The sequence below is a fragment of the Micromonospora sp. CA-269861 genome (assembly GCF_050948505.1).
In the GTDB taxonomy this organism is placed as follows: Bacteria; Actinomycetota; Actinomycetes; order Mycobacteriales; family Micromonosporaceae; genus Micromonospora.
This window is the reverse complement of record NZ_CP192014.1, coordinates 1,657,421-1,714,496: the sequence shown is the minus strand read 5'-3', so window position 1 is coordinate 1,714,496 and position 57,076 is coordinate 1,657,421. Positions and strand designations below refer to the sequence as shown.

50 protein-coding genes, 3 pseudogenes and 1 riboswitch (2 of these 54 cut by a window edge) are annotated in these 57,076 nt (G+C 71.4%); of the genes and pseudogenes, 23 read left to right on the top strand and 30 right to left on the bottom strand.

Going from position 1 to position 57,076, the window contains the following annotated elements; translation table 11 throughout:
- Nucleotides 1–686: the 3' portion of a carbohydrate kinase family protein gene (locus ACQP0U_RS07880; protein WP_433317086.1), read on the top strand. Its footprint begins 214 nt before the window's first position; only the last 686 of its 900 coding nucleotides appear in the window; its start codon lies beyond the left edge, outside the window; its stop codon occupies nt 684–686.
- A gap of 53 nt (nt 687–739) precedes the next feature.
- On the opposite strand, the gene ACQP0U_RS07875 is transcribed toward ACQP0U_RS07880, so the two are convergent.
- Entirely contained in the window at nt 740–1,099 is a 360-nt protein-coding gene (locus ACQP0U_RS07875; protein ID WP_030337423.1) for a DUF3099 domain-containing protein, read from the bottom strand.
- A gap of 104 nt (nt 1,100–1,203) precedes the next feature.
- On the opposite strand from ACQP0U_RS07875, the gene ACQP0U_RS07870 reads away from it, so the two are divergent.
- Nucleotides 1,204–1,488, top strand: coding sequence for a hypothetical protein (locus tag ACQP0U_RS07870; RefSeq protein WP_030489374.1), 285 nt, complete (start codon nt 1,204–1,206; stop codon nt 1,486–1,488).
- Between the two features lie 17 nt (nt 1,489–1,505).
- Nucleotides 1,506–1,817, top strand: coding sequence for a hypothetical protein (locus ACQP0U_RS07865; protein ID WP_433317084.1), 312 nt, complete (start codon nt 1,506–1,508; stop codon nt 1,815–1,817).
- 29 nt (nt 1,818–1,846) lie between these two features.
- On the opposite strand, the gene ACQP0U_RS07860 is transcribed toward ACQP0U_RS07865, so the two are convergent.
- Nucleotides 1,847–2,437, bottom strand: coding sequence for an HhH-GPD-type base excision DNA repair protein (locus ACQP0U_RS07860; RefSeq protein ID WP_433317083.1), 591 nt, complete (start codon nt 2,435–2,437; stop codon nt 1,847–1,849).
- 95 nt (nt 2,438–2,532) lie between these two features.
- Between ACQP0U_RS07860 and ACQP0U_RS07855 the strand changes: the two genes are divergently transcribed.
- Both ACQP0U_RS07855 and dtd read left to right on the top strand, forming a co-directional pair.
- Nucleotides 2,533–4,017 (top strand): DUF7059 domain-containing protein, encoded by a 1,485-nt coding sequence (locus tag ACQP0U_RS07855; protein WP_433317081.1) that lies wholly within the window; start codon nt 2,533–2,535, stop codon nt 4,015–4,017.
- Nucleotides 4,017–4,439, top strand: a complete 423-nt coding sequence (gene dtd, locus ACQP0U_RS07850; RefSeq protein ID WP_433317080.1) for a D-aminoacyl-tRNA deacylase — start codon at nt 4,017–4,019, stop codon at nt 4,437–4,439. The genes ACQP0U_RS07855 and dtd overlap by 1 nt, the downstream gene beginning before the upstream one ends.
- Before the next feature lie 82 nt (nt 4,440–4,521).
- Here dtd and ACQP0U_RS07845 read toward each other — a convergent pair whose 3' ends face one another.
- Nucleotides 4,522–5,310, bottom strand: coding sequence for a sporulation protein (locus tag ACQP0U_RS07845; protein WP_433320685.1), 789 nt, complete (start codon nt 5,308–5,310; stop codon nt 4,522–4,524).
- 232 nt (nt 5,311–5,542) lie between these two features.
- On the opposite strand from ACQP0U_RS07845, the gene sigB reads away from it, so the two are divergent.
- Entirely contained in the window at nt 5,543–6,559 is a 1,017-nt protein-coding gene (gene sigB / locus ACQP0U_RS07840) for an RNA polymerase sigma factor SigB (RefSeq protein WP_433317078.1), read from the top strand.
- A gap of 109 nt (nt 6,560–6,668) precedes the next feature.
- Nucleotides 6,669–7,076: a VOC family protein gene (locus tag ACQP0U_RS07835; protein WP_433317075.1), complete on the top strand. Its 408-nt coding sequence runs from the start codon at nt 6,669–6,671 to the stop codon at nt 7,074–7,076.
- 10 nt (nt 7,077–7,086) lie between these two features.
- Here ACQP0U_RS07835 and ACQP0U_RS07830 read toward each other — a convergent pair.
- The 3 genes and pseudogenes from ACQP0U_RS07830 to ACQP0U_RS07820 form a co-directional block, all read right to left on the bottom strand.
- Nucleotides 7,087–9,671 (bottom strand): annotated as a pseudogene (locus tag ACQP0U_RS07830) (GNAT family N-acetyltransferase).
- Nucleotides 9,668–10,849 (bottom strand): acetoin utilization protein AcuC, encoded by a 1,182-nt coding sequence (locus ACQP0U_RS07825; protein WP_433317073.1) that lies wholly within the window; start codon nt 10,847–10,849, stop codon nt 9,668–9,670. Before ACQP0U_RS07825 ends, ACQP0U_RS07830 begins: the two are co-directional and overlap by 4 nt.
- A gap of 48 nt (nt 10,850–10,897) precedes the next feature.
- Nucleotides 10,898–11,757, bottom strand: a pseudogene (locus tag ACQP0U_RS07820) (sulfurtransferase).
- 100 nt (nt 11,758–11,857) lie between these two features.
- Here ACQP0U_RS07820 and ACQP0U_RS07815 point away from each other — a divergent pair.
- The gene (locus ACQP0U_RS07815; RefSeq protein ID WP_433317070.1) at nt 11,858–12,547 is read left to right on the top strand and encodes a metal-dependent transcriptional regulator; all 690 of its coding nucleotides are present in this window, start codon (nt 11,858–11,860) and stop codon (nt 12,545–12,547) included.
- An 18-nt stretch (nt 12,548–12,565) separates the two neighbouring features.
- Here the strand turns inward: ACQP0U_RS07815 and ACQP0U_RS07810 are convergent, their stop codons facing one another.
- Nucleotides 12,566–13,114, bottom strand: coding sequence for a hypothetical protein (locus tag ACQP0U_RS07810; RefSeq protein WP_433317068.1), 549 nt, complete (start codon nt 13,112–13,114; stop codon nt 12,566–12,568).
- 98 nt (nt 13,115–13,212) lie between these two features.
- Nucleotides 13,213–13,467: a DUF5522 domain-containing protein gene (locus ACQP0U_RS07805; RefSeq protein ID WP_433317066.1), complete on the bottom strand. Its 255-nt coding sequence runs from the start codon at nt 13,465–13,467 to the stop codon at nt 13,213–13,215.
- 140 nt (nt 13,468–13,607) lie between these two features.
- Between ACQP0U_RS07805 and ACQP0U_RS07800 the strand changes: the two genes are divergently transcribed.
- The 3 genes from ACQP0U_RS07800 to ACQP0U_RS07790 are packed head-to-tail and all read left to right on the top strand — an operon-like array spanning nt 13,608 to nt 16,491.
- Nucleotides 13,608–14,882 (top strand): MFS transporter, encoded by a 1,275-nt coding sequence (locus ACQP0U_RS07800; RefSeq protein WP_433317063.1) that lies wholly within the window; start codon nt 13,608–13,610, stop codon nt 14,880–14,882.
- Between the two features lie 49 nt (nt 14,883–14,931).
- On the top strand, nt 14,932–15,495 hold the full coding sequence (locus tag ACQP0U_RS07795) for a dihydrofolate reductase family protein (protein ID WP_433317062.1): 564 nt from the start codon (nt 14,932–14,934) through the stop codon (nt 15,493–15,495).
- 54 nt (nt 15,496–15,549) lie between these two features.
- Complete coding sequence (locus ACQP0U_RS07790) at nt 15,550–16,491, top strand: MerR family transcriptional regulator (protein ID WP_433317059.1); 942 nt, start codon at nt 15,550–15,552, stop codon at nt 16,489–16,491.
- A 55-nt stretch (nt 16,492–16,546) separates the two neighbouring features.
- Here ACQP0U_RS07790 and ACQP0U_RS07785 read toward each other — a convergent pair whose 3' ends face one another.
- Nucleotides 16,547–17,482, bottom strand: coding sequence for a DUF2332 family protein (locus tag ACQP0U_RS07785; protein ID WP_433317057.1), 936 nt, complete (start codon nt 17,480–17,482; stop codon nt 16,547–16,549).
- Between the two features lie 144 nt (nt 17,483–17,626).
- Here ACQP0U_RS07785 and ACQP0U_RS07780 point away from each other — a divergent pair, with 144 nt between their 5' ends.
- Nucleotides 17,627–18,739, top strand: coding sequence for an FAD-dependent monooxygenase (locus ACQP0U_RS07780; protein WP_433317055.1), 1,113 nt, complete (start codon nt 17,627–17,629; stop codon nt 18,737–18,739).
- A gap of 23 nt (nt 18,740–18,762) precedes the next feature.
- Here the strand turns inward: ACQP0U_RS07780 and ACQP0U_RS07775 are convergent, their stop codons facing one another.
- Entirely contained in the window at nt 18,763–19,734 is a 972-nt protein-coding gene (locus ACQP0U_RS07775) for a CU044_5270 family protein (protein WP_433317053.1), read from the bottom strand.
- 10 nt (nt 19,735–19,744) lie between these two features.
- On the bottom strand, nt 19,745–20,314 hold the full coding sequence (locus tag ACQP0U_RS07770) for an RNA polymerase sigma factor (protein ID WP_433317051.1): 570 nt from the start codon (nt 20,312–20,314) through the stop codon (nt 19,745–19,747).
- 100 nt (nt 20,315–20,414) lie between these two features.
- Between ACQP0U_RS07770 and ACQP0U_RS07765 the strand changes: the two genes are divergently transcribed.
- Both ACQP0U_RS07765 and ACQP0U_RS07760 read left to right on the top strand, forming a co-directional pair.
- A complete protein-coding gene (locus ACQP0U_RS07765) occupies nt 20,415–20,726 on the top strand; it encodes an NIPSNAP family protein (protein ID WP_433317048.1) in 312 nt (103 codons plus the stop codon).
- 97 nt (nt 20,727–20,823) lie between these two features.
- A riboswitch (ZMP/ZTP riboswitch) is annotated at nt 20,824–20,905 on the top strand.
- A 13-nt stretch (nt 20,906–20,918) separates the two neighbouring features.
- Nucleotides 20,919–21,818 carry a bifunctional 5,10-methylenetetrahydrofolate dehydrogenase/5,10-methenyltetrahydrofolate cyclohydrolase gene (locus ACQP0U_RS07760; RefSeq protein WP_433317046.1) on the top strand — a complete coding sequence of 300 codons (900 nt, stop codon included), beginning with the start codon at nt 20,919–20,921 and terminating at the stop codon, nt 21,816–21,818.
- A 101-nt stretch (nt 21,819–21,919) separates the two neighbouring features.
- On the opposite strand, the gene ACQP0U_RS07755 is transcribed toward ACQP0U_RS07760, so the two are convergent.
- On the bottom strand, nt 21,920–22,138 hold the full coding sequence (locus ACQP0U_RS07755; protein ID WP_110563345.1) for a hypothetical protein: 219 nt from the start codon (nt 22,136–22,138) through the stop codon (nt 21,920–21,922).
- Entirely contained in the window at nt 22,135–22,314 is a 180-nt protein-coding gene (locus ACQP0U_RS07750; RefSeq protein ID WP_433317044.1) for a hypothetical protein, read from the bottom strand. The genes ACQP0U_RS07755 and ACQP0U_RS07750 overlap by 4 nt, the downstream gene beginning before the upstream one ends.
- Nucleotides 22,315–22,625: 311 nt before the next feature.
- Here ACQP0U_RS07750 and ACQP0U_RS07745 point away from each other — a divergent pair, with 311 nt between their 5' ends.
- Nucleotides 22,626–23,477, top strand: a complete 852-nt coding sequence (locus ACQP0U_RS07745) for a helix-turn-helix domain-containing protein (RefSeq protein ID WP_433317042.1) — start codon at nt 22,626–22,628, stop codon at nt 23,475–23,477.
- Nucleotides 23,478–23,487: 10 nt separating this feature from the next.
- Nucleotides 23,488–23,676 (top strand): DUF397 domain-containing protein, encoded by a 189-nt coding sequence (locus tag ACQP0U_RS07740; protein ID WP_433317040.1) that lies wholly within the window; start codon nt 23,488–23,490, stop codon nt 23,674–23,676.
- 96 nt (nt 23,677–23,772) lie between these two features.
- Here ACQP0U_RS07740 and ACQP0U_RS07735 read toward each other — a convergent pair whose 3' ends face one another.
- From ACQP0U_RS07735 to nrdR, 3 genes are all read right to left on the bottom strand, one after another.
- Entirely contained in the window at nt 23,773–24,807 is a 1,035-nt protein-coding gene (locus ACQP0U_RS07735; RefSeq protein ID WP_433317037.1) for a serine/threonine-protein kinase, read from the bottom strand.
- A 673-nt stretch (nt 24,808–25,480) separates the two neighbouring features.
- Complete coding sequence (locus ACQP0U_RS07730) at nt 25,481–28,387, bottom strand: vitamin B12-dependent ribonucleotide reductase (RefSeq protein ID WP_433317035.1); 2,907 nt, start codon at nt 28,385–28,387, stop codon at nt 25,481–25,483.
- A gap of 32 nt (nt 28,388–28,419) precedes the next feature.
- Complete coding sequence (nrdR, locus tag ACQP0U_RS07725) at nt 28,420–28,920, bottom strand: transcriptional regulator NrdR (RefSeq protein WP_425784617.1); 501 nt, start codon at nt 28,918–28,920, stop codon at nt 28,420–28,422.
- A gap of 539 nt (nt 28,921–29,459) precedes the next feature.
- Here nrdR and lexA point away from each other — a divergent pair.
- Complete coding sequence (gene lexA, locus ACQP0U_RS07720) at nt 29,460–30,245, top strand: transcriptional repressor LexA (RefSeq protein ID WP_355581333.1); 786 nt, start codon at nt 29,460–29,462, stop codon at nt 30,243–30,245.
- A gap of 73 nt (nt 30,246–30,318) precedes the next feature.
- Here the strand turns inward: lexA and ACQP0U_RS07715 are convergent.
- Together ACQP0U_RS07715 and hflX are read right to left on the bottom strand one after the other, a co-directional pair.
- Nucleotides 30,319–32,054 (bottom strand): annotated as a pseudogene (locus tag ACQP0U_RS07715) (hypothetical protein).
- Between the two features lie 50 nt (nt 32,055–32,104).
- Entirely contained in the window at nt 32,105–33,559 is a 1,455-nt protein-coding gene (gene hflX, locus ACQP0U_RS07710) for a GTPase HflX (RefSeq protein ID WP_433317031.1), read from the bottom strand.
- Nucleotides 33,560–33,742: 183 nt separating this feature from the next.
- Here hflX and ACQP0U_RS07705 point away from each other — a divergent pair, with 183 nt between their 5' ends.
- Nucleotides 33,743–35,209: an NAD-dependent malic enzyme gene (locus ACQP0U_RS07705; protein ID WP_433317029.1), complete on the top strand. Its 1,467-nt coding sequence runs from the start codon at nt 33,743–33,745 to the stop codon at nt 35,207–35,209.
- A gap of 114 nt (nt 35,210–35,323) precedes the next feature.
- On the opposite strand, the gene dapF is transcribed toward ACQP0U_RS07705, so the two are convergent.
- The 3 genes from dapF to ACQP0U_RS07690 are packed head-to-tail and all read right to left on the bottom strand — an operon-like array spanning nt 35,324 to nt 37,861.
- Nucleotides 35,324–36,178 carry a diaminopimelate epimerase gene (dapF, locus tag ACQP0U_RS07700; protein ID WP_433317027.1) on the bottom strand — a complete coding sequence of 285 codons (855 nt, stop codon included), beginning with the start codon at nt 36,176–36,178 and terminating at the stop codon, nt 35,324–35,326.
- Between the two features lie 7 nt (nt 36,179–36,185).
- A complete protein-coding gene (miaA, locus tag ACQP0U_RS07695) occupies nt 36,186–37,109 on the bottom strand; it encodes a tRNA (adenosine(37)-N6)-dimethylallyltransferase MiaA (RefSeq protein WP_433320682.1) in 924 nt (307 codons plus the stop codon).
- On the bottom strand, nt 37,094–37,861 hold the full coding sequence (locus ACQP0U_RS07690) for a hypothetical protein (protein WP_433317026.1): 768 nt from the start codon (nt 37,859–37,861) through the stop codon (nt 37,094–37,096). Before ACQP0U_RS07690 ends, miaA begins: the two co-directional genes overlap by 16 nt.
- A 150-nt stretch (nt 37,862–38,011) precedes the next feature.
- Between ACQP0U_RS07690 and ACQP0U_RS07685 the strand changes: the two genes are divergently transcribed.
- From ACQP0U_RS07685 to ACQP0U_RS07675, 3 genes are all read left to right on the top strand, one after another.
- The gene (locus ACQP0U_RS07685; RefSeq protein WP_433317024.1) at nt 38,012–39,220 is read left to right on the top strand and encodes a DUF349 domain-containing protein; all 1,209 of its coding nucleotides are present in this window, start codon (nt 38,012–38,014) and stop codon (nt 39,218–39,220) included.
- Between the two features lie 830 nt (nt 39,221–40,050).
- Nucleotides 40,051–41,646, top strand: a complete 1,596-nt coding sequence (locus ACQP0U_RS07680; RefSeq protein WP_433317022.1) for a cellulase family glycosylhydrolase — start codon at nt 40,051–40,053, stop codon at nt 41,644–41,646.
- A gap of 236 nt (nt 41,647–41,882) precedes the next feature.
- Nucleotides 41,883–43,244 (top strand): cellulose binding domain-containing protein, encoded by a 1,362-nt coding sequence (locus ACQP0U_RS07675; RefSeq protein WP_433317020.1) that lies wholly within the window; start codon nt 41,883–41,885, stop codon nt 43,242–43,244.
- Nucleotides 43,245–43,295: 51 nt separating this feature from the next.
- Here the strand turns inward: ACQP0U_RS07675 and miaB are convergent, their stop codons facing one another.
- Nucleotides 43,296–44,750, bottom strand: a complete 1,455-nt coding sequence (miaB, locus tag ACQP0U_RS07670) for a tRNA (N6-isopentenyl adenosine(37)-C2)-methylthiotransferase MiaB (RefSeq protein WP_433320679.1) — start codon at nt 44,748–44,750, stop codon at nt 43,296–43,298.
- A 259-nt stretch (nt 44,751–45,009) separates the two neighbouring features.
- Between miaB and ACQP0U_RS07665 the strand changes: the two genes are divergently transcribed.
- Nucleotides 45,010–45,918, top strand: coding sequence for an alpha/beta fold hydrolase (locus ACQP0U_RS07665; RefSeq protein WP_433317018.1), 909 nt, complete (start codon nt 45,010–45,012; stop codon nt 45,916–45,918).
- Nucleotides 45,919–45,991: 73 nt separating this feature from the next.
- Here ACQP0U_RS07665 and fxsT read toward each other — a convergent pair whose 3' ends face one another.
- The 6 genes from fxsT to ACQP0U_RS07635 all read right to left on the bottom strand — a co-directional run bounded on the left by fxsT (nt 45,992) and on the right by ACQP0U_RS07635 (nt 55,195).
- The gene (fxsT, locus tag ACQP0U_RS07660; RefSeq protein WP_433317013.1) at nt 45,992–49,861 is read right to left on the bottom strand and encodes an FxSxx-COOH system tetratricopeptide repeat protein; all 3,870 of its coding nucleotides are present in this window, start codon (nt 49,859–49,861) and stop codon (nt 45,992–45,994) included.
- Nucleotides 49,858–51,120: a TIR-like protein FxsC gene (locus ACQP0U_RS07655; protein WP_433317011.1), complete on the bottom strand. Its 1,263-nt coding sequence runs from the start codon at nt 51,118–51,120 to the stop codon at nt 49,858–49,860. Before ACQP0U_RS07655 ends, fxsT begins: the two co-directional genes overlap by 4 nt.
- The gene (locus ACQP0U_RS07650; RefSeq protein ID WP_433317009.1) at nt 51,117–51,776 is read right to left on the bottom strand and encodes a TIR-like protein FxsC; all 660 of its coding nucleotides are present in this window, start codon (nt 51,774–51,776) and stop codon (nt 51,117–51,119) included. The genes ACQP0U_RS07655 and ACQP0U_RS07650 overlap by 4 nt, the downstream gene beginning before the upstream one ends.
- Before the next feature lie 52 nt (nt 51,777–51,828).
- A complete protein-coding gene (locus ACQP0U_RS07645) occupies nt 51,829–52,653 on the bottom strand; it encodes an aminoglycoside N(3)-acetyltransferase (protein WP_433317007.1) in 825 nt (274 codons plus the stop codon).
- A complete protein-coding gene (locus ACQP0U_RS07640) occupies nt 52,637–54,943 on the bottom strand; it encodes an FxsB family cyclophane-forming radical SAM/SPASM peptide maturase (protein ID WP_433317004.1) in 2,307 nt (768 codons plus the stop codon). The genes ACQP0U_RS07645 and ACQP0U_RS07640 overlap by 17 nt, the downstream gene beginning before the upstream one ends.
- Nucleotides 54,944–55,006: 63 nt before the next feature.
- Nucleotides 55,007–55,195 carry a hypothetical protein gene (locus ACQP0U_RS07635; RefSeq protein WP_433317003.1) on the bottom strand — a complete coding sequence of 63 codons (189 nt, stop codon included), beginning with the start codon at nt 55,193–55,195 and terminating at the stop codon, nt 55,007–55,009.
- Nucleotides 55,196–55,358: 163 nt separating this feature from the next.
- Between ACQP0U_RS07635 and ACQP0U_RS07630 the strand changes: the two genes are divergently transcribed.
- Entirely contained in the window at nt 55,359–55,607 is a 249-nt protein-coding gene (locus ACQP0U_RS07630) for a DUF2277 family protein (protein WP_124817658.1), read from the top strand.
- A gap of 44 nt (nt 55,608–55,651) precedes the next feature.
- Here ACQP0U_RS07630 and ACQP0U_RS07625 read toward each other — a convergent pair whose 3' ends face one another.
- Complete coding sequence (locus tag ACQP0U_RS07625; protein ID WP_433317001.1) at nt 55,652–56,131, bottom strand: hypothetical protein; 480 nt, start codon at nt 56,129–56,131, stop codon at nt 55,652–55,654.
- A gap of 230 nt (nt 56,132–56,361) precedes the next feature.
- A protein-coding gene (gene selD, locus ACQP0U_RS07620) for a selenide, water dikinase SelD (RefSeq protein WP_425784468.1) crosses the window boundary here: on the bottom strand, nt 56,362–57,076 show its 3' portion. 275 nt of this gene lie beyond the right edge of the window; only the last 715 of its 990 coding nucleotides appear in the window; its start codon lies beyond the right edge, outside the window; it ends in the stop codon at nt 56,362–56,364.

Here is a 57,076-nt window from a genome sequence, read left to right as displayed (position 1 = left end):
GGGTGGCCGAACTCGACCGGGCGGGCGTCGACTGCGCGATCGAGCGGGTCGAGGGCGCCCGGACCGGCACGGTCATCGTGTTGGCCGCCGACGACGAGCGCACCATGGTCAGCCAGCGGGGCGCGAACCTGCGGCTGAGCGCCGCGCACGTCGAACAGGCTGTCGCGGCGGCGCCCGACGCCGGGCATCTGCACCTGTCCGCGTACACCCTGTTGGACGCCGAGTCGCGCGGCGCGGGGCTGCGGGCGTTGGCCGCCGCCCGCGAGCGCGGGCTCACCACAAGCGTCGACGCGGCCTCCGCGGCGCCGCTGCGGCGGGTCGGCGCGGCGGCGTTCCTGAGTTGGGTACGCGACATCGACCTGCTCCTGGTCAACGCGGACGAGGCCACGGTGCTGGCCGGCGGGCTGGACCCGGCGGCTCAGGGGCGGGCGCTGTCGGCGACGGCTCGGCGGGTCGTGGTGAAGCGCGGCGCGGCCGGGGCGGTCTGGGTCGACCGCACCACTCCGGTCTGCGTGGCTCCGGCCCGCCGGGTGGCGGTGGTGGACGTCACGGGCGCGGGCGACGCCTTCGCGGCCGGTCTGCTCACCGCGTGGCTCGCCGGCGCCACCCCGACCGCGGCGCTGAGCCGCGCCACCGACCTGGGCGCGCTGGCCGTCTCCACGGCCGGCGCACGGCCACAGCCGTAACGTCGGCGCGCGGGCCACAGCTCTGACTGCTCGAACCCTGGCCCGCTCGCGGGTCAGGGTTCGACGTCGATGACCTTGTGCGGGCGCTCCTCGGCGGTGAGGCTCATCGGCGGGGTGTCGTCCTGCTGGCGGGGGTGGAACCTGTTGGCCAGCCGGTGCTCCTCCTTCGGGGGCCGGTCGTTGGCCAGCAGCACGGCCAGCCAGGGGATGAGCACCATGCCGAGGCCGCACAGCGGCAGCCAGAGCCAGAGCAGTGGGGCGTTCGCACCGACCAGGATCGCGCCGACGATGATGCACAGCACCCGGATGCCCATCATCAGGACATAGCGGCGCTGGCGACTGTTGAGCTGATCGTCCTGGCTGCGCGAGGCGTCGGTGATCAGAATCGGCTGGTACGCCTGACGCTTCACCATGGACCTCCTCGAGGGGGTTACGCCTCATCCTGTCACCGCAGGTCCGTGATCAGCGAAATTCGACTCATCCCGTTGCGTGTTACGCGCGTGGTACGCTCCGCGATGTGGGCAGCAGGTTCAGCTTCACCGACGAGGCGTTGGCCAACCTGAGGGTCTACGACGTCACACCCGGGGAAGTCTGGGAGGCGCTGCACAGCGCCCGCCGGGTCATCCGTCACCTGGGTGACGACGTGATGGTGGTCTACGCCGCTGCCCGTCGGGGCCGCCGGCTGGCGGTGCTGCTCGCCGAGGCCGATGGCACCGACAACGACTGGGACATCCTCTCCGCCCGCGAGCTGAGCGACGTCGAGTCCAAGCGCTACGACGAGGCCGTGCGGAGATCTCGGTAGATGAGGAGGCCGTGACGATGCACCGTAACGACGCGACCAAGCAGTTCCACGGCGGCGGCGACCGGATCGCCGACCTGATCGACGAGAGCCCGGCGGCGGAGCTGCCCACGCCCGACAGCGACGTGCCGATGGTGAGTCGCTCGGTGCGGCTGCCACTCGACACCTACGAGCGGGTCCGCGCCGCCGCCGATGCCCGGGGCATCGGGGTCACCACGCTGATGCGCCAGTGGATCGATGCCGGCCTGGCCGACCTGGACGACTCGGCGACCGTCTCACTGGCCGACGTCCGGCGCGCGCTTGCCTCGCTGGCGCATCCCACCGCCGCCTGAGCGGGCGGCCCCTCACCGGGCCGGACGGCTCAGCCGCCGGTGGCCTTCGCCTTGGCCGCCGCCTTCGTCTGCTGCTTGAACTCCCGCACCCGACGCAGCGAATCGGCGTCGGTGACGTCGGCCACCGACCGGTACGCGCCCGGGTCGCCGTAGTCGCCGGCCGACTTCCGCCAGTCCTGCGGGGTCACCCCGAACCGCTTGCCGAGCAGAGCCACGAAGATCTGTGCCTTCTGCTTGCCGAAGCCGGGCAGCGCGGAGACCCGGCGCAGCAGCTCCGGCCCGTCGGCGACCTCGGCCCAGAGCAGCGCCGCGTCACCGTCGTACCGCTCCACCAGCACCTGGCAGACCTCCTGCACCCGGGCCGCCATGGCCTTCGGGAACCGGTGCAGCGCCGGCGGCTGGGCGAAGAGCGCGACCAGGGCCTCCGGGTCGTACCCGGCCAGCTCGGTCGCGTCCAACTCATGGCCGAGCCGCTGCTGCAGCACGTACGGCGACGAGAACGCCTTCTCCATCGGCACCTGCTGGTCGAGGACCATGCCGAGGAGCAGGGCCAGCGGGCTGCGCTCCAGCAGCCGGTTGGCCTCCGGGTCGATGGGCAGAACGAGCGTCATGCGGACCATCCTGCCTGGCGCACCGCCCCGGGCGGACACCGACGCCCCGACGTCTTCCGGCGGGTGTCGCCGACCCGGGACGCGACGGGGGGCAGGATGTCGGGGTGGACGAACACGACATGCTGCTCTCCCCCGCCGGCGTCGACGCGCTGCGCACCGCGCTGACCCGGACCGGTTTCACCAGCCACGGCATCGCCGAGCGGCTGGGCGCCCAGGCGACCGCCGCGGTCTCCCGCAACGACTACCGGGCCGCGCTGCGCGCCACCGAGGACGGCGACCCGCTCGCCACCCTGATCCGGGTGTTCATCTGCGACCAGACCGAGTCGGAGCCCGCGGTGGCCGCCGCGCTGGCGCCGCTGAGCGTGGAGGAGGCCCTCGCCGGCGGGCTGGTCGAGAGGTACGGCGACGGGCTGCGCGCCGGGGTCGACCTGGAGCCGTACGGCGAGGACTGGTGGGTGCTCGCCGACGTGCCGGCCAGCGCCCGCCCGGGTCGCCCGTTGCACGCCGAACACGTCCTCGGCATCGGCGGGGCGACCCACACCCTGATCGGCGCGACAGTGCGCCGGCCGGTCGACGCCGCACTGGACCTGGGCACCGGCTCCGGCGTCCAGGCCCTGCACCTGGCCACCCACGCCCGGTCCGTCACCGCCACCGACCTCTCCGAGCGGGCGCTGCGCTTCGCCGCGACCACCGCCGCCCTCAACGGTCAGGACTGGGAGCTGCTCCGCGGCGACATGGTCGCCCCGGTGGCCGGCCGGCGGTTCGACCTGGTGGTGAGCAACCCGCCGTTCGTGGTCGGCCCGGGCACCACCACGCACGTCTACCGCGACTCCGGCCGGGTCGGCGACGCGATCGGCGCCGAGCTGGCCGCCGCCGCCCCGGGCCTGCTCACCGAGGGCGGCACCATGCAGTACCTGGCGAACTGGGTGCACGTCGCCGGCGAGGAGTGGGACGAGCGGGTGGCCGGCTGGTTCGCCGGGACCGGCCTGGACGCCTGGGTGATCCAGCGTGAGGTGGCCGACCCGATGGCGTACGTCGACCTGTGGCTCACCGACGTCGGCGAGACCGCCGACCCGCAGCGGATGGCCGCCTGGCTGGACTGGTTCGACGCGCACAAGGTGGAGGGGATCGGCTTCGGCATCGTGTCCCTGCGCCGGGGCGGACACACCGACCCGGTGGTCCGGGTGGAGGACCTGCGCCAGCGGGTGCAGCCACCGCTGGGCGACCAGGTCGCCGCCTGGTTCGACCGCCAGGGCTTTCTCCGGGTACGCGACACCGAGGCGTTGCTCGCCGAGCGCTACCGGGCCGCCGAGGGCCTCCAGCTGCGGCAGGAGGCCACCATGGGCGACGAGGGCTGGGGGGTGGACCGGCAGGTCCTCGCGATGCCGCACGGCCTGCGCTGGACCGAGGAGATCGACCCACTGGTCCTGGCGCTCGTCGGCGGCGCCGACGGCCGGCTGCCGCTGCGCGACCAGCTCGCCCTGCTCGCCGCCGCGCACGACGTCGAGCCCGACGAGATGGCCGAGGCCGCCGGCCCGATCGTGGCGCACCTGGTGGAGCGCGGCTTCATCGAGCCGGTGAGCGCCTGATGCGTGCGGTGGTGCAGACCGTCGGGCAGGCAAGCGTGACGGTGGACGGCGAGGTGGTCGGCGCGATCGAGAACGGCCTGCTGGTGCTGCTCGGGGTGACCCACACCGACACCGCGGAGACCGCCCAGACGATGGCCCGCAAGGTGCACGAGGTACGCATCCTCGACGGTGAACGGTCCGCCGCCGACACCGGCGCGCCGATCCTGGTGGTCAGCCAGTTCACCCTCTACGGCGACGTCCGCAAGGGTCGCCGGCCGAGCTGGACCGCCGCCGCCCCCGCCGAGGTCGCCGAACCACTCGTCACGGCGGTGGTCGACGCCCTGCGCGAACGGGGAGCCAAGGTCGAGACCGGCCGCTTCCGCGCCCACATGCTGGTCCAGAGCACCAACATAGGCCCCCAAACCCTCCTCCTGGACCTCTGACCAACAGCGGTGATCAAGAGATTTGCGTCAGGATCCGGGCCCGACCTGACGCAAACCTCTTGATCACCCGGGTGGGGTGGGGCTAGGAGAAGAGGCCTCGGCGGGTCAGGGACTGGCGGAGCCAGTTGTCGAGCTCGGCGGTCCAGTCGGTGCGGTCGGCGGTGGCGTGGTCGACAGTGAAGCGGCCGAAGGCGTCCCGCCCCTCGGTGAAGACACCGCCGCGCTTGTCGACCTCCAGCACCACCTGCATCTGCTGCGCGTCGGCGATGAAGGTGACCTCCAACTGGTTGATCGAGCGGGCGTACTGCGGCGCCGGGCTGAACTCGATCTCCTGGTAGAACGGCAACGTCTGGCGTACGCCGTAGATGTGACCACGCTCCACATCGGCGCGTGCGAACCGGAAGCCCAGCCGCAGCAACGCGTCCAGCAGCCGCTCCTGCGCCGGCAGCGGGTGCACCGACACCGCGTCCAGGTCACCCTTGTCGACCGCGCGGGCGACCTCCAGCTCGGTACGCAGACCCATCGTCATGCCGTGCAGATGCTGCCCGTACAGCTCGGTGACCGGCGTCTCCCACGGCACGTCGAAGCGGAACGGGAGGTCGTAGCGTTGCCCCGGCTCCAGCCGGAACGCGCCGGTGACCCGCTGGCGGTGGAACTCCTGAGTGGTGTCGTAGTCGTTGTCGCCGCTCTCGACCTCGACCCGGGTGACCAGGCCGAGGGTGACGTGGTCGATGTCGACCTGGTGGTCGCCGCCCAGCACCTGGATGCGGCCCTCCAGCTGGCCGCCCGGGCGGCAGTTCGGGTTGGCCAGCACCGTCTCCACGGAGGGGCCGCCGACGCCCATCGCCTTCATGAGCCGCTTGAAGACCACACCGTCCTCCATCTGTCGTCCTCGGCCGACCAGAGGTGGCCGGCCGTCCGCAACGTAACCGGGGCGGGCAACCACACAGCGGGACGACACACCGCACCAGCGATCCGACCCAATTCCTGTCGGGTGCCCGATCGCCTCACTCCCGTTTTACGCCCCGCCCGCCAAGCTGTTGTCACACCGGCACCGCTGGGCCGGGAACACGGCACAGACGTGGAAACGGGGAGAGACAGAGATGGTCCTGCAGATGACGGAACACCGGACGCGCCCGGCCACCACGACCGACACTGACGGGGCCCCCGAGGTCCTCGTCGACCTGGACGCCACCGACGAGCGCGGCATCTCCACCGACCTGGTCCGGGCCTACCTCAACGGAATCGGCCGGACCAAGCTGCTGACCGCCGCGCAGGAGGTCGACCTGGCTCGGCGCATCGAGGCCGGCCTGTTCGCCGACGAGAAGCTGGCCACCTGCACCCCGGTCTCCGCGGAGCTGCGAGCCGACCTGGAGCTGATCGTCGCGGAGGGCCGGGCGGCCAAGGACCACCTGTTGGAGGCGAACCTGCGGCTGGTGGTCAGCATCGCCAAGCGCTACACCGGCCGTGGCATGGCGTTTCTCGACCTCATTCAGGAGGGCAACCTCGGTCTCATCCGGGCGGTGGAGAAGTTCGACTACGCCAAGGGCTACAAGTTCTCCACGTACGCCACCTGGTGGATCCGGCAGGCCATCACCCGCGCCATGGCCGACCAGGCCCGCACCATCCGCATCCCGGTACACATGGTCGAGCAGGTCAACCGGATGGTCCGGGCCCGCCGCGAACTGGCGGTGACGCTGGGTCGCGAACCGACTGTCGCCGAGGTCGCCCGCGCACTGGAGATCCCCGAGATCCAGGTCATCGAGCTGATCTCCTACGACCGGGAGCCGGTGAGTCTGGACCAGGCCGTCGGCGACGACGGTGAGAGCGCGCTCGGCGACTTCGTGGCCTCGGTGGACCCGCGTACCGAGCCGGGCGACGCCGCTGCCCAGGGCGAACTGCGCAACGAGGTCAGCATCGTGCTCTCCACCCTGTCCCAGCGGGAGCAGGCGGTCATCCGGCTCCGGTTCGGCCTGGACGACGGCCGCCAGCGCACCCTGGACGAGGTCGGCCGGGAGTTCGGCCTGTCCCGGGAGCGGATCCGGCAGATCGAGAAGGTGACGCTGCTGAAGCTGCGCGCCCCGGAGCGGGCCCAGCGCCTGGAGGCGTACGCCTGCTGACGCACCCGGTTCCCACGGAAGGCTCCGGCGGTTCGCCGGGGCCTTCCGTGCTGCGGGGGTGTTTGACTGGAGTACCGGTCCGCGTACCGACGACGCGAGGAGAACAGCCATGAACTGGACACTCGAAGTGGTGATCGTGCCGGTCTCCGATCTGGACCGGGCGAAGAAGTTCTACGCCGACCAGCTCGGCTTCACCGTCGACCACGACACGGTAATCAGTGACGACGCGCGCATCGTCCAACTGACCCCGCCCGGCTCGGGCTGCTCGATCGTGATCGGTAAGGGCGTCGTCCCGGAGATGCCGCCCGGGTCGCTCAAGGGCCTGCAACTGGTGGTGCCCGACATCGAGCAGGCCCATGCGGAGTTGGTCGAACGTGGTGTGGAGGTCAGCGAGATCCAGGTGGTGGGTCAGAACCCCCGGCCGGTGCCGGATCCGCTGGACAATGTCGGCTTCGTCTTCTTCGCCGACCCGGACGGCAACACCTGGGGCGTCCAGCAGATCTCCAGCCGCGCCTGACCGGGCACGCTCACAAACGGCGGGGGCCGGTGTCCGGGTGGGCGACCGCGCCGCCCACCCGTACCTGGGCGTGCAGGACCGAGATGCCGTCCGGGCGGGCGAGCACCGGGTTGAGGGTCAGCGATCGCACCCGGGGCTGTTCGTCGGCGAGCTGACCCACCCGCAGCAGCAGATCGGCCAGGGCCTCCCGGTCGACAGGCGCGGCCCCCCGGTGCCCGCGCAGCAGCGGCGCCGCCCGGGGCTCGTCGACCAGCTCGGCCGCGTCCCGGTCGGTCAGCGGCACCGCCCGCCAGGCCCGATCGCCGAGCAGCTCGGTGGCGACCCCACCGAGGCCGAAGCCGACCACCGGCCCGAACGCCTGGTCTTCCACGACCTCCACCACGCAGGCCACCCCGGGCGGGACCATCGGCTGGACCAGCGCGTCCGCGCCGAAGGTCGCCGCGAGGTCCGCGTACGCGCGACGGAGGGTCGGCTCGTCGGGCAGGTCAAGCCGGACCGCGCCGAGGTCGAGCCGGTGCCGCAGCCCGGGGGCGGCCGCCTTGAGCGCCACCGGGAAGCCCAACCGTGCCGCCGCGTCGACCGCCGCGTCGGCCGAGTCGACGGGCACCGAGGCCACCACGTCGATGCCGTACGCGGCCAGCAGCGCAGCCGGGTCGGTGACGTCGGCCCGGAGCGCGGCCTGCGCGGCAGCACGATCGAGGCCGGGCAGCTCCGGTGGCACCCCGGGCGGGCGGCGAAGCCACTCGGCGTACCGGTGCGCGCTGGCGAGCGCGCGGACCGCCTCCTCCACGCCGCCGTACGCCGGCACCCCGGGTGGCAGCCGCCCGACGAGGAACGTCGCCACGGTCGGCTTGCCCAGCGCGAGGGCGGCCGGCAGCGCGGCGGTCACGTCGGCGTCCACCTCGGTCAGCTGGCCGGGCAGCGGCGGGGCGAAGACCACCACCAGGGCGTCCACCCGTTCGTCGGCGGCCGTGTCGGCGAGAGCGGTGGCGAACTCGGCGGCACCGGCGCTCGGCCCGACGTCGCGCGGATAGCCCTCGGCAACGGTGAGGCCGTGCCCCACGCAGGCGGTCGCGGCGAGCCCGGTGAGGGCCGAGGAGTTGCCGACCACACCGACCCGACCGCCGGCCGGCAACGGCTGGTTGGCCAGCAGCACACCCACGTCGAGCAGCTCCGGCACGGTGTCCACCCGGATCACCCCGGACTGGGCGAAGAGCGCGGCCACCGCCACCTCGTCCGGCCCGGCGGCGTCGCCGACCCCGGGTGGGCGGGCCGGTGAGGCGAGCGCGACCACCGGTTTGGCGCGGCCGATCCGCCGGGCCAGCCGGGCGAACTTGCGCGGGTTTCCGAAGGTCTCCAGGTAGAGCATGATCACGTCGGTGCCGGGGTCGTCCTGCCAGTACTGCAGGAGGTCGTTGCCGGAGACGTCGGCCCGGTTGCCGGCCGAGACGAAGCTCGACAGCCCGAGGCCCCGCCGGTCCGCCTCGGCGAGCAGCGCCACCCCGAACGCACCGGACTGACTGAAGATGCCGACCCGACCGGCCGGCGGCAGCGCCGGGGCGAGGGTGGCGTTGAGGCGTACCGTCGGGTCGGTGTTGGCCACGCCCAGGCAGTTCGGGCCGACGACCCGCATCCCGGCCGCGTGCGCGGCGCGGACCAGCGCCCGCTGCGCGGCCGCGCCCTCGCCGCCGGCCTCGGCGAAGCCGGCCGAGATGACCACCAGGCCGTGCACCCCCGCAGCGGCGGCGTCGGCGACCACTGCGGTCGCCGCCTCCGGCGGGACCGCCACCACCGCCAGGTCCACAGGTGCCCCGGCGTCAACCGCCGACGGGTACGCGGGGAGGCCCGCCACTGTCGACGCGCTCGGGTGCACGGGCACCACCGCACCGGTGAACCCGCCGTCGCGCAGGTGCCCGAGAACCGCCGCGCCGACGCCCTGGCCGGTGGCGCTGGCACCGTAGACGACGATGCCGCGCGGGGCGAGCAGCCGGGCGATCGAGCGGGCCTCGGTGCGGTGTTCCCGGCCGCGCTGCACCTCCAGGCTGGCCTCGGTGGGCGCGATGGGGAAGCTCAGGTGGACCACGCCGTCGGCGTACTCGCGCTGGACCTGGTAGCCGAAGTCGGCGAAGACCCGCAGCATCGTCCCGTTGGCCGGCAGCACCTCGGCGACGAAACTCATGATGTCGTTGCGGCGTGCCGCGTCGGCCAGGTGCTCCATCAGCACCGAGCCGATGCCCCGACCCTGGTAGGCGTCCTCCACGACGAAGGCCACCTCCGCCTCGGGAGCCTGCGGGCCGAGCCGTTCGTAGCGGCCGACCGCGACGATCTGGTCGGCGGCCGACACCACGAACGCCTCCCGGTCGTGGTGGTCCACGGTGACGAAACGGATCAGATCCCGCTCCGGGATGCGCGGGTACGGCGAGAAGTACCGGAGGTAGCGGGTGCGCTCGGAGAACCTGCTGTGCATCGCCACGATGCCCGGCGCATCGGCCGGGTCGATCTGTCGCAACTGGACAGTGCTGCCGTCGCTCAGCAGCACGTCGACAGGCTGGTCCGCGGTCGTCACCTGAACGGCCCTCCCCCGGCCCGGCTCAGTCCCGCGGATCGTGCGGGTCGAGCCCGAGCAGCGGGAAGACAGTCTTACGGGTGGCCGCGATCGCCCGGTCCACCGCGTTCGGCTCGCCGGTCGGCTGCCACGGCTCGTACGACGAGTCGGCGTCGTCGGTCATCCGCAGCGGCACCTCCCGGCCCAGACGGCGGGAGGCGACCAGGTCCCGCCAGGCGGGTGGGGTGAGCGTGGCCGGGTCGATCGGGTCACCGGTGGCCACGGCCAGCAGGTGAGTCCAGGCCCGGGGCACCACCTCGACGAGCGCGTACCCGCCGCCGCCGGTGGCCACCCAACGGCCGTCGCACAACTCGTCGGCGAGCGCCCGCATCGCCAGGTAGGTGGCCCGCTGCCCGTCCACCGTCAGGTTCAGGTCGGCGAGCGGATCCAGTCGGTGCCCGTCGGCGCCACACTGGCTGACCAGCACCTGCGGCCGGAACGCGCGTAGCACCGACGGCACGATCGCGTGGAACGCCCGAAGCCAGCCGCTGTCGCCGACGCCCGGCGGCAACGGCATGTTGACAGCGCTGCCCTGCGCGCCCGGCCCACCCGTCTCGTCCGGGAAACCGGTGCCGGGGAAGAGCGCCAGCGGCGTCTCGTGCACGCTGACCGTGAGCACCCGGGGGTCGTCCCAGAAGATGTCCTGCACCCCGTCGCCGTGGTGCACGTCGACGTCCACGTACGCGACCCGCTCGGCGCCCAGGTCGAGCAGGCGGGCGATGGCCACCGCCGGGTCGTTGTAGACGCAGAAGCCGGAGGCCCGGGCGGACATCGCGTGGTGCAGCCCACCGGCCACGTTCACCGCCCGTCGGGCGTCGCCACGCCAGACCGCCTCGGCGGCGGCCACCGTCGCGCCGGCGATGAGCGCGCTGGACTCGTGCATTCCCTCGAAGACCGGGTTGTCGGAGGTGCCGAGCCCGTACCCGGCGAAGAGTGGATCGCGCGGCGCGTTGCGCACCGCGGCGAGGTAGGCCGGCTCGTGCACCCGGGTGAGCAGGGCGTCGTCGGCCGGCTCGGGCTTGACGACCCGCACCCCTGGCCGACTCAGGATGCCCAGCTCGCGGGCGAGCGCGATGGTCAGCTCCACCCGGACCGGGTCGAGTGGATGGTCACCCATGTCGTAGGCGAGCAGCGACTCGTCCCACACCACCACCGTGTCGTCGGACATGAGCCCATCGTCGCACGAGGACCGCCACCGGCCCACCGCACGCGCTGGTCAGCGGCCAGGTGTCGACCCGGAGGCGACCGGCCGGGCCGGGTCGGCCACCCAGTTGCTCCAGGATCCAACGTAGAGCGCGGCGTCCGTGCGGCCGGCCAGGTGCAGCGCGAGCACCGCCTGCGCGGCGGTAACCCCCGAGCCGCAGTACGCCCCGACGGCCCGCCCGTCGGTCACCCCGGCGGCGGCGAACCGCTCGCTCAACACGTCGGCGGCCGGGAAACGCCCGTCCGGTCCGACGTACTCCCCGGCGGGCAGGTTCGCCGCTCCCGGCACGTGCCCGGCGACCGGGTCGATCGGCTCCACCTCACCCCGGTAGCGAGGCGCTGCCCGTACGTCGAGCAGCACGGCGTCGTCAGCGGCGGCCAGCGCGGCGGCCTGCCCCGCGTCGAGCACCGGGAGATCACCGGGGCGCACCACGACGTCGCCGGGGGTGGGGCGGGCGCGTCGGTGGAGACGGGTCGGCCGGCGGCGACCCAGGCCGGGTAGCCGCCGTGCAGCACGCGCACCGGACGGTGCCCCGCCCAGCGCAGCGTCCACCAGGCCCGCGCGGCGGCCAGGCCGTCCCCGCCGTCGTACACCACCACTGGGTGACCGGCGCGGACGCCGGCCGCCCGCAGCGCGGCCTGCAACGCGGCCGGGTCGGGCAGGGGGTGCCGACCGCCGACGCCCGGCACCCCACAGAGCGCGGTGTCCAGGTCGACGAAGACCGCCCCGGGCAGGTGGCCGGCGAGGTAGTCGTCACGGCCGGGCGGGCCGATGAGCCGCCAGCGGACATCGAGCAGGGTGGGCGGATCAGCCTTGTCGATCTCGGCGACGAGCCGGTCGACCTCGACCAACGGCTCCTGGGTACCGGACATGGCGACCATCCAACACCATTCGCGTAGACGGCACGCGGTTCGGCGGCGGTCGCCAGCCCTTCACCGAGGTAACATCGTGCATCGGAGGACCGCTGATCTTATGAAGTCTCACGACCTGGTCGACACGACCGAAATGTACCTGCGCACCATCCTCGAGTTGGAAGAAGAGGGGGTGCCACCGCTGCGTGCCCGGATCGCCGAGAGGCTGCAGCAGAGTGGCCCCACAGTGAGCCAGACAGTCGCCCGGATGGAGCGCGACGGCCTGCTCACCGTCGAGGGGGACCGGCACCTGACGCTCACCAACCAGGGTCGCAACAGCGCCGTGTCGGTGATGCGCAAGCACCGCCTCGCCGAGCTGCTCCTGGTCAACGTCATCGGGATGCCCTACGAGGAGGCCCACGAGGAGGCCTGCCGCTGGGAGCACGTGATGAGCGACGCCGTCGAGAAGCGGGTCTACGACCTGCTCAACCGGCCGACCCGTTCCCCGTACGGCAACCCGATCCCGGGGCTTCAGGAGCTGGGTTCGCCGGCGGCGGAGACCACCGAGGCCGGCGAGGGCGAGCGCAACCTGGCCTTCCCCGGCCTCTCCGGGTCGGTCGTGGTGCGCCGCATCTGCGAGAGCGTGCAGAAGGACGCCGACGTGCTGCGCCAGCTGCACGCCGCCGGTGTCGACCCGGGTGCCACGGTGACAGTGGCCCAGGAGCGCGACGGGGTGTCGATCGACCGCTCCGGCGACCGGGTTCGGCTGCCCCGCGAGGTCGCCTCCCGGGTCTTCGTCGCCGCCAGCTGACCAACCGGGCACCCGGGCTCACAACGCCCGGGTGTCCACCTTCTTCGCCAGCGCGGCCAGGTCGCCGGTCAGCTTCTCGACCGCCGAGCGCTCACTGCCACGGGCCGCGGTCCAGCTCACCGTGGCCAGCCGTCCGTCGCTGGCCAGCCAGCCCACCTCGGCGACCGGCCCGCGACCACTCGCCGCGGCGGTGGTCCGCTTGTACGCCTGCTGACCCAGCCCGGTGACCTTCGCCGCCTTGTCCGGCACCACGTCCGCGCCGAAGCTGGTCTTGTCGATCGTGGTCTCGGTCACGCTGAGCGTCAACTCCGGCAGGGTCGCACCTGCGGCCCGGACCACACAGGTGTGGGTGTCGCCCTGTTCGCTCGCCGCCGCCACGTCGAAACGCGCCTTCACCACCTGCTCGATCACCGCGAAATCCAGCAGACGGCAGGCGCCGCCCGAGGAGGCCGCCGCCACGTCCACCGCGATCGGCGCCGGCGGCGGCACCGCCACCGGTTCCGCCTCGTCGGCGCAGCCGCTCAGCAGCAGCCCGGCCAGCCCGGCGACCACGATCCGCCCGCGCACATTCCACCCTCTCGCCGACCGACGGCGGTGAGCGCCCGCCGGATGTCCGTCGGACACCGTACGGGGTGTCGGTGTCGGGCGAAAGCCCCCGCTGACGCCTATCCCGACGGTGGATCGTCCACGTACGGACAGTGCCGGCAGCCGCGTCCGCAGCAGGTGCCACGGCGGGCCAGAAACCCGGCGCTGAGCACGAACAGCCCGCTCCCCGGGTCGAGGTAGCCGGCCTCACCGGCGGCCAACGCGGCGGTGTGCGCGGCGATGATCCGCGCCCGGTCGGGGTGCTCGGGCGGTAGCCGGGACGGATGCGGCTCGGTGAGCGGGCGGTCGGCCAGGGGTCGTCGCTCTTCGCTCACCCGTAGGAGTCTAGGGAGGCCGGCGGCGGGCGGCTCGGCGGTGCGTGCCGGCGAAACCGCGGTGCCGGGCGAGGCGGGACGCCGGTAGAGTCCGCGAGCCGCCGGTCAGCGGCGCAGGCCCGCGCAGACAGGCAACGACGGTGAGTCAGCAGGTGGAGCAAGCCTCGGTGGTCGAGGTGGGTACGGCCCGGTCGCTGTGGCGCAGCCGGAACTTCCTGCTGCTCTGGGGCGGTCAGACGGTCAGCGAGCTGGGCACCAGGATCGCCGGGGTGGCGGTGCCGCTGCTCGCCGCGGACACCCTGCACGCCAGCGTCTTCCAGATCTCTCTGTTGACAGTCCTGGCCTGGTTGCCGTACCTGCTCTTCTCCCTGCCGGCGGGCTTCGTCGCCGACCGGCTCGACCAGCGGCGGCTGATGATCGCGTGTGACCTGGGTCGGGCCGCGCTCATGCTGTCCCTGCCGGTGGCCGCTCTGGTCGGCCACCTCACCCTGCCCTTCCTGTACGCGGTGGTCGGGCTCGGTGGAGTGCTCACCGTGCTGTTCACCGTCGCGTACAAGAGCCTGCTGCCGCGGCTGGTGCCGGCGGACCTGCTGGTGGACGGCAACGCCAAGCTCACCATCAGCCAGGACGCCGCCGAACTGGTCGGCCCGACGATCAGCGGCGCGTTGATCGGGCTGGTCGGCGCGGCCCGCACGTTCCTGACCAACGGGTTCGCCTTCCTGGTCAGCGCGCTGACGCTGATCCTGATCCGGGAGGCCCCGGTACGCCGCGAGCCGTCACCCCGCGTGCCACTGCGGGTGGAGCTGACCGGCGGGCTCGGTTTCATCCGCCGACAGCCGCTCCTGGTCAGCATCCTGGCCTGCACCACCTGGTCGAACTTCTGGGTGATGGCGTCCGGCTCGATCGAGGTGACCTTCCTGGTCCGTGAGCTGCACGCCGACCCGGTGCAGGTGGGGTTGGTCTTCTCGGTCAGCGCCGTCGGCGGGCTGGTGGTGGGGGTGCTGGCCGCCCGGCTGACGGCCTGGCTCGGTTCGGCCCGGGTGATCTGGGTGGCGATGACCGTCCCGGGCCCGTTCTACCTGCTCATGCCGCTGGCCCAGCCCGGTTGGGGAGTGCTGCTCTACGGGGTCGGTCTGGCCGCGTTCTCGGCCAACGCGGTGTTGTTCAACGTGGCGGCGATGTCGTACCGGCAACGGATCACCCCGTCGGCGCTCCTCGGTCGGGTCAACGCGGCGTTCCTCTGGATCTGTCTGGGGGTGATCCCACTCGGCGCGCTCACCGGCGGTGCGCTCGGCACCATGCTGGGGCTGCGCGGCGCGCTCTGGGTGTGTGTACTGGGCACCTGGGCCGCGTGCCTGTTCGTGGTCTGTTCCCCGCTGCGGCGAATGCGCGACACGCCACCGCTTTCGTCGTAGGGACCGGCGATGCTCACCTGGTCACCCTGATGAGCATGGAGGAGATGCGATGCGGAAGATCGTTGTGCAGATGAGCGTGTCGTTGGACGGGTTCTTCGAGGGCCCGGATGGCGACATCGGCTGGCACCAGGTCGATGAAGAGTTGCACCAGCACTTCAACGACGTGATCGCCCCGATGGGCGGGTTCCTCAGCGGCCGGGTCAGCCACGAGCTGATGGCCGCCTACTGGCCGACCGCCGATCAGGACCCGAACGCCAGCGGCCCGGAACGTGAGTTCGCCCGCATCTGGCGGGACATGCCGAAGGTCGTCTACTCGCGCACGCTCGACCACGCCGACTGGAACGCCACTGTCGTGCGTGAGGTCGACGTCGAGCAGGTCCGCAAGCTCACCGCCGAACCGGGCGGTGACCTGGCGCTCGGTGGCGCGGACCTGGCAGCGACGTTCGCCCGGCACGACCTGATCGACGAGTACCGGATCTACGTCCACCCGGTGCTTGTCGGTCGGGGTCGCCGACTCTTCCCCGACGCCGACGCCCCGACCGGTCTGCGGCTGGTGGAGAGCCGCGTCTTCGGAAACGGCGTGGTCCTGCTCCGCCACGAGCGGGTCCGCTGACCGATGAGCGCAGCGGCTTGAGTCTCCACCGGGGGGAGACGCGAGGGTGGAGGCATGAGCGGGGAGACGCGGCACACGATCGGCGAGCTGGCCCAACGGACCGGCCTGAGCGTCAAGACCATCAGGTACTACGCCGACAGCGGGATCGTGCCACCGACCGACCGGAGCCCAACCGGCTACCGGCGGTACGGCCCGGACGCCGTGGCCCGCCTGGAGCTGGTCCGGACACTGCGTGAACTGGGCCTGGACCTGGCCACCATCCGGCGGGTGGTGGACCGCGAGGTGCCCCTGCGCGAGGTGGCCGCCGCGCACGCCGAGGCGTTGGCGGTGCAGATCCGGGTGCTGCGGTCACGCCAGGCGGTGCTCACCGTCGCGGCGAGGCGCGGGTCGGGCCCGGCCGAGGTGGACGAGCTGCACCGGTTGGCCCAGCTCACCACCCGCGAGCGGGGGCAGCTGGTGGCCGACTTCCTGGCCAACGTCTTCGCCGACCTCGCCGACCAGCCCGCGTACCCGGGGGTGATCGTCTCGATGACACCGGAGCTTCCCGACGACCCCACCGTCGAGCAGGTCGAGGCGTGGCTGGAGCTGGCCGAGTTGTGCCGGGACCGCGACTTCCGGGCACGGATGCGAGGGCTGGCGCGGCAGTACGCAGCCGATTACGACGTCCCGGGGGTACCCCGCCCGGACGCCGTGGCGCTGGTCCGGGACGCGGTGGCCCCCGCCCTCGCGGCCGGCCTCGACCCGACCAGCCCGGACGCCGAACCGGTGGTCGCGGCCGTCACCAGCCGGTACGCGACCCTGCACGGTCACTCCGACAACGCCGACCTACGTCAGCGGTTGCTCGACCGGCTGCTGCCGGCAAACGATCCCCGCCGGGACCGCTACGTCGATTTGTTGGCGGTGCTCAACGGCTGGTCGACAGGCGACGCGACCGTGCCGGCGGTGGACTGGTTCATCCGGGCCCTGCGCGCCCGGATGCCCGAGCCGGCTCGCTGAAGTGACCTGACCGGCCAGGCGGCTGACCGGACCGGCCAGACTCGGCTGGGCGGCTTCAGCCGAACCAGGTCATCGCCTGGCCGTGGCCTCTGGCCCAGGCCAACGGCTTCCCGTCGAGCGCGAGAACGTTGTGCAGCGCATCGTTCGGCGGCTCGGGCAACGCGTCGTACCGGAGCACCTCCGGGCCCTCGTTCGCCACCCAGTGGCCGGGCAGCTCGCGAACCAGCCGGACGAACGCGTCCCGACGCGGGGACGGCACCTGGTAGAGCACTGACGTGTGGAAGACCACAAGCGTCGCGTCGGCCGGTGCCCGCGCGGCCAACGCCGGCAGGTCGTCCACCAGATCACCCCGGACCAGCAGGGGCGGGTCGGCGGCGGCGACCGCCGCCGCGGCCCGCAGCCGGGCCCGCCGGTGAGCGTGCTCCGGCCAGATCAGGGCGTCCAACCAGGACACGTCGTGGGGGTCGGTCACGTCGAGCGGGTTGAGGTCCAGGCCGGCCCGCCACACCACCTGGGGTACGCGTCTCGGCGGCTCCAACCCGGTGGCCACGCAGTCCAGGACCGGCTCTCCAGAGCCCACCTGATGATCGCCGTAGCGGTACGCGTACCGGTCGGGATAGAGGCAGAGCCCGGCCGACGCGCCGACCTCCAGCAGGGCGAGGGGCTGTGGCAACGCGGCGAGCAGCGGCAGCAGGACCGCGCACCGGCCCGCCTCGTTCGTCTGGGTGGCCCGGGTGAGCAGTTCCGTCTCGACGGCGGGCCAGTGCGTCACCACGAAGTCGTGGAAGGTGACCGGATCGTCGACCGGGCCACCGAGCCAGCGGACGACGCCGAACAGCAGATTCGGCTGCCGCTTGGCCGGCGGGAGCCCGTCGAGCAGGGCGATCAGGGCGTCGTCGCGGGCGACGGCCTGCGACAGACGCTCGTACGTGCGCGACACCCCGCGCGCCTCGCGGATGCCGAACTCGGCGTACGCCTCAGCGGTCGTCATGCCCTCATCGTCGCAGCCCATTCCTCGGTAGTTCAGCCCCCATTTCCGTGCGCTGACTCACCCGCCTCGTAGAGTGCTGCGGCGGCCGGACCGTTGAGCAGCAGCTCAGCCGGGGTGCGGCAGGGCAACGGGGAGGAACGTGTCGTGCAGGGTGACGGTGTCCGGGTACTGATCGTCGGGGGTGGTGTCGCCGGACTGGCGACAGTGGCCGCGCTGCGCGAGTGGGGCGCGACGATCGACGTGGTCGAGCGGGCGCCTGGGCCGACCGACTCCGGCACCGGGATCTACCTCACCGGCAACGCGACCCGGATGCTCGACGTACTCGGTCTGCGGGAGTCGGTCGCCGACGTCGCCGTCGAGATCACCCGGCAGCGCAGCGCCAACCAGCGCGGGCGTCGCCTCTTCGACATCGACGTGGCCGCCCTGTGGCAGGGCGTCGGACCGTGCGTGTCGTTGCCCCGGGCGCGGCTGCACCGGGCGCTGCTCGACGGCGTCGGCGACGCCCCGATCCGCTGGGGCCGCGCGCCGGTCGCGCTTCTTACCGAGGGCGACCAGGTCGCCGTCGAGTTCGACGACAACAGCACCGAACGGTACGACCTGGTGCTCGGCGCGGACGGGGTGAACTCGACGGTCCGCCGGCTCGCCTTCGACGGCCAGGCCGCCCGCGACCTCGGCCAGTACGCGTACCGGTGGGTCGCTCCCCGCCTCGACGACGAGCCGGTCTGGTCGGTGCAGTTGGGGCGCGGGAGGCAGTTCCTGACCATCCCGATCAGCGCCGAGCAGACGTACTGCTACTACAACGACGGCCCGGTGGCCGACCGGCCCGGTTGGCGCGACGAGCTGGCAGCGACGTTCACCGAGCCGGTGCCCACCATGCTCAAGGCCCTCGACTACGACGACAGCACCCTGCACGCCGGGCCGAACCAGGAGGTCGCGCTCGACTCCTGGTCCCGCGGGCCGGTGCTGCTGATCGGCGACGCCGCCCACGCCACCTCACCGAACATGGCCCAGGGTGCGGCGATGGCCCTGGAGGACGCCGTCGTACTCGCCTCGGCGTTGGCCACCGCCGATTCCGTCGCCGCCGCGTTGCGTGGTTTCGAGGCACGACGCCGCCCGCGGACGAACTGGGTGCTCGGCCAGACCCACCGCCGGGACAAGGCCACCGGGCTCCCGCCCGCGCTGCGCGACCTGGTGATGCGCCGCCTCGGCGAGCAGATGTTCCGCTCGAACTACGGGCCCCTGTTCGCCCAGCCCTGACCGGTCCGACGTGACCGGCCCGCTCACGGCTGCTGGCCCGGCCGGTCGACGATGGCGACCCGCAGAAGCGCGGCGGCCGACTCCAGCGACTCCTTGCCGTTACGCACCACGGAGTTGCGGGTGCCAAGGTAGACGTGGGAGTCCCGATCGAAGATCAGATCCACGTTGCCGCCGATCACACCGGGCATCCGGATCGCCACCCCATGGCGGCCGGCGGCGTCCACCACGTCACCCGATATGACTACCGCTCCGGGTTCCCGCGCCAGCACTTCGAACAGCGCCGCCAGCGCCCGGGGCGGCACGTAGCCGTCGAGCATCGACCTGGCGGTGGTGTACGGCATGCTTTCGCCCCCGTAGACGGCCTTCTCGTCGGCTGCCTCGGGAAGATGCAGGTCGACCGGGTTCTCCCGAAGGTATCGAAACAGCTCGTCCGGATCGGTGGGCAGGTCGCCGTGGTACGCGGGCGGCTGGAACGCGTCGAGTTCCTTGTCCGGATCGGCGGGATCATCGATGCGGAGCACCCTCAGCCCGCCCCACCCGTTCGGATCGGTCTCCGGTCGGTAACGTCCCTGCGTGTACGCGACTCCACCGGCCGACTGCCACAGTTGGTTGCGGATGGTCCGGTACGGGCCGCTGTCCGGCAGGTCCCGGATCGTCGCCAGGGTTTCCGTGAAGACGTACTGCTCGGGCCGGGCGGTGAGCTCCGGCTGCTGCCGGGCCGCGTCGGCCGCCAGATGGAAGATCTCCGACGCGCTTGCCGTCGGCGGCGCCTGATCGCCCAGCCTCATCGTCTGGACCGCCAGACCACCGGCGGTCAGCGCGACTGCCAGCCCGAACGCTCCGGCGAGGCGCCAACCGCGCAGGAACCGGGTGCGGCGTCCGGCGGGACGGGCGGCCGACGCCATCTCGGCCCGTTGGGCGACATGTGCCGTCAGATCCCTGAGGAGTTGCTCCTCGAAACCCTGCGGCGATCGTTCGGTCTCGTTCATCGTCATCTCCGTCTCATCAGGCGAGTGTGGTGGCCGGGCGGGCGAGCACGGCGCGGACGACGCGGCGGGCACGATGCAGGCGGACCCGAGCGGCGACCGGCGACATCCCGAGCACGGTCGCCGCCTCCGCGACGGTGAGGCCGTCCACGGCGACGAGTTCGACAAGCGTCTGGGTGCCTTCGGGCAGCTCGCTCAGCGCTCGGTGGGTGCGGCGGGCCGCCGACTCGGCGTCGATCCGCTCCTCGATGCGGGCGATGTCATCGGGGCCCAGATCCCGTCGTCCGGCCAGCCGGCCGGTCACCCGCAGCCGTTGGGCCGCCCGACGCCGCTCGTCGCCGATGACGTTGCGGGCCACCCCGTACAGCCAGCCGATCTGGCTACCCCGGTCCGGCCGGTAGCCGGCCGCCGACTCGATCACCGCCAGGAACACGTCGGCGGTGAGGTCGGCGGCGAGGTGCGGGTCGTCGACCCGCCGCGCCACGAACCGGCCCACCGACTCCAGGTGCCGCCGGTAGAAGACCTCGAAGGCCACCGGATCGGCTCCGATGCCGGAGATGTCGTCATCGGCTCGGCTCGGCTCATTCACAGGCCGTCCTCTCTCGTAGCCTTCACACCCCTTCTTCGTCAGGCGGAGCGCGAGTGTTACCGATCCGTCCGACACGAACGCCGGTGCGTAGGGTGACGTCATGATCACCTGCGTCGTGCACTACACCATCGATCCCACGCAGATCGAGGCGTTCGAAGACTTCGCCCGAGCATGGATGCGGCTGGTGGCCAAGCACGGTGGTGTGCACCACGGTTACTTCCTGCCCGCCGAGGGCGCCAGCGACAAGGCCGAGGCGCTGTTCAGCTTCGAGAGCCTGGCGGCCTACGAGCGTTACCGCGCACGGTTCGGCAAGGACCCGGAGTTCGTCGCGGCAGACAGCATCCGCGACAGCTCGGGTTGTGTCGTGCGCTACGAACGAACGTTCATGCGCCCGCTCCTGCCGACTGACTGAACCCCACCCGGCTCCGTCGACGGCACCATCCCCCCGGTGCGGGTCTGCCCTGCGCTGCTGGTCCGGTTGGGCAACCGCCCTGGTGATGCGGCATTATCGAAGAACCGGCGACTGGCGGCACGGGGATGGTTAAACCATCGGGGAGCCTCTCGCGGGCGTCGACCGCCTGGGCGCCTGCGTCGAGGAACCGTCATGACCACGACCAGCGAATCCGTCGAAAACCACACCCCGTCGGGCGCGGCCCGACTCCTGCCGGGCGCACCCGTGGCCGAAGCCGTCCTGGCCGAGACCGCCGCCGCAGCCGCCCGCCTACGCAGCCGCGGGATCACGCCGAGCCTCGCCACCATGCTCGTGGGCGACGACGACGCCAGCGCCGGATACATCGCCATCAAGCAGCGCCAGGCCGCAGCGCTCGGGTTCGACTCCCCGCACGTACACCTGCCCGCCACCGTCACCCAGGCCGAGCTGCACCAGGCCATCGCCCGATTCAACGATGATCCGGCCGTCCACGGGCTGCTCGTGCAGTACCCCGTGCCGGGGCATCTGGACTACGACGCGGCGCTGCAGACCATCGACCCCGACAAGGACGTCGACGGTATGCACCCGCTCAACATGGGACGTCTCGCCGTCGGCCTGCCCGGCCCGCTGCCCTGCACCCCCGCCGGCATCGAAGCCCTCCTGGCGTACTACGAGATCCCCGTCGCCGGTCGCGAGGTCGTCATCCTCGGCCGGGGCGCCACCCTGGGCCGGCCCCTGGCGATGCTGCTCGCCCAGAAGCGCCCGACCGCCAACGCCGCCGTCACCGTCGTCCACACCGGGGTGCCCGACTGGGCCCGCTACACCCGCCGCGCCGACATCCTCGTCGCCGCCGCCGGCGTACCCGGGATCGTGCAGCCCGAGCACGTCAAGCCCGGCGCCGTCGTCATCGGCGCCGGCGTCCGCTACGAGGGCCGGCGTCTCCTGCCGGACGTGGACGAAGCGTGCGCCGAGGTCGCCGGCGCCATCACGCCCCGGGTCGGCGGGGTCGGCCCGACCACCGTCGCGATGCTGTTCCGCAACGCCGTACGCGCCGCCGAGCGCGCGAGCCAGTAGCCCGGTCGCCGAGATCACTTGATGCTGAGTAGTCAGAACGGACCGTCGACAGCTACTCAGCATCAAGTGATCGAGACAACTGCGCGTCCCACCGACGAGGTTCACCGGACCCAGCCCAGGAAACGCCGGTGCAGCAGCCCGGCGGGCACCCAGGTCAGATCCTCGGCCGCCCAGACCAGGTAGGACCCCATGTAGAGGGCCAACGACACAGGTGCGCCCTCGAACTCGGCACGCAGCTCGGTACGCCGGGTCCGGCAGGGCCAGGGCGCGGCGCAGCCGCCGCAGGTCCACACCGGAAGGACCGGACCGTGGGTGGTCACGGCAGACCATCCAGGAAGCGCCGGGTGGCCGACCGGGCGTGCCAGCGGGCCGCCCATTCCGCCTGATAACAGGGGTACGGAGACAGCCGCGTCCACCACCAGCGGCAGCCAGCGCACAGGCCGTCGACGCCGGGCAGGTGCACGGACAGGACTCGTCCGACCTGATCCTCGATCACTCCTGCTCCTCCCCTGGCCAATGCCCCCGCCGGATCGGGATGCGATGCCGGGCTCGGCATGGCAACTCCGCCCCGCATCGGCAGATCCACCGCCACCGCTGCCATGACCAGACCGGCCGATGCCGCCGAGCCAGGGTCAGCGCCACCGCCAGCAGGTAGTCGTCGTACGGCACCCGACCCATCATTGGACCTCCCTGCCGATCCAGCGGACTGCACGCTCATCTTGCGCACGCATTTTTGGATAGTCAACGAAGGCCCCTCAGAAGGCATGGGCGTGTTCGGTGATCCTGCGGCGGGGCGCTAGCGGCACAATGACCGCCATGGAGAGTCCGACCTTCGTTCGCTTCCAGCTCGGCGCACAGCTCCGTCGGGCGCGCGAAGAGGCCAGCGTGACGGCCGAGCAGGCCGCCGACGTCATCGAGGTCTCGGCGAGCACGCTCCGGCGCATCGAGGCCGGACGCGTGGGCATCAAGGCACCAGCGCTCAACGCCCTACTCGACCGGTACGGCGTTGCCGATGCCGAGCTGCGCAACACGCTCCTGTCGATGGCAAAGACCGGAAAGCAGCGCGGCTGGTGGGCGAAGTACGGCGATCTGCCATCGTCGTATCGCCAGTACATCGGCTTGGAGTCGGCGGCCGAGGAGGTGCAGAACTTCGAGACATTGGTGGTCCCGGGGTTGCTCCAGACCGCCGACTATGCCCGAGCGATGACCAGCGAAGACGCCTTCGAGCCATCGCCAGAGGCCGTGGAGCGACGGGTCACGGTGCGGATGCAGCGGCAGGAGCTGATCGCCTCCGGCAAGCTACGACTCGTCGCAGTGCTCGACGAGGCGGTCCTTCACCGTCAGATCGGCGGAGCGGCCGTCATGGCCGCACAGCTCACCGCCCTGGTCGACGCCAGCAAGCGCTGGAACGTCACCCTCCAGGTGATCCCGTTCCGCGAGGGTGCCTACGCCTCGATGTTGACGAGCTTCCACATCCTTAACTTCGCCGATGGACCCAGCGTGGTCTACATCGAGGGCCTCACCGGTGACCTCTACGCGGAAGGTGAAGACGTGAGGCGTTGTACGGTGGTGTTCAACAGTCTGCGCGCTGCGGCCATGTCACCTACCGACTCGGCCGCCATGATCGAGGAGATCCGGAGCGCGAGGCGCGAGGTGTAGGAGACGTGCGGTGGACTCGCAGTGGCGCAAGAGCACCCGCAGCGGCAGCAACGGTGCCTGCGTCGAAGCAAGGCATGTCGAAGGCTTGGTACAGATCCGAGACAGCAAGGATCCGAACGGTCCCGCACTTTCATTCCATCAGAGTGCTTGGTGCGTCTTCTTGACGGTTCTGCGGGTTCGAGCCGGCATCCAAGATTGATCATTCGCACGGGCGGGGACGAGGGCGTGGCCAGCTCTGGAGAACGTCAGCTAACGAGCAGATGAGAAGCGGCGCGACGGTGTCGCTTGACGCCAGCTAGCGTCCTTGCGATGCGACCCGCCCGAGAATCTCTGTTGCATGGCGCATCGCCTCACCGCGGTCGTTGAACTCGCCTGCGTCAGCTCCACGGGAACGATACGTGCCACCGAGTCCGCAGCGCTCAAGCCGGAATGAGTGACGGTGACGGCGGGTGAGGCTCAAGCGCGCTCGCCACATTGCTGATCCATCTATCATCGCGCCATCCCAGCCTTGACCGCCGTCAGTATAGACTTGCGTCCAGGACACGCAGGGTCGCGACACTTCGAGCGCATGACGGAGTTGACTCGCAGAGGCGTATCGGCGTGATGGATCGACGTGCAAGGCCTTGCGGACAACTCGTCGCAGCCCCTGATGAACGTGAGGAAGGAATTCATCACGTCGAGGGAATTTGCCCCTTTCGATGAGGGTCGCAAGGTCTGCGGTGGTACTAACCTCGACGTCGAGCGACTGATCACCATTGAGCAAGCGATAGAGCGTGACTCCCATCGCGTATATATCACCGGCCACATCGTCGATGTAGCCATTGTCCGCCATAGACTCGGGGGGCAGATGGGCAATGTATCCAACTGGAGCCTCAGCCGCCTCGCCTATACTACAGGCCAGCCCAAAGTCGGAGACCTTCACTTGACCGCTCGCCGTCAGCATCAGATTCGCGGGCTTAATATCACGATGCAGCCAGCCACGGATGTGCAAGTATTCCAACCCTCTAGAGGCGTCCTCGATAGCCGCAACAGCCACCGAGACAGGCAGCGGCGTGCCGGCATATAGGTCCTGAATACTGCCGCCAGGCAGGTATTCCATCCGAATCACTGGAACACCGTCTGCCAGGTCTGCAGAATAAATCTTCACGACGTTGTCGTGCTCAGCTAAGACCATCGCCTGCGCCTCAACGAAGGCATCGCGAGGGCCGAGCTGATCGCTCCGATGGAGATACTTGGCGGCACAAAGTCGGTCCAGCGCCCTATCGCGTTCAAGCCAGACTTCACCGAAGTGACCACCGCCGAGGTGGCGTATACGTTCGAAAGTCGTCATGAGCGCTTGGCAGGCAGCTCACATAGCGCAGATGCGACCGGCTCAATGCGGCTCGCCGGGGTCGAGGCAGTAGCCGGGATTGCCGCAAGAGCGATCTTCAACTCAGAGCCGTTCTTTGCTGAGTAAGCCGCTCGAACGCTCGCACTATAAAGCCGACGGCATCGCACTCCACGGAAGGCTAACGCCTCCTGGATCACGCCTTCGACCTCAGCTCGGGGAAGGCTGTTTGCCTGGCCGCCTGGGTCTGCCACACGGACCGCCACGACCTCCGGCGTCCAGCGATCGAGGAGCTCAAGCACCTCCTTACGCACCCACACCAACTGCGCACCTCGGTCCCCTGCAGGCGCCGAAACAGTGGCATGGTCTTTAACCAGGGCGTCCTGCCGGCATGGCCCCTCGACCAATGCCCACATCAGCTTGTCCCTCGCGCCTCTCAATCCCAACACCCTCACGGTCACCTCCGCCAGATCCTGGAACGTCTCGGGCCACTGCAGTAGACCTTGCATTGCCAATGTCAGAAATGAGCCAACGCGCGACAATCCGGGATCCCATAGCCACTTAGTCAAGCCGCATAGTCAGCCATCAGAAGCAACGACGCGTAGTACTACAAATGGTCAGCTTCCCGGCCTACGAGCCCCGAGCGTGTCAACGCCCGGGGCTCGTTTCGCGTACGTCAGCTGCAGCCGCTGGTGGAGCCGCAGCCCTCGCAGACGTAGCAGCTACCGGCCGGGCGCATCTTCGTACCGCAGGTGAAGCAGAGCGGCGCGTCGGCGGCCTTGCCGATCACGGCCTCCAGCAGTTCGGTGCTGGAGCCCACGCTCGGAGCCGGCTTGGCGGCGGCCACGTCGGCCATCTCCTGGGCCGGCTGGGCGAGCGCCTCCGGCTTGGCCGGGGTCTCCACCGGCGCCGAGGACGCCATCACGGTGAGCTCTGCGCCCACCGCCGCTGCGGCCTCCGCGTCGGCCTCGGCCCGCAGCTGCGCGGCCCGCTCCGAGGCGGTGAAGATGCCCAGCTCGGCGCGGCGCTCGTAGGGCAGGAAGTCCAGCGCCAGGCGACGGAAGATGTAGTCCATCACCGAGGCCGCCATCCGCACGTCCGGGTCGTCGGTCATGCCGGCCGGCTCGAAGCGCATGTTGGTGAACTTGCTGACAAACGTCTCCAGCGGCACGCCGTACTGCAGACCGATGCTGATGGCCACCGAGAAGGCGTCCATCACGCCGGCCAGGGTCGAGCCCTGCTTGGACATCTTCAGGAAGACCTCACCGAGGCCGTCGTCCGGGTAGGAAGACGCGGTCAGGTAGCCCTCGGCGCCACCGACGGAGAAGCTGACCGTCTCGGACGGGCGCTTCTTTGGCAGGCGCTTACGCACCGGCCGGTACTCGATGACCTTCTCGACCGCGGCCGGCGCGGCCGCTGCGGTCTCGACGGCGGCCGTCTCGGTGGCCTTGTTGGACTTGGCCACCGAGAGCGGCTGACCGACCTTGCAGTTGTCGCGGTAGATCGCCAGCGCCTTGAGGCCGAGCTTCCAGCCCTCGAAGTAGATCTTCTCGACGTCCTCGACGGTGGCCGCTTCCGGCATGTTGACCGTCTTGGAGATGGCGCCGGAGACGAACGGCTGGATGGCCGCCATCATCCGCACGTGACCCATCGGGGCGATCGTCCGCTCCCCCATGGCGCAGTCGAAGACCGCGTAGTGCTCCGGCTTGAGGCCCGGGGCGTCCACCACGTGACCGTGGTCGGCGATGTGCTCGACGATCGCCTCGACCTGCTCCTCGGGGTAGCCGAGGCTGCGCAGGGCGCGCGGCACCGTCTGGTTGACGATCTGCATCGATCCGCCGCCGACAAGCTTCTTGAACTTGACGAGCGCCAGGTCCGGCTCCACGCCGGTCGTGTCGCAGTCCATCATGAAGCCGATCGTGCCGGTCGGGGCGAGGACGCTCGCCTGCGCGTTGCGCCAACCGAACTTGTCACCGATCTTGTTGCCCTGGGTCCACTGCTTGGTCGCCTCACGGACGATCGCGGTGGCCACCGGGCTGGTCGGCTTGATCTCGTCGTTGGCGGCGGCGTGCTTGCGCATGACCCGCTTGTGCGGCTCGGCGTTGCGGGCGTAGCCGTCGTACGGGCCGACGACGCCGGCCAGCTCGGCCGAGCGGCGGTAGGCGGTGCCGGTCATCAGGGAGGTGATCGACGCGGCGACCGAGCGGCCCTGGTCCGAGTCGTACGGCAGGCCGGTGGCCATCAGCAGGGCGCCCAGGTTGGCGTAGCCGATGCCGAGCTGCCGGTAGGCACGGGACGTCTCGCCGATCTTCTCGGTCGGGAAGTCGGCGAAGCAGATCGAGATGTCCATCGCGGTGATGACGAACTCGACGGACTTGACGAACTTCTCCACCTCGAAGCCACCGTCGGCGCGGAGGAACTTCATCAGGTTGAGCGACGCCAGGTTGCACGAGGAGTTGTCCAGGTGCAGGTACTCCGAGCACGGGTTCGACGCGGTGATCCGCCCGGTCTCCGGGCAGGTGTGCCAGTCGTTGATCGTGTCGTCGTACTGCAGGCCCGGGTCGGCGCACTCCCAGGCGGCCTGGGAGATCGTGCGGAACAGCTTCTTGGCGTCGACGGTGTCGATCACCGAGCCGTCCAGCCGGCCGCGCAGGTCGAAGCCCTTACCGTTCTCCACCGCCGACATGAACTCGTCGGAGACCCGGACCGAGTTGTTGGCGTTCTGGTACTGGACGCTGACGATGTCGGAGCCGCCGAGGTCCATGTCGAAGCCGGCGTCCCGCAGCGCGCGGATCTTGTCCTCCTCGCGCGCCTTCGTGACCACGAACTCCTCGATGTCCGGGTGGTCGACGTCGATGATGACCATCTTGGCCGCGCGGCGGGTCGCGCCACCGGACTTGATGGTGCCGGCCGAGGCGTCCGCGCCGCGCATGAAGCTGACCGGGCCGGAGGCGGTGCCGCCGGAGGAGAGCAGCTCACGGGACGAGCGGATCCGCGACAGGTTGACCCCGGAGCCGGAGCCGCCCTTGAAGATCAGCCCCTCCTCCTTGTACCAGTCGAGGATCGAGTCCATCGAGTCGTCGACGGCCAGGATGAAGCAGGCGCTGACCTGCTGCGGCGACGGCGTACCGACGTTGAACCAGACCGGCGAGTTGAAGCTGAACACCTGGTTCAGCAGCATCCAGGTCAGCTCGTGCGCGAAGACCTCGGCGTCGGCCGGGCTGGCGAAGTAGCCGTACTCCTCACCCGCGGTGCGGTAGGTGGTGACCACCCGGTCGATCAGCTGCTTGAGCGACCACTCCCGCTCCGGGGTCCCCACCGCTCCCCGGAAGTACTTGGTGGTGACGATGTTGGCCGCGTTGACGCTCCACGACTCCGGGAACTCCACCCCGCGCTGCTCGAAGTTGATCGAGCCGTCCCGCCAGTTCGTCATCACGACGTCACGGCGCTCCCAGGAGACCTCGTCGTACGGGTGGACCCCCTCCGTCGTCCACACCCGGTCGATCTTCAGCCCCGCGCCTGCCTTGTTACGTGAACGGCTAGTTGTCACGCCGTCGCCCCCCTCGTCTGCGCGGTCACCCACCGCGCGCCAATCTCTCGAAAAACTGTGAAGACTCAACTGGTACGGCCGGCGGCCTCAACCGCATCGGCCCGGCCCTGCTCCCGGGCTCGCGCCGCGGCCCGCAACGTGTCGATCTCGCGCTCGAAGTCGGCGAGCGAGTCGAACGAGCGGTAGACGCTGGCGAACCGCAGGTAGGCGATCTCGTCCAGGTCGCGCAGCGGGCCCAGGATCGCCAGGCCCACGTCGTGACTGGGGATCTCGGCGGCCCCCTTGGCCCGGACGGTCTCCTCCACCCGCTGCGCGAGCAGCGCGAGTGAGTCGTCGTCCACCGGCCGGCCCTGGCACGCTTTACGCACCCCGCCGATGATCTTCGTGCGACTGAACGGCTCGGTCACCCCGCTGCGCTTGACGACCGCGAGGACCGCCTCCTCGACGGTGGTGAACCGCTTGCCGCACTCCGGGCAGGACCGTCGCCGTCGGATGAGCTGGCCGTCGTCGGCCTCCCGCGAGTCGACCACCCGGGAGTCAGCGTGCCGGCAGTACGGACACCGCATCTCCCACCTCCTAAAAATGATCAACTGCGAGCACACCGGACACCCCCGGACACGCTGACCGCGACGGTGCCATCCTCGGATGACGCCCGCCGTGATCGACGTTACGGGAGTGCGGTCGGTAGTCAGACCCAACCTGTAGGCAACTTACGCCCGTGTCACTACTACATCTAGGGGTCGACCGTATGTCGCCGCGGAAGCCGGGTCAAGTTGGCCGGCGTGTCCGGCGCGTCACGGACCATCCGGTCATCCGCGCCCCGCACAACGCCCGAAGACCCCAACGCCACGACCCCGCCCGGGTTACCGGCCAGCAGGCCGGACCCGGCCGGAAAACGGTCGACGATCGAACACCAGTGCTACCTGACGTACCATTTATCAGAACATCCGTACGACCGGAGTGCTTTTTCACCCCGACACGCCGGTGAGAGGTCGTACAGATGTTTGAAAATGACTGATCTCACCTATACGGTCATGAACAACGTGGCACCACCGCACGCACCACGAGCCGACGAGGCACCCAGCGCCGACCAGGGAGGACGGACGTGACCGAGGACCGGGCCAGCCGGCCGAAGAGCCCGCAGCAGATCACCGAGGCGGGCCCGCCGGCCACCCGACGCCGCAGCGCCGCCCGCAGCCGAACGGGTCAGCCCGCCGTGCGCCAGGTCACCCCGGTGGTCAGCGCCTTCCCCGACCCGGCGACCGTCGACCTGACCGCCCGCCAGCGCCGCATCCTGGAGTTCATCCGCAACTGGGTGGAACGGCACGGCTACCCGCCGAGCGTCCGGGAAATCGGCGAGGCGGTCGGCCTGGTGTCGCCGTCCAGCGTCGCCTACCAGCTCAAGGAGCTGGAGAAGAAGGGCTTCCTGCGCCGCGACCCGAACCGGCCGCGCGCTGTGGACGTCCGCGCTCCCAGCGAGGCGATCGACGACGAGCTGTCGAGGGCACAGCGGCCGACCCCGGCGTACGTGCCGATGCTCGGTCGGATCGCCGCCGGTGGGCCGATCCTCGCCGAGCAGGCGGTGGAGGACATCTTCCCGCTCCCCCGCGAGCTGGTGGGTGAGGGCGAGGTCTTCATGCTCCAGGTCAAGGGCGACTCGATGCTCGACGCGGCAATCTGCGACGGCGACTGGGTGGTCGTTCGGCAGCAGCCGACCGCCGACTCCGGCGAGATCGTGGCCGCCATGCTCGACGGCGAGGCGACAGTGAAGACCTACCGGCGGCGCGACGGGCACGTCTGGCTGATGCCGCAGAACCCGGCCTTCGACCCGATCCCCGGCGATGACGCCACCATCATGGGCCGGGTCGTGGCAGTGCTACGCCGGATCTGACCGATCGGCGGGTGGGTGCCGACGGCGCTCACCCGCACCGCTCGTCAGGGGCGGGTGAGCGCTTCAGCGCCGATCAGTAACGGTCGCCCCGGTGACCGCGACCGCCCCCGGGATACTGCCCGTACGGGTCGACGGGCGCGTCGTCGTCGCGTCGGCGGCCGGGTCGCTGACCCCGGTAGTCGGGCTCCTGCCCACCGCGCCGGGGCGGCTCCGCACGACCGGCCCCGGGCTGACCGCCGTCGCCGCCGTACACACCGCCGCCGGGACGACCACCGCCTCCGCCCTGCGGACGACCACCGCCACCTTGCGGACGACCACCAGCCGGGGGACGACCGCCACCTCCCTGGGGACGACCGCCGCCACCGGCCGGGGGCGTCCGCCGCCGCCGTACACGCCGGCACCGCCGCCGTCCGGGCGTGGCGCACCGTAACCACCGTCGGCCGGGGCCGGCCGGCCGCCGCCGTACACGGCACCACCCGCCGGGGCCGGACCACCGCGACCCGCGCCACCCGCCGGGGCCGGGCCACCGCGACCGGCGCCACCGCCGTAGACCGCACCGCCGGCCGGCGCGCCGCCCCCGTAGACACCACCCCGCCGGTCGTCTTCGGCCGGGAACCCGTCCACGGCACGTCCCGCGCGCGAATCGAACGGATCGCCGTCCGGGCCCGACGTGTCGGACGCGTCAGCGGTCGGCGGCCGACGACGGGCGCGAACGATGCCGAAGATGCCGGCGGCGACCAACAGCAGGCCGATCAGCCCGACCGCCCCAACCAGGTACGTGATGTCGTCGAGGCTGAGCCCGGCGGTCCAGGATTGCGAGGCGGCCGGCTTGCCGCCCTCCTCCTCGGCCAGCGGCACGGCAGTCGAAGTGGACGGGGCGTAGCCGAGGATGTCGAGCGGATCATCCTCGGCGAACCGGCCCGCGTCGGAGACGGTGAGGAACGACTTACCGTCCGGGGTGTAGCTGATGGCCTCGCCGAACGGGTCGGCCAGCGGCGTCACCCGCGGCTTGCCGGTGGTGAGCGCGCCCACGATGTCGCCATCGGTCACGTCGAACTCGAAGGCGTCCGCGTAGGTGCGCAGGACCACCCGGGAGCCGTCCGGTGCCCGGGACGCGCCGGTGATGGCGATCCGGCCGAACGTGTTGAGGGTGTTCTCCGTCTGGGTCTTCGGCAGCGTGATCTCGCCGGCCTTACGCATCGGCACCGGGTCGGTGTCGCCGCTCTTCAGCGCCGCCGACGGCGTGTAGATCTCGGCCTTGCCACTGGTCACCTTGGTGATGATCAGCGGTTTTCCGTCGTCACCGATCAGCAGCGCCTCGGCGTCGTGCGGTTTCGCCTCGGGGTAGGAGAGCCGGTGCAGCGTCGGCTGCTTGGCGCCGGTGACCGGCATCGACCAGAGCGCGATGCGGCTGCGGCGCTCCTTCGAGTCGGGGTTGTCACCGGTGTCGGCGATCCAGAGGGTGCTGCCGTTCTTGGAGAGGGCGAGATCCTCGGTGTCGAACGGACCCTGCCCCGAGTAGCGGACCGGCTCCTTCGAGATCTTGCACTTGCTGTCGAGGAAGAACACCCGCTTGCGTGCCGAGTCCTCGGTGCTGTCGTTGATGACGATGTAGCCACTCTTGGTGGCGACAAGCCCGGACAGCTCCCGCAGGCGCTCGTCGGCGATCGTGCACCGCTTCTGGCCAGGCTTGGCTGCGGGCGGCTCGGACGGCCCAGGGGCGGGAGCCGCTGCGGCGACTCCGGCGAGCGCCACGGTTGCCCCAAGCAGGCCGAGGGCAACCGTGACCGAGGAAACAACGCGGCGCATTCGGCCAGTGTCGCATGCCGCGCGTTTCCAGTGGATGACGCCGTGGCCGCTCAGGAGCGGCTGCCGGCCGCCTGCCCCTGCCGCTGCACGTCGAACGCCGCCAGCTCCGCAGCCAGCTCCGCGCCGACGCGAACGTGCAGCAGGGTGCCCTCCGGCAGGTGCGACGTGCTGAGCACCTCACCCGTGCGGTGCGCCCGAGCCACCAGGTCACCCCGGTCGTACGGCAGCACGGCCCGGACCTCCACGGCCGGGCGCGGCAGCCGCTCCTCGATCGCCGCGCGCAGCCCGTCGATGCCCCGCCCGGAGTGCGCCGACACGAAGATCGCGTCCGGCCAGAGCCGCTTGAGCCGCAGCAGAGTGTCCTCGTCGGCCGCGTCGGTCTTGTTGACCACCAACAGCTCGGGGAGCCGGTCCGCGCTCACCTCGGCGAGCACCGCGTGGACCGCCCGGACCTGCTCCTCCGGATCCGGGTGGGTGCCGTCGACGACGTGCACCACCAGATCCGCCTCCGCGACCTCCTCCAGCGTCGAGCGGAACGCCTCGACGATCTGGTGCGGCAGGTGCCGGACGAAGCCGACAGTGTCGGAGAGGGTGTAGAGCCGGCCGTCCGCGGCGGTGGCCTTGCGGGTCGTCGGGTCCAGTGTCGCGAACAGCGCGTTCTCCACCAGCACGCCCGCGCCGGTCAGGCGGTTGAGCAGGCTGGACTTGCCGGCGTTGGTGTAGCCGGCGATGGCGACAGCGGGAACGGCGTTGCGGGAGCGCCGGGCGCGCTTGGTCACGCGTACCGTCTTCATGCTCTTGATCTCGCGACGCAGCCGCGAGATGCGGTGCCGGATGCGCCGCCGGTCGGTCTCCAGCTTGGTCTCACCGGGACCACGGACACCCACACCGCCGCCGGCGCCGCCGCCCCGGCCGGAACCACCTGTCTGCCGGGAGAGCGTCTCACCCCAACCGCGCAGTCGGGGCAGCAGGTATTCGAGCTGGGCCAGCTCGACCTGCGCCTTACCTTCCTTGCTCTTGGCGTGCTGAGCGAAGATGTCGAGGATCAGCGCCGTACGGTCGACGACCTTGACCTTGGTGCGCTGCTCCAGGTTGCGCAGCTGCGACGGGGACAGCTCACCGTCACAGATGACCGTGTCGGCGCCGGTGGAGAGCACCACCGCGCCGAGGTCGTCGACCTTGCCGCGGCCGATGTAGGTGGCCGGGTCGGGTCGGGTACGACGCTGGATGAGCCCTTCGAGCACCTGCGAACCGGCGGTCTCGGCCAGCGCGGCAAGCTCGGTCAGCGAGTTTTCCGCGTCGGTGACAGTGCCTTCGGTCCAGACGCCCACCAGGACGACCCGCTCCAGCCGCAGCTGGCGGTATTCCACCTCGGTGACGTCGGTGAGCTCGGTTGACAGGCCCGGGACGCGTCGGAGGGACTGCCGCTCCGACAGCTCCATCTCGCCAGTGGTGACGTCGTCGAGCTCGTCCTCGACGGGGACAAAGCTCTCCTGGTCTCGCAAGCGGTTCTCCTGTCCGATTTGATAAGTAGAACGTAATCCTGACATGACGCAACGCCGAACGCACCTGCTATATGCCCATGGCAAAGGTCGCCAAAAGTGGGGGCGAATGCTGGTCGGCCGCGACAACCCGGTAGAAATGCGGGCGGCGGCCAATCGGCCGCACAGCCGTTACGGAGGGATCCCGTGGCCATCACCCGACTGCCGAGCGCCGGATTTTCGATCACCATCCGGATCGCCGTGACCGCGGACGCCTCCTCGATCGGCCGGCTCACCACCTCGGTCGGCGAGGCCGGGGCGATCGTCACGGCGCTGGACGTGGTGGACTCGGACCCGACCCACGTGATCGTCGACCTGACCTGCGACACCGCCGACGCGGGCCACGCCGACCAGGTGGTCGACGCGCTGACCGCCCTGGACGGCGTGGACGTGCGCAAGGTGTCCGACCGGACGTTCCTCCTGCACCTGGGCGGCAAGATCGAGGTGACCTCGAAGGTCGCGCTGCGCAACCGCGACGAGCTGTCCCGGGCGTACACCCCGGGGGTGGCCCGGGTCTGCATGGCGATCGCCGAGAACCCGGCCGACGCCCGGCGACTGACGATCAAGCGCAACACCGTCGCGGTGGTCAGTGACGGCTCGGCGGTGCTCGGCCTGGGCAACCTCGGCCCGGCCGCGTCGCTGCCGGTGATGGAGGGCAAGGCCGCGCTGTTCAAGCGCTTCGGCGGGGTGGACGCCTGGCCGGTGGTGCTGGACACCCAGGACACCGACGAGATCGTGCAGATCGTCAAGGCGATCGCGCCTGCCTACGGCGGCATCAACCTGGAGGACATCGCCGCGCCGCGCTGCTTCGAGATCGAGGCCCGGCTGCGCGAGGCGCTGGACATCCCGGTCTTCCACGACGACCAGCACGGCACCGCGATCTGCGTGCTGGCCGCGCTGACCAACGCGCTGCGGGTGGTGGGCAAGCGGCTCGAGGACGTCCGGGTGGTCGTCTCCGGAGCCGGCGCGGCCGGCACCGCGATCATGAAGCTGCTGCTGCGTCAGGGCGTCGGCGACATCATCGCGTACGACCGGCAGGGCGCCCTGCACGGCGGGCTGACCGGGCTCAACTCGGCGTGGCAGTGGCTGGCGGAGAACACCAACAAGGAGAACTACTCCGGCGACCTGCCCGGTGCGATCCGGGGCGCCGACGTGTTCATCGGGGTCAGCGCGCCGAACCTGCTCACCGGCGACGACATCGCGCAGATGGCGAAGGACTCCATCGTCTTCGCCCTCGCGAACCCGGACCCGGAGGTCGACCCGCGGGAGGCGCGCAAGCACGCCGCCGTGGTCGCCACCGGCCGCTCGGACCAGCCGAATCAGATCAACAACGTGCTCGCGTTCCCCGGGGTGTTCCGCGGCATGCTGGACGCGCACGCCGAGGAGTTCACCGAGGAGATGGCCATCGCTGCCGCGCGGGCCATCGCCGACGTGGTCGGCGAGGAGAAGATCAACCCGACGGTGATCGTGCCGAGCGTCTTCGACTCGCGGGTCGCCCCGGCGGTCGCCGCCGCCGTGCGCGCCGCCGCGCACAACCCGAGCCCGCTCCCGGCCGCCGACCCCGGCCCGGCCGACCTCCCCGAGATCGCGGCCAACGCCAGCGCCACCCCGTAAGGCGCGTACAACGCACCCCCACCCTCCGTCGATCATGAAGTTATTGCCACGACACGCCGAGCTGGCTGGCAATAACTTCATGATCGACGCGGGGGCCCCATCGACGCGGGGGCGTCAGGGGCGGAGGGCGGAGAGGGCGGGGAGGTCGACTTCGCCTGTCGCTACCAGGACGGCGGGGCCGGAGAGCCAGCAGGAGTCGGCCGTGACCGTCACCGTGAGACGGCCGCCGGGGACGTCGACGGCGACAACTCCGGTGTCCCGGCCGACGTCGCGCAGCGCCACCGCGCCCACCGCGCACGCACCGGTGCCGCAGGACAGGGTCTCGGCGCTGCCGCGCTCGTACACCCGCATCAGCGTGTGCCCGTCGGTGCCGTCGACCGGGTCCCCCGAGGCGATGAACTCCACGTTCACCCCGCTCGGGAAGACCGACCGGTCGAACCCGGGCGCGACGGTCAGGTCCAGCGCCGACAACTCCACGCCGGCCGGCAGGACGCACACCAGGTGCGGGTTGCCGACGTCCACCACCGCACCGGTCAGGGTCAGCTCGCCGAGGGTGGCGACGGAACTGTCGTACACCTGGGGTCGGCGCATCTCGACGGACACGGCGTCGCCCTCGACCAGCGCACGCACGACGCCGGCCCGCGTGGCCACCGGCAACGCCGCGCCGGCGGGCGTGGCCAACCCGGTGTCAAGCAGGTAGCGCACGAAGACCCGCGCGCCGTTGCCGCACATCTCGGCGAACGAGCCGTCGGCGTTCCAGTAGTCCATGAACCACTCGGCCTCGCCGGCCTGACCCGCCCCGTCCGGATGCTTGGCCGCGCGGACCACCCGCAGTACGCCGTCCGCGCCGATGCCCCGACGCCTGTCGCAGAGCGCCGCGACCAGCTCCGGGGTCAGGTCGAGCTGACCGTCCGGGTCGGGGAGGAGGACGAAGTCGTTGCCGGTGCCGTGGCCCTTGGTGAACTCCACTCCCCCATCATCGCGCAGCGGCCGGCACCAGGCGCAGGGCGGCCCCGATCAGGTCCGGATTCGTCGAGTCCAGCCAGTGGATCCGTGGGTCGCGCCGGAACCAGGACCGCTGCCGGCGGACGAAACGCCTGGTGGCCCGGACCGTCTCCGCATGCGCCTGCGCCTCGGTCAGCTCACCGCCGAGCAGGCGCAGCACCTGCTGGTAGCCGAGGGCACGACTCGCCGTCCGCCCCTCGGGCAGCCCGCGTGCGACCAGCTCACGGGTCTCCGGCACCAGGCCGTCGGCCCACATCCGGTCGACACGCAGGGCGATCCGTTCGTCCAGCACACCGGTGTCCAGGTCGACGCCGAGCTGCACCGACGGGTAGTACGGCGTGGGCTGCGGTAGCGAGGCGGTAAACGGCGCGCCGGTGAGTTCGATCACCTCCAGGGCCCGCACGATCCGCCGACCGTTGCCGGGCAGGATGCCCTCGGCCGCGACCGGGTCGGCGGCGCGCAACCGCGCGTACAGCGGGGCCGGGCCGACCTCGGCCAACTCCTGCTCCAGCCGCTCCCGCAGCGCCGCGTCGGTGCCGGGGAACTCGAAGCGTTCCAGCACCGCACGCACGTACAGCCCGGAGCCACCGACCAGCAGCGGCACCCGCCCCCGGGCCAGGATGTCGTCCACCGCCGCGCGGGCCAGCCGCTGGTACTCCGCGACGCTCGCCGGCTCGGTGACCTCCCAGATGTCCAGCAGGTGATGCGGCACCCCGTCCCGCTCGGCGGGGGTCAGCTTGGCGGTGCCGATGTCCATGCCCCGGTAGAGCTGCATCGAGTCGGCGTTGACCACCTCCCCGCCGAGGGCGTGCGCCAACGCGATGCTCAGCGCCGACTTGCCGGCCGCGGTCGGGCCGACCACCGCCACGACCGTGCCTGTCACGCCCGCTCCCAGGACGCCACGAAGTAGGCCACACCGTAGGGGGCCGAGTCGTGCAGCAACTCGCCGCGCCACCCTCCGCCGGCCGCACGGGCCGCGCCGGCGAGCACCTGCCAGGGGGCGCGACCGGCGGCCTTCAACTCCGCCGACACCACCGGGTCGAGGTCGAGCAGGGCGTCCACGTCCGCGTCGGCCAGCGCCGCGGCAACCCCCTGGTCGTACGGGAGGGCGCGCGCGTCGTCGTACCCGGGTGCCTTCTCGCCCCGGCAGGCCGACCCGTCCCCGAGCACCAGCGCCGCCACCCGGTCACCCGCGGCGCCCACCTCGTCCGCGAGCGCGGCCAGCTCGGCCGGGCCGGCGTCGGCGGCCACCTGCACGGCGGTCACCGGCGCTCGGGTGTCGTGGCGGGCCAGCAGCCACGCGCCGACGGTCAGGCTCAACGGCAGCACCGCGCCCCGGTCCGGCTGGCCGGGCACCAACGGCACGTCCAGGTCGACACCCCAGGGCTGGAGGGAACCTGTCGCCGGGGTGCGGATCGGGCCGGTCACCGGGCCGGTGCCCAGCAGCAGCACAATGTCCGGATCGGTGGCCAACAACCGGCGTACGGCGGTGTCACAGGCCGCCCGCAGATCGTCCAACTCCGGGGCCGCGGAGCCGGCCACCTCGGGCACGAGCAGGGGCGGATGCGGGCAGACAGCGGCGGCGACCAGTGGCACCCGTTCACCGTAGCGGGAATCCCCGGTGCGTCTCCGAGCCGATCCGGTCATTCGGCCCCTAGGACACCGTATGGTCACGGTCGGCGATAGGCGCTCGACGCGGACCGGGTCGGACCTGTGACAATGCCGGAAGCAACTTGGCTGCGCCGTGGCGGCGACGGGGGATCGATCCCTCGACGCCGGGAGAACGAGGATGGGCACATGAGCGACTGGACTGCCTTCGGACGGGTGGACGCGGACGGCACCGTGTACGTCAAGACCACCGAGGGCGAGCGGGTGGTCGGATCCTGGCAGGCGGGAGCACCGGAGGAAGGCCTTGCACACTTCGCACGTCGCTTCGCCGACCTGGTGACCGAGGTGGACCTGACCGAGGCGCGGCTCAAGTCGGGTGCGGCGGACGCCGGGCACTCGTTGAGCACGATCCGGCGGATCCGCGCGACGCTGCCCGAGGCCAACGTGGTCGGCGACATCGACGCGCTCGCCGCACGCCTGGACAAGCTGGCGACCCTCGCCGAGGAGAAGGCCGGCGAAGCGCGCGCCGCCCGGGACGCCGCTCGCGGCGAAGCCCTGGCCCGCAAGACCGCGCTTGTCGAGGAGGCCGAGAAGCTGGCCGCCGAATCCACCGGATGGAAGACCGCCGGGGACCGGCTCAAGGAGATCCTCGACGAGTGGAAGACCATCCGCGGGGTCGACAAGAAGGCCGACGGTGAGCTGTGGAAGCGGTTCGCCGCCGCCCGGGACGGCTTCACCCGCCGCCGCGGCGCCCACTTCGCCTCCCTGGACTCGCAGCGCAAGCAGGCGCAGACCGCCAAGGAAGAGCTGGTCGCCGAAGCGGAGAAGCTCCAGGACTCCACCGACTGGGCCGCCACCGCCAACCAGCTCAAGGACCTGATGACCCAGTGGAAGGCCGCTCCGCGCGCCTCCAAGGAGGCCGAGCAGAAGCTCTGGGAACGCTTCCGGGGTGCCCAGGACGCCTTCTTCAGCCGGCGCAGCGAAGTCTTCTCCGCCCGCGACAACGAGCAGCGCGGCAACCTGGAACGCAAGCAGGCCCTGCTCGCCGAGGCCGAGGCGTTGGACATCGACGCCGACCCGAAGGGTGCCCAGGCCAAGCTGCGCGAGATCCAGGCCCAGTGGCACGAGGCCGGCCGAGTGCCTCGCGAGGCGGCCTCCGGGCTGGAGCGCCGACTGCGCGTCATCGACGACAAGGTCCGTGACGTGATGGACTCCGCGTGGCGCCGCACCACCAAGGAGGACAACCCGCTGCTCGCCCAGATGCGGGCGCAGGTGGCTGAGGCTGAGGACCGGCTGGCCCGGGCGCAGAGCGCCGGGGACGCACGCCGGATCAAGGAGGCGGAGCAGGCCCTGGCCTCCAAGCGGCAGTTCCTCCAACTCGCCGAGCAGGCCGGCTGAGCTGACGACGTCCGGAGCCCCCGGCCCCGCACGGGCCCGGGGGCTCCCGCGCGTCCACCCCCTGCCGCGCACCCCACTCCCCCCGCGCACCCCACTCCCTCCGCGCACCCCACTCCCTCCGCGCACCCCACCCCCTCCGCGCACCCCACTCCCCCCGCGCGCTCCCGGCCCGTGCCCGCGCGCGGTTCGTCGTCAAGATCCGCGCAACTTCCCTGATGGTGCTGCCTCCGGCGCCCGTGAGACAGCAACATCCGTGATGCTGCGCGGATCTTGACGACGAGCACGGCCCTGAGAGACCGGGAGCGCGGTTTTGGGTGCTCGCCGCCGCAAGGTCGCGCTCGATCCAGGATGTAGTGGCCACGGAGCGCCGGGAAGCCACTAAATCCAGGATCGAGCGTGATCATGGGTGTGGTCGCGCGGCGGGGCGGCGCGGGCGGGCAACGCGGGCGGGCACGCGGCCGGGCGGCGCGGGCGGGGCGGCGCGGGCGGGCAGCGCGGGCGGGGCGGCGCGGGCGGGCAGCGCGGGCGGGCAACGCGGCCGGGTGGGCTGGGGGCGCGGGCGGGCCGAGCAGCGCGGGCGGTGCGCAGGTTGACGCATAGAGGTGGGCTGATCAGAATGAGCGACGGAGCCGGGTAGGGCCACCGGGACGAGGGCGACGAGGGCGGAGCAACCGCCGTCGAGGGTCGCCGGTGAGCTTCCGCGAGTGACCACGTCCGCGTGACATGGGCCGTCGCGCACTGTCCGCGTACCCCTGAGGGACCGTGACGTGCGGACGGCCGCCCGCCGGCGTCGTCGACCGATGACGCCGGGCCTCCGAAGTGGAGCTCGAATGTTCCGTCCCAAAGCTCTCGGCGGTGCGCTCACTGCGCTCGCCACCGTCGCGGCAGGTGTGTTCGTCGCCGCCGCCGTCAGCACCAGCCCGGCCGTTGCCGCTGGCACCGGCACCGGTTATCTGCGCACCAGCGGCAACCAGATCGTGGACAGCACCGGTGCCACGGTCCGGCTGACCGGCATCAACTGGTTCGGCATGGAGACCGACAACAAGACCTTCCACGGGCTGTGGTCGAACAACCCGTGGCGGGGACAGCTCGACACGATGGCCCGGCTGGGTTACAACACGTTGCGGGTGCCGTACTCGAACGACGCGCTGAAGTCGGGCGCGACCGCCAGTGGGATCAACGACTTCGTCAACCCGGACCTGATCGGGCTGTCACCGTTGCAGATCCTGGACAAGGTGATCGAGTACGCCGGCAGCAAGGGTATGCGGATCATTCTGGACCGGCACCGGCCGACGGCGGCCGGGCAGTCGCCGCTGTGGTACACGTCGACGGTTTCCGAGGCGACCTGGATCAACGACTGGAAGATGCTCGCCCAGCGGTACGCGGGCAACCCGACGGTGATCGGCGCTGACCTGCACAACGAGCCGCACGCGGAGGGCACCAACCCGGCGGCCACCGGTGCGTGCTGGGGCTGTGGGGACACCACCCGGGACTGGCGGCTCGCCGCCGAGCGGGCCGGGAACGCCATCCTCGGTGTCCAGCCCAACTGGTTGATCTTCGTGGAGGGGGTGAGCTGCCCCAGCGGTGGTCTCTCCAACGTCTGGGACAACGACCCGAGCAACGACGAGGACTGCGGCTGGTGGGGTGGCAACCTGTCGAAGGCCGGCCAGTTCCCGGTACGACTGAACGTGGCGAACCGGCTGGTCTACTCGCCGCACGAGTACGCCACCTCGGTGTACCGGCAGACCTGGTTCGACGCCCCGGACTACCCGGCGAACATGCCGGCCATCTGGGACAAGTACTTCGGTTACCTCTACAAGCAGAACATCGCGCCGATCATGATGGGTGAGTTCGGCAGCACCCTGGTCGACCCGAAGGACAAGGTGTGGCTGGAGAAGTTGATGGCGTACACCGGGACCGGGGTGACCGGGATGTCCTTCACCTACTGGTCGTGGAACCCGAACTCGGGTGACACCGGGGGTATCGCGTTGGACGACTGGACCAACATCAACACCGCCAAGCAGGCGATCCTCCAGCCGTACCTGATTGCGCCGTCCGGTGGCGGCACCAGCGGGCCGCCGACAGGTGGGCCGACGAACCCGCCGACGGACCCGCCGACCGGTGCCTGCACGGCCACCTACCGACAGGTCAATGCCTGGCAGGGCGGCTTCCAGGGCGAGCTGACCGTGAAGAACACCGGCTCGGGCGCGGTGAACCCGTGGTCGGTCACCTGGAGTTGGCCGTCCGGGGTGACGCTGGGCAGTGGCTGGAACGCCACCGTCACGCAGTCCGGCACGACTGTCACCGCGGCCGCTCCGGGCCACGCCCCGTCCCTGCCGGCGGGCGGGTCGGTCACCGTGGGCTTCACCGCCAACGGCACCGCGAGCGCACCGGGCACTGTGAAACTCAGCGGCACCAGCTGCTGAGCCGTCGGGGCGGCCGGTGCGCACCGCATCGGCCGCCCCGACCATTTACATCAACACTCTTCTATGCTTTCATCAGGAAAGCGCTTGCCTCTTCGTCGGTGGGCGCGAGCGCTGGAGCCGCTCTCCTTCACGAACCTGCACTGGCGGGCCCGAGGACCACTGGTCCCGGCCGAGACTCGCCGCCCACGGGCATGGGCGTCGCGACACCTCCGCCCGCCTCGTCGAAAGGAAGCAGCATGCGCACAGGACGGCGTCGAATGACGCTGATCGCCACCACCGCCGCAGCCACCGCCACCCTGGTCACCGCCGGGCTGCTGACCTCCGCGTCCGCCCAGGCGGCCGCCGGCTGCCAGGTCGCCTACTCGGTCGCCAGCCAGTGGCCGGGCGGATTCACCGGCAACGTCACGGTCACCAACCTCGGCGACCCGCTCTCCGGGTGGACGCTGCGCTGGTCGTACGGGGCCGGTCAGCAGGTCAGCCAGGCGTGGGGCGCCACCGCCTCGCAGAGCGGCAGCCAGGTCTCCGCGACCAACGTCGACTACAACGGCAACCTGGCGACCAACGGCACCGCCACGTTCGGCTTCAACGCGAGCTGGAACAACTCCAGCAACCCGAATCCGAGCAGCTTCACCCTGAACAACGTGGCCTGCACCGGCAGCACCACACCGACCACGCCGCCGCCCACCACCCCGCCGCCGACAACGCCGCCACCGACAACCCCACCGCCCACCACGCCCCCGCAGACCGGCCTGGTCGGCTGGGCCACCCAGAACGGCGGCACCACCGGCGGCGGCAACGCCGGCACGACCACCGTCACCAACGCCTCCGCGCTGACCAGCGCGTTGAACGCGACAGGCGCCGCGGTGATCCGGGTGTCCGGAACGATCTCCTGCTCGGGCATGCTGCGGGTCCGGTCCAACAAGACCATCCTCGGCAACTCCGGCGCGACAATCGCCGGCTGCGGGTTCAACATCAACGGTGACCGCAACGTGATCATCCGGAACCTGAGCTTCCGGGACTGGAACGACGACGCGATCAACGTGCAGGAGTCGGCCACCAACATCTGGATCGACCACAACAGCTTCAGCAACGGGTACGACGGCGCCGTCGACATCAAGCGCGGCTCGGACTTCGTCACCGTCTCGTGGAACCGGGTCTTCAGCCACGACAAGAACATGCTGCTCGGCCACAGCGACGACAACGCCAGCCAGGACGTCGGTCACCTGCGGGTCACCTACCACCACAACTGGTTCGACGGCAGCAACCAGCGCAACCCTCGGGTGCGTTTCGGCAACCCGGTGCACGTGTACAACAACTACTACCGGGCCAACGGCGGCTACGGCGTCGCGTCCACCGAGAACGCCGGCGTGCTCGTCGAGGGCAACTACTTCGAGAACGTCGACGACCCGTACCACCTCGGTGAGGGGGATTCGGGGCCGGGCAGCCTCGTCGCCCGCAACAACCACTTCGTCAACTCGCCCACCGGCCAGGCCGGCGGCAGCGTGGCCAGCATCCCGTACTCGTACCAGCTCGACACCGCGAGCAACGTGAAGTCCATCGTGACGGCGGGCGCCGGCGCCGGCCGGATCACCGTCTGACCGGGCGGCCCCTTGTCGTCGCGCGGCGACGACAAGGGGCCCTCACGCAGCTCAGTGGGTGGCGCAGCCAGCGGCGGGGGCAGGCGCGACCGGCGGTGCGCCGATCGTCGGCAGACCGAGCAACACCCCGGGGGTACGCGGTGAGCGACCCGCCTCGGCCGCGTCGCCAGCCCGGGTGCGGCGGTGCGCCACCAGCGCTCCGTCGGCGTTCAGGTGGTGCGGCGCGGCGTACGTGATCGTGGTGTGCACGATGTCGCCCGGCCGGATCTGACCGGCAAGCGACTCCCCGCCGGGGGTCTCGGTCGCGAAGTGCACAAGCCGACCGTCGCGGGCCCGACCGGACATCCGGCCGGTCCGCTCGTCCTTGCGACCCTCGCCGATCGCAACGAGCACCTCGACGGTCTCCCCGACGAGGCGCTTGTTCTCCGCCCAGGTGATCTCCTCGACGGTGGCGACCAACCGCTCGTAGCGCTCCTGCACGACCTGCTTGGGCAGCTGATCGTCCATGGTCGCGGCGGGGGTGCCGGGGCGCTTCGAGTACTGGAAGGTGAAGGCCGAGGAGAACCGGGCCTCCCGCACCACGTCCAGGGTGCGCTGGAAGTCGGCCTCGGTCTCACCGGGGAAGCCGACGATGATGTCGGTGGTGATCGCCGCGTCCGGCATCGCCGCCCGGACCTTCTCGATGATCCCCAGGTAGCGCTCGGAGCGGTAGGAGCGGCGCATCGCCCGGAGCACGTCGTCGGAGCCGGACTGCAACGGCATGTGCAGCGAGTGGCAGACGTTCGGCGTCTCGGCCATCGCGGCGATCACGTCGTCGGTGAAGTCCTTCGGGTGCGGGCTGGTGAACCGGACGCGCTCCAGCCCGTCGATGTCGCCGCAGGCCCGCAGCAGCTTGCCGAACGCGTACCTGTCGCCGAACTCCACGCCGTACGAGTTGACGTTCTGCCCGAGCAGGGTCACCTCCAGCACGCCCTCGTCGACCAGGGCGCGCACCTCGGAGAGGATGTCGCCGGGGCGCCGGTCCTTCTCCTTGCCGCGCAGCGCCGGCACGATGCAGAACGTGCAGGTGTTGTTGCACCCCACCGAGATCGACACCCAGCCGGCGTAGGTGGACTCGCGGCGGGTGGGCAGCGTGGACGGGAAGACGTCGAGGGACTCCAGGATCTCCACCTCGGCGGCGGCGTTGTGCCGGGCCCGCTCCAGCAGGACCGGCAGCGCGCCGATGTTGTGGGTGCCGAAGACCACGTCCACCCAGGGCGCCTTGCGGACGATGTCGCCCCGGTCCTTCTGGGCCAGGCAGCCGCCGACAGCGATCTGCATCCCGGGGTGCTTGTCCTTCACCGGGCGGAGGCGACCGAGGTTGCCGTAGAGCCGGTTGTCCGCGTTCTCGCGCACCGCGCAGGTGTTGAAGACGACGATGTCCGGGGTGTCGTCGGTCGGCACCGCGCGCACGTAGCCGGCCTGTTCGAGCAGGCCGGAGATCCGCTCAGAATCGTGCACGTTCATCTGGCAGCCGTACGTCACGACGTTGTAGGTCCTAGCCACCCTCTTGGTGCCCCTTCCCCTCGGGCTACCAGGGTAGCGGCCCGTCAGGGGGGCCCAACCCACCGGCATTGACCCGCTGGCCCATGGCGGGCATCCACGACGGGCAGTACGCTGCACAACAAGAATGTGTTCTGGGCGATTTCGGGGGCTTTGCACTCGGCGCCGACGATGCGCGGCTCCGTTCACGGGGGAGCACATGACGACCCGCGGGAGGCCAACCGTGACGCGACAAGATGCGACACAGCGCACCGTCACGACCCCGGACGGACGGCGCCTCGCGGTGGAGACCTCGGGCGCACCGGACGGGCCAGCGGTCTTCCTGCTGCACGGCACCCCGGGCAGCCGCAGCGGCCCCCGACCCCGGGGCATCGTCGTCTACCGCCTCGGCGTGCACCTCGTCTGCTACGACCGACCCGGGTACGGCGACTCCGACCGGCACGAGGGTCGGCGGGTGGCCGACGCGGCGGCCGACGTGGCGGCGATCGCCGACGACCTCGGCATCGACAGGTTCTCGGTGGTGGGCCGATCCGGTGGCGGGCCACACGCCCTGGCCTGCGCCGCGCTGCTGCCGGACCGGGTCACCCGGGCCGCCGTGCTGGTGGGGCTCGCCCCGGCCGGCGCTCCCGACCTGGACTGGTACGCGGGCATGGCGGAATCGAACGTGGAGGACTACGGGCAGGCCGACGAGGACCTGGCCGAGCTCACGCTCAACCTGAAGGTCCGCGCGGACGAGGCCCGCCGGGACCCGATGACGCTGCTGGACTTCCTCCGCCCCCAACTGCCGGACGAGGACATCCGGGTCGTCGACGACATCGCGATCCGCCGGCTGCTGACCGACATGTACTCCGAGGCGCTGCGACACGGCCCCGAGGGTTGGATCGACGACGTGCTGGCGATCCGGCGCGGCTGGGGGTTCGACCTGGGTGCCATCCGCGCGAAGGTCCGGCTCTGGCACGGCGAGCAGGACCGCTTCTCCCCGGTGGAGCACTCGCACTGGCTCGCCTCGCGGATTTCGCGTGCCGAGGTGCAGGTGCAGCCCGGCGCCGCGCACTTCGGGGCGGTGGAGATCCTCCCGCAGACCCTGACCTGGCTGGCCACACCGGACCTCGCCACCATCCCACAGCTCTGAGCGACCGGCCCGGCACGGCGGGACCGGCGGGCCGGCCCGGACACCCGACCCGCCCGCCGAACGGACGACCCGGTCAGATCGTGTGTGGGTCGATCACCCGGACCACGAACCGCCGTTCGCGCAGCGTCTGCACTGTCGGATGCTCCACACCGATCACCTCGGCCAGCCGGTCCGCCACGACGCCGACGTCCTCGGTGGCGGTGCCGTCGCCGGCCCGCCTCGCCACCAGGGCGAGGTCGCCGAGGCAGCGCAGCGTGTCGGGGTGGTCCGCACCGATCACCGAGGCCAGCCGGCCGGCGGTCTCCCGCAGCCGGTCCCGCGCCGACTCCCAGTCACCCTCCTCGGCGAGGCACACCGCCTGGTTGACCTCCGCCGCGAGGGTGTGCGGGTGGTCCGGCCCGAGCACCTTGCGCAACTCACCGACCGCCCGGGCCGCCGATGCGAGGGCGTCCGACCGGCGGCCGAGAGCGCGCTCGGCCGCCGAGATGTTGCTCACCGTCGCCAGGGCGTGCGGGTGCTCCGGGCCGAGCCGGAGCTGCTCCTCGAACGCCTGCCGCACGGCGTTCATCTCGGTCAACGCCCGAGCCGCGTCGCCGACGGCCAACAGGTTCGCCGCGCGGCTCGACCGGCACGCCACCGTGTCCGGGTTGTCCGGACCGAAGCGTTCGTCGAGTTCGCGGTAGGCCGTCTCGAACATCGGCGCGGCCTCACTGCCTCGACCGGAGCTGCGCAGGGACACCGCCAGGTTGACCTGAGCCGCGAGACTCTGGCCGTCATCCGGCCCGAGCACCTCGCAGCACGTGTCGTACACAGTGCGCAGCAGGGTGGCCGACCTCTCGTACTCACCGGCCTCCCGCAGGTCACTGCCGAGCCGGACAGCGGAGACGAGGGTGTAGGGATGCGTCGGGCCGAGCACCAGCCGCCGCCGCTGGTGCACTTCGTCGTCCCATCGACGGGCCGACCGGTAGTCGCCGACCAGCCGGTACGACACGGCGAGGTTGTTCGCCGCGCTCAACGTCCGGGGGTGGTCCTCGCCGAACACCTGGAGCCAGGAGGCGTAGGTCGACCTGTCCCGTTCCAGAGCCTCGGCGTAGCGGCCGAGCGCCCGCAGGTCACCGCCGAGGCTGCCGGCGGTCATCAGACTGTGCGGGTGCAGCGGGCCCAGCAGCCGGCGTTGCTCGGCCAGCACCGCCTCGTCCAGGTCCCGGGCCTCGTTGAACCGGCCCAGGCTGCGCAGGATGTTCGCCCGGTTGAACCGCAGGTGCAGCAGTTGGCGGCCCAGCGCCGACGCCTCCACCTCGTCGTGCGTGTCGCCGAGTCGAGCGCTCCAGGTGTCGTCCACCTCCTGGCTGAACCCGTCGGCCTGGTCCAGACCGCCGCGCTGCCACAGATAGCGAACCCGGTCGATCAGCAACTGGCACACCGACTCGTCGGGGCAGGTCAGTGCCTCGGAGACCTCCAGGTGCGGCCAGAGCATGCGCAGCCGGGCCCAGGTGGTCGGGTCGTCCACGTCGCCACGAGGCCGGGACGAGGCCAGCACCAGGTGCACCTGGTGTCGGGCCGCGGTGATCTCGTCGTCGGTCATCCGGTCGCGGACCACCGCCTGCAACAGCCGGTGCACCTGGACCCGACCGCCCTGGACGTCCAGTTTGAGCAGCGCCAGGCGGTTGATCTGCTGGACCAGGGCGCCCCGCACGAGCCGCTCCGACACCGACGGGTCGAACGGCACGAGGGCCGCCGCCATCTCGTCGCTGTAGATGAGTTCGAGGGCGATCTCCGGGGCCAGCACCGAGCAGAGCTGCAACAACCGGTACGCGGCGGGCGCCTGCTCAAGCAGCCGGTTCAGGGACAGGTCCCAGGTTGCCTCCACGGAGAGGGCGCTGGGGCCGTGCCGCTCGATCTGGCGCAGGTAGTCGGCGACCGACGTGCCGGTGTCGGCGAGCCAGGCGCCCGCCGCGGCCACCGCGATCGGCAGGTCGCCGAGCGCCTCGGCCACCCGGTCGGCCTCCTCGGCACTGATCGTGGGCACCCGCTGGGCGAGGTGCGCCACGCTCTCGGTGCGGTCGAAGACGTCCACCTGGATCGGGTTCGCCCGGTCACCCCAGGCGCGGTTACGGGAGGTCAGCAGGACGTGCCCGGGCCCCTGCGGCAGGAAGGGCTCGATCTGGTCGAGCTCTTCGGCGTTGTCCAGCACGACGAGCCACCGCTCGTACGGCTCACCACGCCCGAGGACCTGCAGCACCGACCGGACCGTGTCCGGCAGGGTCGGCCCGACGAGAATGCCGAGGCGGCCGGCGAGGTCGGCGAGGGCCGTGTCGACGAACTGCGGCGGGTCGGCCACGATCCACCAGACCACGTCGTACGCGGTCTTGAACCGGTGCACGTATTCCAGAGCCACCTGCGTCTTACCGACGCCGCCCATGCCCTGGAGGGCGACCGGCAGCACCACCGCGCTGCCCCCGCTCTGCAACTGCGCGCGCAGCCGGGCCAGGTCGTCCTCGCGGCCGGTGAACCTGGCGTTCCGGTTGGGGGCGTTGAAGATCAACGGCTCGGTGCCGGGGTAACGGGTGGCTCCGGCCGCCGGCCCGTCCGCCGACGACGGCACCGGCCGGCCGACCAGCCGCAACACCCGTTCCACGGCGGTCGCGGCGCTGACGTTGACGAGGTTGGTGGAACTCTGGGACGGAAACTCCGCCAGTGGACGCAGGTCGGCGACGTACACGGCGAGGGCCGTGGAGCCGGTGCTCGTGTCGCGGTCGGGCAGACCACCGGACGGCGTCGCCACGTAGGCCGGCGAGACCACTGTCAGCGTGCGCGGGGCCGGCGTACCAGCGGACCCGACGGCAGCCGTGGGCTCCACCACCCGCAGCCCCGCCGAGCTGAGCACCCGCTCCAGCCACTCGGCCCAGATGGCGTCCTCCGGCGCGTACCGGAGCACGATCTGGTCGTCGATCGCCTCGGTGCGCCGACGGAAACGGGCCTTGCCCCGCTCCCGCACCGACTCGTCCATCGCCGGCAGCGCGGTCACCGAACCGTCGGTGAGGATCCCGGTCAACGTCTCGAACGCGGCAAGCAGCGACGTCGGTGAGCCCGGCGGATCGCCGAACGTCGCGAGGGTCTCCTCGTACGCGTAGAACGGTCGGTACGGGACCTCCACAGCGGCCCAGTACCGCCGCCGTTCCGCCTCGGTCATGCCGGCCGGCAACCCGGCGAACCGGCGCATGGCCAGCAGGCGACCCGCCTCGGCCCGCTCCTTCTCGGCCTGGTCGACACGCATCGGCACCGGCAGCACCCGGATGTCGCGCCGCCGGTACCGGTCCCGTACCGAGTGCGCCACCCGGGCCGCGCCGTCGATGCCCTGGTCGCTCAGTGTGAAGCAGTCGACGAGGGTGTCCGGAAGGTGCAGGGTGCAGATGTCGGCGACGTCGCTCAGCCCCGTCCGGCTGTCGATCAGGGTGAAGTCGTACTGGCGCTTCATGTCCGCCCGCAACGCCTCGAAGAACTGCGCCCCGCCCAGCCGGTTGTAGAAGTTGTCCCAGTCCAGCCCGCTCACCGAGACGGCGTAGTCGCTGTTCTGCCGGCCGGCGGAGAGGAAGTCGAGGCCACCGCCGTCGGGGAAGTTCCAGCGAAGCGAGAACGCGTGCCGCCCCACCCGGGCGTACTGCTCCATCCAGCGGTCCGGTCGGTCGTCGACCCGGGTGGTCTCCCACTCGTAGTCGCGGATCATGTCGATCACACCGCTGGTGCCCTGGATCGCCTCGGCATCAAGGAACGGGTGGAAGAAGCGGTGCAGACCGGGTGACTCGAGGTCCCAGTCGGCGACGAGCACCCGCCTGCCGCTGGCCGCCAGGATCCAGGCCACGTTGGCCAGCGCCATCGTCCGACCCGTTCCACCCTTGAACGAGTAGAAGGTGACGACCTGGCCTTCGCGATCGTTGTTCATCGGTTTTCTCCGTGGGTACGCGGTGGGGCCGGATCATCAGGCGGGGACGCGGGGTCGGTCGAGCCGGCAGCGGGCAGGCCGTCACGCAGGCTCGGCACCGGCTCCGGCGGTGGTTCGAAGGGAACCACCGGGCCGTACTTGAGGAACTGCCGACGTGCCTCGGTCACCAGCGCCGGCATCAGGTCGACGAACTCGGGCATGTTGCACGCGCGCTTCACCTGGGGCAGACCGGCGTCGTGCAGCAGTTGGGTCACCTCGGTGGCCCAGCCGCTGGCGTCCTGGGTGTCGTCGTCGTCGGTGACCACCAGCGGAACGACCCACTCCCGCAGGCCGTGCAGCATGCGGGCGAGGACCGCGGCCGCGTCCGGCGCCGCCGCGATCCACGGGTCGACGAGCAGCACGGCCGGCCGTCGATCGAGCAACGCGGAGGCCTGCGCGAAGTCCTCGGTACGGGCCGACAGCCCGAGCCGCTCGGCGGTGCTGGCCGCGTACTCGGCGGCGGGCAGTTGCTGGCTGCGCCCGTACGGCCGCCAGAGCCGGCCGCTGGTGGCGTAGCCGGCGGGGTCACGATCGGTCGGCAGCCGGTCCCGGGTCGGGGCCAGGACGGCGACGACGAAGTCCGGGTCCGTCGGGGCCGGGCGGACGACCTCGTCCAGGCCGGGAGCCCGGGACGGGCCCATCGGTCGCCGCTCGGCGGTGTGCACGATCCGGCTCGCCAGACGGCTCAGCAGCAGCTCGTACTGGGACCGGTAGGAGGCCAGCATGCAGAACGCGCGCAGGCCGTCCGCGGCGTACTCCGGGACGTCCCGACCCAGGTCCAGGGCGCCGTCCAGCTCCGGATGGGCCTCCCACGGGGGGAACGGGATCCACAGCACCGGGGTGAGATGGCCGGCGGTGACCCGGGCCGACCCGACGGCGGCCAGCCGCGCCCGGAAGGACTCCTGCTCCCCCAGCGCCCAGGGGCGACTGAAGTAGCCGGGTGAGTAGAGCGGAACGAAGACCTCGGCGTCACCCAACGCCTCGGCGAGAGCGGCCTTCCAGTCGGCGCCCAACGGAATGTGCTGGTCGAAGAAGCCGATCCGCATCCCGGCGACCGGGCGCGCCTGGCGCCGCACCTCCTCGGTCAGATCGGCGAAGAACTGGCCGACCCAGACGTCGGCATCGGCCCGGGCGCCGGGCGGCGGCGCCGAGTGGGCGTAGCTCAGGAAGAAGTACGTCCCGCGCGCTCCCGACCGACGCCGGTCCGTCGGGGGGCTCATTCCGACTCCTCGGCGAACCTGTTGCACAGCTCGTCCAGGCTCGCCGGCACCCAGGGCTCGACCAGGTACGACCGGTGGATGGCCACGATCCGTTGGGCGAGCCGCCAGACCACCGCCCGGTACGCGTTCTCCCACTGCATGGTCAGCAAGCCGTAGACCCCGTCCCGCTGGTAGTGCACCGCGATGTCGGGATCCGGCATCGCGGTCGGGGAGAAGCGCTGGATGTCGCGGAGCACCCGAGGCAGTGCCGTGCCGTTCGTCGGCGACCACGTGACCGGCACGATCGCCGTCTCGTGGGCCGAGGCGGAGCTGTGTCGCGGGGTGATCCGTCGCCGGGAGAACGCGTCCCACTCCCGGCCACACCAGTCGCTGCCGAGCAGCGCACTGGACACCAGCGGAACGAAGACCTGACAGGTGCCGGCGGCCTGGAGAAGCTCCGGGCTCCACCGTTCGCCGCCGGCGATGGAGGTGTCCAGGAAGCCGGCGTCCACTCCGGTCACCGGGCCGACCAGCTCACTGACGTGCACGGAGAGGTCCTCGAAGAAACGGGAGACATACTCGGCGGGTTTGCCGGTGGCCCGGCCGACCGGCGCCCGCGAATAGCTGATGAAGAAGAGCGGGGCGCGTGCTCTGGAGGGTGCGTCCACTGTGCTCACCGCTGCCCCTCCGCCCTCCCCACGCGGCCGGAACATCAGCGTAGTCCCCGCGTCAACGTCGCGCCGCCAACCGGTTCGTGGCGAACCAACCAGTCGCGAAGTCGACAGTGGCCCGCGCAGGCAGCAGGCGGGCGTTGGCCCGCCCCACCCGGCCGTGCCGCACCAACGGCGTCTCGTCGAACGCGGCACCCACCGTCGGGAAGTCACGGTCGTCCAGGTCGAGAGCCCGGAAGTCGAGACGGACCCGCCGACCGTCGACGAGCCGGAAGCAGTGGTAGTCGCGCTCGGGCGGCGGCACCGGCAGCCGGTACTCGGCCAGGTGCAGGGCGCTGCACGCCTCGTAGCCGAGGCCGAGCAGCAGGATCTGCCCGTCCGCCGCGTAGAGGCCGCCGACAGGTGAGCGTTCCCCCAGGTGGCAGGTGAGGTCATGGCCGTCGGTGAGCTGCCGGGCCCGGGGGCCGAGCGCGACGAACGAGGTCTGCGGATGATCACTGCGCACCGCGCCGGGGGTGCACCTGACGTACTCGGCGAGCACACCCATCCGCTGCGAGGGGGTGCTCCGGCGGTCCCAGCCCGGCAGCGCCGCCTCGTACCGCTGGCGCTGCGCCCGGTCCATGCCGGCGGTGGCCGCCAGGTGGGCCCGGGAGGTGGTCGAGTTGCCGTCGGTGTGGGTGGGCACCAGCAGTGTGCCGGCCGGGCCGAGGACGTCACGCAGAGCGCCGGCGAGGGTCGCCGGGCCGTGCTCCAGCGGGCCCACCCGACGGAGGCCACAGTGCACCAGCAGGCACACCCCCGGGCGTACGCCCAACGCCCGCAGGTCGTCGGCGAGGCGGGGACGGCCCAGGGTGGGCGGTGGGTGCTCATCTGGACCCGACACGGGTCTCCTCAAGGGCGTGGCGCAGCTGGCCGACGAACCGCTCACCCGCAGCGGTGAGCGACCGGCTGGCCAGCAGCGCGTCGACGCCGTCCCGGGTCCACCCGAGGAAGTGGGCCGCGTGCGCCGACGCGTCCGGATGGTCGGTGGCCGCCCGGGACCGCCAGACCTGGGTGACGGCGAGGTGGGCGTACACCCCCTGGAGGACGCCCTCCGGAGGCCGCGGGTCGGGGCGCCAGGGCACCCGGATCCGGGTGTCCTGCCCGGGTTCGACAAGGTCGTACAGGTCGAGGACCGCACCCAGTTTCGCGTGCTGCCACTCGTGCACGAGCAGCACCGCCATCGTCTCCGGGTCGGGATGGGGGGTGACGGCGACTGCGCCGAACGCGTGCCGGGCGGTCGCGCTGCGCAGGGGTCGCGCCGGGTCGGGCGCCAACGGAACGACGGCACGCAGGCCGCCGTCGAGCGCCACCGCGTGCGCCGGCACGTCCCGGTGCACGACCCGCCAGGCCTCGGCCAGGGTACGGCCCAACGCCCGCGCCGCCGGAACCTCCAGGCGGGGCTCCACGCGCTGGCCGTAGCAGTCGCGGTACGGGTCGCCGTCCTCAAGGAGCAGCCGGCCACCGGGCACCGACACGTCGCGGGTCGGCAGCCAGCCGATCGACGGTGGCGCCATCGGGCCGAGGAGCACCGTGTGCTGGACCGACCCACAGCGGACCTGGAACTCGCCGGCCCGGACGGTCACCTCGGCGCTCTCCCCCAGACCGGGCAGCACCAGACTGCCGAGCGTGGGCAACGTGATCGCGTCGGCCCGCACCGGCACGTGCAACGCGGCCGGGACACCGGCCCGCAGCGCCGCCGCGATCGCGAGGGCCGGCAGTGGGTCGACCGCCGCGCCGAGGCCGGGCGGGGTCGACGGGTCGAGGCGGTGCACCAGCGCGGGCCGGACGAAGGGGTGCGCCAGGACCGCCCGGACCGCCTCCGGCGCCACCTGGTCGAGGTGGACGAGCAACTCCCAGGCGGCAGTGGTGGCGGACCGGTCCCGGCAGGCCACCAGCAGCGCCCGGGTGATGGAGAGCTGGGTGGCGGCGAGCAGCGCGAGCGTCGACGCCGACCCGTGCCCGGTCGCCAGGTCGTCCAGCAAATCGTCGACGGCCGCGGCGGCGGACCCGTCGCCTGACATCTCTGGGGTGGCCTGCCTCTGCCTCGGCACGGGTGCGGCGCGCGGCGGGTGGGCATCCACGATGTCGATCAGGCGGAGCAGATCGGGGCAGTACACCGAGGGGCTGTCGAAGCCGGAGCCGGTGCGCCAGCGGTGGGCGTACAGGCCGCCGCCGCACCTGTCGACCACCGGGCAGGACCGGCAGGTCGCGCAGAGCCCGTCCACGCCGTCCTGCCGGACGGCGACAGCGGGGTGCCGGGCCACCTCGTCCACCGAGTGGTCGAACACGTCGAGCCCGGTGCCGGCCGCGCCGTGGTACGCGGTCTTCAGCGAGTCGACCTGCTCCCAACTGCCGTCCGCCTCGATGACCAGCACGTCGGCGGGCGCGAGGCCGAACGCCTCGGTGCCGCCGCCACCCGGGCTCAGCGCCTCGAACATCCGGATCGACAGCGGGCGACCGTCGTCCACCCACCGCCGGTGCACCCGTCCCAGCCAGGCCGCGTACGGGGTGGGCTCGGGGCCGGGGCGGTCCGGGGGGTGGTCCCAGGTGGCGTGTGGCAGCAACAGATCGACCCGGGGTGGGCTCTCGGCCAGCAGCGCCTCGTACACCCGGTCGGGATCGTTGCGGACGTCGATCGTGCAGAGGATGCCGGCGTAGCTGGTGCGGTGTTCCGGCCGTCGGAGCAGGGCCAACGCCCTCCGGACCTGGTCGTGGCTGCTGCCGCCGTGGGCGAAGACCCGGTGGCGGTCGTTGGCGGCACGGTCACCGTCGAAGGACACACCGACCCGAACGTCGTACTCGACGAACAGCCGGCACAACTCCTCGTCGAGCAGCACGCCGTTGGTCTGCATGCGCAGGTCGAGCCGCGTCCACGGGCTGATCGCCGAACGCAGCTCGGCCAGCACCTCCCGCAACCCGGCGGCACCCAGCAGCAGCGGCTCACCCCCGTGCAGCACCACGTGCACGACAGGCAACCCGTGCTCGCGGGCGTGCTCGGCGATGCGCCGTGCGGCGGCCCGGACCATGGCCGGCGCCATCCGCACCGGACGGTCACGCCAGGTCTGGTCGGCGTGCTGGTAGACGTAGCAGTGGTCGCAACTGAGGTCACACCTGCTGTGCACCTTCAGCACGAACTGGCTGATCCGCCGGCAGGGTCCGCCCACTCCGGGTGGACCGCACCGGCAGACCATCACTCAGATGGACGAGTTGAAGGCGGCGACGGCCACGGTGCCGGACGGCGCGGAGTCGTTCGTGACGACGCGCCTGCGCACCGCCTCGATCAGATCGGCGTGCTCGACGGCGATCCGTTCCAGCGGGATGTGCAGGCTACGCGTGAGATCGTCTAGGTCGGGACGGGATGAGCGGGCGGGGGCATGGTCCACAATGAGTCTCCGGGGGCCCTGGGCGCTGGGAGCGCGAGCGGCGGCTGTGGCTCGAACGGCTCTGGTCCGTGACCAGGATAGACAAATATCGACCCAGTGTCACCGTCGGTACCATCGCCGGCACGCCCAGTGGCAGACCGCGATGGGCAGAGGAGGAGCTGACATGTGCCGGAGCATCAAGACGCTGCGTGAACCGTTCACCCCGCAGGTCACCGACGCGGACGTCGAGGCGGCGGCGTTGCAGTACGTCCGGAAGATCTCTGGCTTCCGGGCGCCCGCCGCGCACAACGCCGCCGCGTTCGACGCCGCGGTGGCCGCCGTGGCCGAGGCGACGCGCACCCTGCTCGACCAACTGGTGGTGCGGGGCGCCGGGTCGGGCACCACGGACCGGTCGGCCACCGCCTCCAACTGATCGCCAGCACGGCGACCCGGCCGGGCCTGACCCCTTCCCGAGGGTCAGGCCGCGGCGAGCGCCGGTGCCACCGTGTCCGGCGCCCATTGCGAGCGGTGGCACTGCGACCAGCCCCGACAACCCGGGTCACCGAGCGAGCAGAGCCGCAACTTGCTCAGCACCTCGCCGTCGTCGGTGTCCCGTACGTCGAAGTGCACCGGACGGACCGTGCCGTCCGGAGCGACGAGCAGGTGCCGGCCCGCGTCGAGCGTGTCGTCGCGCAACAGGCAGTTGCGGCCCAGCAACCGGGCCAGCGCGGCGATGCTCGGGTGCTCGGAGAGCTGCTCGGGCACCCCGTAGCAGTCCACCACTGTCGCGAACTCGCCCGGCGCCTGCCAGACGTCACACACCACCGCGTACGCCGGCAGCCGCGCCGGATCGGCCGCCGCCAACGGCATCACCACCCGACCAAGCGCCTCGGCCAGCGCCGGGTAGACCTCCACGGGTTGAGCCCCGTCGATTCTCCAGTTCCACAGCTCGGTCATTCCGCCTCCTCGCTGCGTTCGTCCCCACCGGCCTCCGGATCGGGCCTTACACACGATGGTGGGGGGCATTTGACCCCAGGCGGGGGCAAGTTACCGGTCTGTGACCATTCCGGGCAAAATTTCCCTGAGCAGCATTGCTCGGAGTAGCGGGAAGGTGACAGTTTATCGGGTATGGTGCGCCATCCGCACCACCGCCACCGCGTGTCCTCCCCCGGGTCAACCGCCCCCGGTCAGCGCAGGACGACCCGGTGCTCCCCACGGGGCAACAGCTCGCCCACCACGGGAGCGCCCGGCACCTCGCCGGCGACCAGCAGGCCACCGGAGGTCTGCGCGTCGGCCAGCAGCAGCCGCTCGGCCTCGTCCGCCGCGCCGAAGTCGGTCCACGGGGTCACCCACTCCAGGTTGCGCCGACTGCCGCCGCTGACGAACCCGTCGCGCAGCGCCTCGCGCGCGCCGGCCAGATAGGGCACCCGGGCGGTGTCGATGGCCACCGTGAGCTGGCTGGCCCGGGCCAGCTTCGAGGCGTGCCCGAGCAGCCCGAACCCGGTCACGTCGGTGCCACACCGGATGCCGGCGGCGACCGCCGCGCGGGCGGCGTCCCGATTGAGCGCGCTCATCGTGGCCACCGCCTCCGGGAAGCTCTCACCCGTCGCCTTGTGCCTGGTGTTCAGCACGCCCACCCCGAGGGGCTTGGTCAGCGACAACGGCACCCCGGCCCGACCGGCGTCGAGAGTGATCAGCTCCTCCGGTCGGACCGTGCCGGTGACCGCGAGACCGTACTTCGGGCCGTCGTCGTCCACGCTGTGCCCGCCGGCCAGGTGACAGCCGGCCTCCCGGGCCACGTCCTGGCCGCCGCGCAGCACCTCGCGGGCCAACTCCAGCGGGAGCACGTCGCGCGGCCAGCAGAGCAGGTTGAGCGCCACCAGCGGGGTGCCGCCCATCGCG

What these genes read in the sequence shown, in the direction of transcription:
- ACQP0U_RS07875 (WP_030337423.1), bottom strand. Translation starts at nt 1,099, where the DNA reads ATGGTGAAGCGTCAGGCGTACCAGCCGATTCTGATCACCGACGCCTCG.
- ACQP0U_RS07865 (WP_433317084.1), top strand. Translation starts at nt 1,506, where the DNA reads ATGCACCGTAACGACGCGACCAAGCAGTTCCACGGCGGCGGCGACCGG.
- ACQP0U_RS07860 (WP_433317083.1), bottom strand. Translation starts at nt 2,437, where the DNA reads ATGGTCCGCATGACGCTCGTTCTGCCCATCGACCCGGAGGCCAACCGG.
- dtd (WP_433317080.1), top strand. Translation starts at nt 4,017, where the DNA reads ATGCGTGCGGTGGTGCAGACCGTCGGGCAGGCAAGCGTGACGGTGGAC.
- sigB (WP_433317078.1), top strand. Translation starts at nt 5,543, where the DNA reads ATGGTCCTGCAGATGACGGAACACCGGACGCGCCCGGCCACCACGACC.
- ACQP0U_RS07835 (WP_433317075.1), top strand. Translation starts at nt 6,669, where the DNA reads ATGAACTGGACACTCGAAGTGGTGATCGTGCCGGTCTCCGATCTGGAC.
- ACQP0U_RS07825 (WP_433317073.1), bottom strand. Translation starts at nt 10,849, where the DNA reads ATGTCCGACGACACGGTGGTGGTGTGGGACGAGTCGCTGCTCGCCTAC.
- ACQP0U_RS07815 (WP_433317070.1), top strand. Translation starts at nt 11,858, where the DNA reads ATGAAGTCTCACGACCTGGTCGACACGACCGAAATGTACCTGCGCACC.
- ACQP0U_RS07795 (WP_433317062.1), top strand. Translation starts at nt 14,932, where the DNA reads ATGCGGAAGATCGTTGTGCAGATGAGCGTGTCGTTGGACGGGTTCTTC.
- ACQP0U_RS07790 (WP_433317059.1), top strand. Translation starts at nt 15,550, where the DNA reads ATGAGCGGGGAGACGCGGCACACGATCGGCGAGCTGGCCCAACGGACC.
- ACQP0U_RS07785 (WP_433317057.1), bottom strand. Translation starts at nt 17,482, where the DNA reads ATGACGACCGCTGAGGCGTACGCCGAGTTCGGCATCCGCGAGGCGCGC.
- ACQP0U_RS07775 (WP_433317053.1), bottom strand. Translation starts at nt 19,734, where the DNA reads ATGACGATGAACGAGACCGAACGATCGCCGCAGGGTTTCGAGGAGCAA.
- ACQP0U_RS07765 (WP_433317048.1), top strand. Translation starts at nt 20,415, where the DNA reads ATGATCACCTGCGTCGTGCACTACACCATCGATCCCACGCAGATCGAG.
- ACQP0U_RS07760 (WP_433317046.1), top strand. Translation starts at nt 20,919, where the DNA reads ATGACCACGACCAGCGAATCCGTCGAAAACCACACCCCGTCGGGCGCG.
- ACQP0U_RS07745 (WP_433317042.1), top strand. Translation starts at nt 22,626, where the DNA reads ATGACCGCCATGGAGAGTCCGACCTTCGTTCGCTTCCAGCTCGGCGCA.
- ACQP0U_RS07735 (WP_433317037.1), bottom strand. Translation starts at nt 24,807, where the DNA reads ATGACGACTTTCGAACGTATACGCCACCTCGGCGGTGGTCACTTCGGT.
- nrdR (WP_425784617.1), bottom strand. Translation starts at nt 28,920, where the DNA reads ATGCGGTGTCCGTACTGCCGGCACGCTGACTCCCGGGTGGTCGACTCG.
- ACQP0U_RS07690 (WP_433317026.1), bottom strand. Translation starts at nt 37,861, where the DNA reads ATGACCGGATCGGCTCGGAGACGCACCGGGGATTCCCGCTACGGTGAA.
- ACQP0U_RS07685 (WP_433317024.1), top strand. Translation starts at nt 38,012, where the DNA reads ATGAGCGACTGGACTGCCTTCGGACGGGTGGACGCGGACGGCACCGTG.
- ACQP0U_RS07680 (WP_433317022.1), top strand. Translation starts at nt 40,051, where the DNA reads ATGTTCCGTCCCAAAGCTCTCGGCGGTGCGCTCACTGCGCTCGCCACC.
- ACQP0U_RS07675 (WP_433317020.1), top strand. Translation starts at nt 41,883, where the DNA reads ATGCGCACAGGACGGCGTCGAATGACGCTGATCGCCACCACCGCCGCA.
- miaB (WP_433320679.1), bottom strand. Translation starts at nt 44,750, where the DNA reads ATGAACGTGCACGATTCTGAGCGGATCTCCGGCCTGCTCGAACAGGCC.
- fxsT (WP_433317013.1), bottom strand. Translation starts at nt 49,861, where the DNA reads ATGAACAACGATCGCGAAGGCCAGGTCGTCACCTTCTACTCGTTCAAG.
- ACQP0U_RS07655 (WP_433317011.1), bottom strand. Translation starts at nt 51,120, where the DNA reads ATGAGCCCCCCGACGGACCGGCGTCGGTCGGGAGCGCGCGGGACGTAC.
- ACQP0U_RS07630 (WP_124817658.1), top strand. Translation starts at nt 55,359, where the DNA reads ATGTGCCGGAGCATCAAGACGCTGCGTGAACCGTTCACCCCGCAGGTC.
- ACQP0U_RS07625 (WP_433317001.1), bottom strand. Translation starts at nt 56,131, where the DNA reads ATGACCGAGCTGTGGAACTGGAGAATCGACGGGGCTCAACCCGTGGAG.